This is a genomic window from Angustibacter aerolatus (assembly GCF_054776675.1).
The window spans coordinates 1-57671 of the sequence record NZ_BAAHBM010000013.1 but is presented as its reverse complement, the minus strand read 5'-3'; the positions used below and the strand labels follow the sequence as shown (position 1 = coordinate 57671).

At 74.8% G+C, this 57671-nt stretch carries 53 protein-coding genes and 1 pseudogene (1 of these 54 running past the window's edge); 23 read left to right on the top strand and 31 right to left on the bottom strand.

Annotation, left to right across the window (positions count from 1 at the left end; all coding sequences use genetic code 11):
• Window positions 1-1608, bottom strand: partial view of an alpha-amylase family protein gene (locus tag ACYVI6_RS05395; protein WP_460445383.1) — the 5' portion only. It extends 315 nt beyond the left edge of the window; 1608 of the gene's 1923 nt are visible here — the first part of the coding sequence; the start codon lies at window positions 1606-1608; its stop codon lies beyond the left edge, outside the window.
• Between the two features lie 79 nt (window positions 1609-1687).
• Between ACYVI6_RS05395 and radA the strand changes: the two genes are divergently transcribed.
• The 6 genes from radA to ACYVI6_RS05365 all read left to right on the top strand — a co-directional run bounded on the left by radA (window position 1688) and on the right by ACYVI6_RS05365 (window position 8413).
• Window positions 1688-3079, top strand: coding sequence for a DNA repair protein RadA (gene radA, locus ACYVI6_RS05390; protein WP_460445382.1), 1392 nt, complete (start codon window positions 1688-1690; stop codon window positions 3077-3079).
• A 150-nt stretch (window positions 3080-3229) separates the two neighbouring features.
• Window positions 3230-4312: a DNA integrity scanning diadenylate cyclase DisA gene (disA, locus tag ACYVI6_RS05385; protein ID WP_460445381.1), complete on the top strand. Its 1083-nt coding sequence runs from the start codon at window positions 3230-3232 to the stop codon at window positions 4310-4312.
• Between the two features lies 1 nt (window position 4313).
• A complete protein-coding gene (locus tag ACYVI6_RS05380; protein ID WP_460445394.1) occupies window positions 4314-5186 on the top strand; it encodes an HhH-GPD family protein in 873 nt (290 codons plus the stop codon).
• Window positions 5187-5803: 617 nt separating this feature from the next.
• Window positions 5804-6598 (top strand): ABC transporter permease, encoded by a 795-nt coding sequence (locus ACYVI6_RS05375; protein WP_460445380.1) that lies wholly within the window; start codon window positions 5804-5806, stop codon window positions 6596-6598.
• Complete coding sequence (locus ACYVI6_RS05370; protein WP_460445379.1) at window positions 6591-7412, top strand: ABC transporter permease; 822 nt, start codon at window positions 6591-6593, stop codon at window positions 7410-7412. The genes ACYVI6_RS05375 and ACYVI6_RS05370 overlap by 8 nt, the downstream gene beginning before the upstream one ends.
• A complete protein-coding gene (locus ACYVI6_RS05365) occupies window positions 7409-8413 on the top strand; it encodes an ABC transporter ATP-binding protein (RefSeq protein ID WP_460445378.1) in 1005 nt (334 codons plus the stop codon). Before ACYVI6_RS05370 ends, ACYVI6_RS05365 begins: the two co-directional genes overlap by 4 nt.
• On the opposite strand, the gene ACYVI6_RS05360 is transcribed toward ACYVI6_RS05365, so the two are convergent.
• The gene (locus ACYVI6_RS05360) at window positions 8383-9141 is read right to left on the bottom strand and encodes a polysaccharide deacetylase family protein (protein ID WP_460445377.1); all 759 of its coding nucleotides are present in this window, start codon (window positions 9139-9141) and stop codon (window positions 8383-8385) included. The genes ACYVI6_RS05365 and ACYVI6_RS05360 overlap by 31 nt on opposite strands.
• Window positions 9138-9656, bottom strand: coding sequence for an amino-acid N-acetyltransferase (locus ACYVI6_RS05355; protein WP_460445376.1), 519 nt, complete (start codon window positions 9654-9656; stop codon window positions 9138-9140). Before ACYVI6_RS05355 ends, ACYVI6_RS05360 begins: the two co-directional genes overlap by 4 nt.
• Window positions 9657-9823: 167 nt before the next feature.
• On the opposite strand from ACYVI6_RS05355, the gene ACYVI6_RS05350 reads away from it, so the two are divergent.
• The 6 genes from ACYVI6_RS05350 to ACYVI6_RS05325 all read left to right on the top strand — a co-directional run bounded on the left by ACYVI6_RS05350 (window position 9824) and on the right by ACYVI6_RS05325 (window position 16408).
• Window positions 9824-11332, top strand: a complete 1509-nt coding sequence (locus ACYVI6_RS05350; protein ID WP_460445375.1) for a DUF1800 domain-containing protein — start codon at window positions 9824-9826, stop codon at window positions 11330-11332.
• 8 nt (window positions 11333-11340) lie between these two features.
• A complete protein-coding gene (locus ACYVI6_RS05345; protein ID WP_460445374.1) occupies window positions 11341-12627 on the top strand; it encodes a DUF1501 domain-containing protein in 1287 nt (428 codons plus the stop codon).
• Between the two features lie 138 nt (window positions 12628-12765).
• Window positions 12766-13809 carry a LacI family DNA-binding transcriptional regulator gene (locus tag ACYVI6_RS05340; RefSeq protein WP_460445373.1) on the top strand — a complete coding sequence of 348 codons (1044 nt, stop codon included), beginning with the start codon at window positions 12766-12768 and terminating at the stop codon, window positions 13807-13809.
• 72 nt (window positions 13810-13881) lie between these two features.
• The gene (locus tag ACYVI6_RS05335; RefSeq protein ID WP_460445372.1) at window positions 13882-15318 is read left to right on the top strand and encodes a GH1 family beta-glucosidase; all 1437 of its coding nucleotides are present in this window, start codon (window positions 13882-13884) and stop codon (window positions 15316-15318) included.
• A gap of 40 nt (window positions 15319-15358) precedes the next feature.
• On the top strand, window positions 15359-15829 hold the full coding sequence (locus ACYVI6_RS05330) for a hypothetical protein (protein WP_460445371.1): 471 nt from the start codon (window positions 15359-15361) through the stop codon (window positions 15827-15829).
• 69 nt (window positions 15830-15898) lie between these two features.
• On the top strand, window positions 15899-16408 hold the full coding sequence (locus ACYVI6_RS05325; RefSeq protein WP_460445370.1) for a PH domain-containing protein: 510 nt from the start codon (window positions 15899-15901) through the stop codon (window positions 16406-16408).
• Window positions 16409-16468: 60 nt separating this feature from the next.
• On the opposite strand, the gene ACYVI6_RS05320 is transcribed toward ACYVI6_RS05325, so the two are convergent.
• Window positions 16469-17059 (bottom strand): hypothetical protein, encoded by a 591-nt coding sequence (locus tag ACYVI6_RS05320; RefSeq protein WP_460445369.1) that lies wholly within the window; start codon window positions 17057-17059, stop codon window positions 16469-16471.
• 217 nt (window positions 17060-17276) lie between these two features.
• Window positions 17277-19775 (bottom strand): ATP-dependent Clp protease ATP-binding subunit, encoded by a 2499-nt coding sequence (locus tag ACYVI6_RS05315; RefSeq protein ID WP_460445368.1) that lies wholly within the window; start codon window positions 19773-19775, stop codon window positions 17277-17279.
• Between the two features lie 337 nt (window positions 19776-20112).
• On the opposite strand from ACYVI6_RS05315, the gene ACYVI6_RS05310 reads away from it, so the two are divergent.
• The gene (locus tag ACYVI6_RS05310) at window positions 20113-22638 is read left to right on the top strand and encodes an Ig-like domain-containing protein (protein WP_460445367.1); all 2526 of its coding nucleotides are present in this window, start codon (window positions 20113-20115) and stop codon (window positions 22636-22638) included.
• Window positions 22639-22714: 76 nt separating this feature from the next.
• Here ACYVI6_RS05310 and ACYVI6_RS05305 read toward each other — a convergent pair whose 3' ends face one another.
• Window positions 22715-25690 (bottom strand): glycoside hydrolase family 2 TIM barrel-domain containing protein, encoded by a 2976-nt coding sequence (locus ACYVI6_RS05305; protein WP_460445366.1) that lies wholly within the window; start codon window positions 25688-25690, stop codon window positions 22715-22717.
• 34 nt (window positions 25691-25724) lie between these two features.
• Window positions 25725-26729 (bottom strand): non-homologous end joining protein Ku, encoded by a 1005-nt coding sequence (gene ku / locus ACYVI6_RS05300; protein WP_460445365.1) that lies wholly within the window; start codon window positions 26727-26729, stop codon window positions 25725-25727.
• A 204-nt stretch (window positions 26730-26933) separates the two neighbouring features.
• Between ku and ACYVI6_RS05295 the strand changes: the two genes are divergently transcribed.
• From ACYVI6_RS05295 to ACYVI6_RS05280, 4 genes are all read left to right on the top strand, one after another.
• Window positions 26934-28001: a diguanylate cyclase domain-containing protein gene (locus ACYVI6_RS05295; protein WP_460445364.1), complete on the top strand. Its 1068-nt coding sequence runs from the start codon at window positions 26934-26936 to the stop codon at window positions 27999-28001.
• A 63-nt stretch (window positions 28002-28064) separates the two neighbouring features.
• Entirely contained in the window at window positions 28065-28997 is a 933-nt protein-coding gene (ligD, locus tag ACYVI6_RS05290; protein WP_460445393.1) for a non-homologous end-joining DNA ligase, read from the top strand.
• Window positions 28987-29916, top strand: a complete 930-nt coding sequence (gene ligD, locus ACYVI6_RS05285; protein ID WP_460445363.1) for a non-homologous end-joining DNA ligase — start codon at window positions 28987-28989, stop codon at window positions 29914-29916. Before ligD (ACYVI6_RS05290) ends, ligD (ACYVI6_RS05285) begins: the two co-directional genes overlap by 11 nt.
• Before the next feature lie 196 nt (window positions 29917-30112).
• A complete protein-coding gene (locus ACYVI6_RS05280; RefSeq protein WP_460445362.1) occupies window positions 30113-32137 on the top strand; it encodes a S53 family peptidase in 2025 nt (674 codons plus the stop codon).
• 106 nt (window positions 32138-32243) lie between these two features.
• On the opposite strand, the gene ACYVI6_RS05275 is transcribed toward ACYVI6_RS05280, so the two are convergent.
• From ACYVI6_RS05275 to ACYVI6_RS05250, 6 genes are all read right to left on the bottom strand, one after another.
• The gene (locus ACYVI6_RS05275; protein ID WP_460445361.1) at window positions 32244-32609 is read right to left on the bottom strand and encodes a histone-like nucleoid-structuring protein Lsr2; all 366 of its coding nucleotides are present in this window, start codon (window positions 32607-32609) and stop codon (window positions 32244-32246) included.
• A 132-nt stretch (window positions 32610-32741) separates the two neighbouring features.
• Complete coding sequence (locus ACYVI6_RS05270; protein WP_284289505.1) at window positions 32742-32909, bottom strand: hypothetical protein; 168 nt, start codon at window positions 32907-32909, stop codon at window positions 32742-32744.
• 32 nt (window positions 32910-32941) lie between these two features.
• Window positions 32942-33820, bottom strand: a complete 879-nt coding sequence (gene nadC, locus ACYVI6_RS05265) for a carboxylating nicotinate-nucleotide diphosphorylase (RefSeq protein WP_460445392.1) — start codon at window positions 33818-33820, stop codon at window positions 32942-32944.
• A gap of 2 nt (window positions 33821-33822) precedes the next feature.
• Entirely contained in the window at window positions 33823-35559 is a 1737-nt protein-coding gene (locus tag ACYVI6_RS05260; protein WP_460445360.1) for an L-aspartate oxidase, read from the bottom strand.
• Entirely contained in the window at window positions 35556-36473 is a 918-nt protein-coding gene (gene panC / locus ACYVI6_RS05255) for a pantoate--beta-alanine ligase (RefSeq protein WP_460445359.1), read from the bottom strand. Before panC ends, ACYVI6_RS05260 begins: the two co-directional genes overlap by 4 nt.
• A complete protein-coding gene (locus ACYVI6_RS05250) occupies window positions 36474-37364 on the bottom strand; it encodes a Rossmann-like and DUF2520 domain-containing protein (protein WP_460445358.1) in 891 nt (296 codons plus the stop codon).
• 234 nt (window positions 37365-37598) lie between these two features.
• Between ACYVI6_RS05250 and ACYVI6_RS05245 the strand changes: the two genes are divergently transcribed.
• Genes ACYVI6_RS05245 through ACYVI6_RS05235 form a run of 3 tightly spaced genes read left to right on the top strand, consistent with a single transcriptional unit; the run spans window position 37599 to window position 39982 of the window.
• On the top strand, window positions 37599-38324 hold the full coding sequence (locus ACYVI6_RS05245) for a methyltransferase domain-containing protein (RefSeq protein WP_460445357.1): 726 nt from the start codon (window positions 37599-37601) through the stop codon (window positions 38322-38324).
• Window positions 38325-38327: 3 nt separating this feature from the next.
• On the top strand, window positions 38328-39323 hold the full coding sequence (locus tag ACYVI6_RS05240; RefSeq protein ID WP_460445356.1) for an SAM-dependent methyltransferase: 996 nt from the start codon (window positions 38328-38330) through the stop codon (window positions 39321-39323).
• Window positions 39320-39982 (top strand): hypothetical protein, encoded by a 663-nt coding sequence (locus ACYVI6_RS05235; RefSeq protein ID WP_460445355.1) that lies wholly within the window; start codon window positions 39320-39322, stop codon window positions 39980-39982. The genes ACYVI6_RS05240 and ACYVI6_RS05235 overlap by 4 nt, the downstream gene beginning before the upstream one ends.
• Here the strand turns inward: ACYVI6_RS05235 and ACYVI6_RS05230 are convergent.
• The 4 genes from ACYVI6_RS05230 to ACYVI6_RS05215 form a co-directional block, all read right to left on the bottom strand.
• The gene (locus tag ACYVI6_RS05230; RefSeq protein WP_460445354.1) at window positions 39979-40287 is read right to left on the bottom strand and encodes a hypothetical protein; all 309 of its coding nucleotides are present in this window, start codon (window positions 40285-40287) and stop codon (window positions 39979-39981) included. The genes ACYVI6_RS05235 and ACYVI6_RS05230 overlap by 4 nt on opposite strands.
• An 83-nt stretch (window positions 40288-40370) precedes the next feature.
• Window positions 40371-41594: a cytochrome P450 gene (locus ACYVI6_RS05225; protein ID WP_460445353.1), complete on the bottom strand. Its 1224-nt coding sequence runs from the start codon at window positions 41592-41594 to the stop codon at window positions 40371-40373.
• Window positions 41591-43063 carry a PH domain-containing protein gene (locus ACYVI6_RS05220; protein ID WP_460445352.1) on the bottom strand — a complete coding sequence of 491 codons (1473 nt, stop codon included), beginning with the start codon at window positions 43061-43063 and terminating at the stop codon, window positions 41591-41593. The genes ACYVI6_RS05225 and ACYVI6_RS05220 overlap by 4 nt, the downstream gene beginning before the upstream one ends.
• A complete protein-coding gene (locus tag ACYVI6_RS05215) occupies window positions 43060-43548 on the bottom strand; it encodes a PH domain-containing protein (RefSeq protein ID WP_460445351.1) in 489 nt (162 codons plus the stop codon). The genes ACYVI6_RS05220 and ACYVI6_RS05215 overlap by 4 nt, the downstream gene beginning before the upstream one ends.
• Window positions 43549-43583: 35 nt before the next feature.
• Here ACYVI6_RS05215 and ACYVI6_RS05210 point away from each other — a divergent pair, with 35 nt between their 5' ends.
• The gene (locus ACYVI6_RS05210; RefSeq protein ID WP_460445350.1) at window positions 43584-44777 is read left to right on the top strand and encodes an NADH-quinone oxidoreductase subunit D; all 1194 of its coding nucleotides are present in this window, start codon (window positions 43584-43586) and stop codon (window positions 44775-44777) included.
• A 78-nt stretch (window positions 44778-44855) separates the two neighbouring features.
• Here the strand turns inward: ACYVI6_RS05210 and ACYVI6_RS05205 are convergent, their stop codons facing one another.
• On the bottom strand, window positions 44856-45347 hold the full coding sequence (locus tag ACYVI6_RS05205) for a hypothetical protein (protein WP_460445349.1): 492 nt from the start codon (window positions 45345-45347) through the stop codon (window positions 44856-44858).
• 214 nt (window positions 45348-45561) lie between these two features.
• On the opposite strand from ACYVI6_RS05205, the gene ACYVI6_RS05200 reads away from it, so the two are divergent.
• Window positions 45562-46260, top strand: a complete 699-nt coding sequence (locus tag ACYVI6_RS05200) for a DUF1684 domain-containing protein (RefSeq protein WP_284289489.1) — start codon at window positions 45562-45564, stop codon at window positions 46258-46260.
• A 6-nt stretch (window positions 46261-46266) separates the two neighbouring features.
• Here ACYVI6_RS05200 and ACYVI6_RS05195 read toward each other — a convergent pair whose 3' ends face one another.
• The 5 genes from ACYVI6_RS05195 to ACYVI6_RS05175 all read right to left on the bottom strand — a co-directional run bounded on the left by ACYVI6_RS05195 (window position 46267) and on the right by ACYVI6_RS05175 (window position 50532).
• On the bottom strand, window positions 46267-47343 hold the full coding sequence (locus tag ACYVI6_RS05195) for a hypothetical protein (protein WP_460445348.1): 1077 nt from the start codon (window positions 47341-47343) through the stop codon (window positions 46267-46269).
• Window positions 47344-47441: 98 nt separating this feature from the next.
• Entirely contained in the window at window positions 47442-48086 is a 645-nt protein-coding gene (locus ACYVI6_RS05190; protein ID WP_460445347.1) for a hypothetical protein, read from the bottom strand.
• Window positions 48083-49042, bottom strand: a complete 960-nt coding sequence (locus tag ACYVI6_RS05185) for an ABC transporter substrate-binding protein (RefSeq protein WP_460445346.1) — start codon at window positions 49040-49042, stop codon at window positions 48083-48085. The genes ACYVI6_RS05190 and ACYVI6_RS05185 overlap by 4 nt, the downstream gene beginning before the upstream one ends.
• 90 nt (window positions 49043-49132) lie before the next feature.
• Window positions 49133-49864, bottom strand: a complete 732-nt coding sequence (locus ACYVI6_RS05180; protein ID WP_460445345.1) for an ABC transporter permease — start codon at window positions 49862-49864, stop codon at window positions 49133-49135.
• Window positions 49861-50532, bottom strand: a complete 672-nt coding sequence (locus tag ACYVI6_RS05175; protein WP_460445344.1) for an ABC transporter permease — start codon at window positions 50530-50532, stop codon at window positions 49861-49863. Before ACYVI6_RS05175 ends, ACYVI6_RS05180 begins: the two co-directional genes overlap by 4 nt.
• A 90-nt stretch (window positions 50533-50622) precedes the next feature.
• Between ACYVI6_RS05175 and ACYVI6_RS05170 the strand changes: the two genes are divergently transcribed.
• Window positions 50623-51747 carry an ABC transporter ATP-binding protein gene (locus ACYVI6_RS05170; protein WP_460445343.1) on the top strand — a complete coding sequence of 375 codons (1125 nt, stop codon included), beginning with the start codon at window positions 50623-50625 and terminating at the stop codon, window positions 51745-51747.
• Between the two features lie 7 nt (window positions 51748-51754).
• On the opposite strand, the gene ACYVI6_RS05165 is transcribed toward ACYVI6_RS05170, so the two are convergent.
• The 8 genes and pseudogenes from ACYVI6_RS05165 to ACYVI6_RS05130 all read right to left on the bottom strand — a co-directional run.
• Entirely contained in the window at window positions 51755-52240 is a 486-nt protein-coding gene (locus ACYVI6_RS05165; RefSeq protein ID WP_460445342.1) for a DUF3180 domain-containing protein, read from the bottom strand.
• Window positions 52237-52773: a 2-amino-4-hydroxy-6-hydroxymethyldihydropteridine diphosphokinase gene (gene folK, locus ACYVI6_RS05160; protein WP_460445341.1), complete on the bottom strand. Its 537-nt coding sequence runs from the start codon at window positions 52771-52773 to the stop codon at window positions 52237-52239. Before folK ends, ACYVI6_RS05165 begins: the two co-directional genes overlap by 4 nt.
• Window positions 52761-53165: a dihydroneopterin aldolase gene (gene folB, locus ACYVI6_RS05155; protein ID WP_460445340.1), complete on the bottom strand. Its 405-nt coding sequence runs from the start codon at window positions 53163-53165 to the stop codon at window positions 52761-52763. The genes folK and folB overlap by 13 nt, the downstream gene beginning before the upstream one ends.
• A complete protein-coding gene (gene folP, locus ACYVI6_RS05150; protein ID WP_460445391.1) occupies window positions 53162-54016 on the bottom strand; it encodes a dihydropteroate synthase in 855 nt (284 codons plus the stop codon). Before folP ends, folB begins: the two co-directional genes overlap by 4 nt.
• Window positions 54017-54096: 80 nt before the next feature.
• Entirely contained in the window at window positions 54097-54666 is a 570-nt protein-coding gene (folE, locus tag ACYVI6_RS05145; protein ID WP_460445339.1) for a GTP cyclohydrolase I FolE, read from the bottom strand.
• A gap of 42 nt (window positions 54667-54708) precedes the next feature.
• A complete protein-coding gene (gene ftsH / locus ACYVI6_RS05140; protein ID WP_460445338.1) occupies window positions 54709-56751 on the bottom strand; it encodes an ATP-dependent zinc metalloprotease FtsH in 2043 nt (680 codons plus the stop codon).
• A gap of 181 nt (window positions 56752-56932) precedes the next feature.
• Window positions 56933-57484 (bottom strand): hypoxanthine phosphoribosyltransferase, encoded by a 552-nt coding sequence (gene hpt / locus ACYVI6_RS05135; RefSeq protein WP_460445390.1) that lies wholly within the window; start codon window positions 57482-57484, stop codon window positions 56933-56935.
• Window positions 57485-57577: 93 nt separating this feature from the next.
• Window positions 57578-57646: pseudogene (locus ACYVI6_RS05130) on the bottom strand (hypothetical protein); the annotation flags it as partial.
• Between the last annotated feature and the right edge of the window lie 25 nt (window positions 57647-57671).

Genomic DNA, 57671 nt, shown 5'->3' with positions numbered 1-57671 from the left:
GCCGGGCACGGTCCCGGGGTCGTGCCGCCGGGCCACCGCACCGGGGTCGAGCCGCGGACGGTGCGCCCAGCGGTTGTCGTCGCCGTGCCCGGGCTCGTCGGCCCAGTGCGGGTCGTTCGGCTGCCCGAGCTCGTCACCCGACCAGAGCACCGGGACACCGCCCCAGCCGAGCACGATCGCGTGCGCCAGCAGCAGCCGGGCGAGCGCCGCGTCGACCTGCTGCGGGTCGACGGCGTCCGCCAGGCCGACCAGGCTCGCCGCGGTGCCGGAGATGCGCCGGTCACCCGTCGCGGGATCGTGCTGGAAGACGAGCCCGCGCGCCCACGAGCCCGGGAAGTCGCCGCCGTACCAGTCCGACAGGAACGCCCGGTGCGCGTGCCCGTCGAGCCCGACGGCCGCGGCGTCCGCGTCGTCGACCGCCCAGCCGATGTCGTCGTGGCAGCGCACGTACGCGACCCACGCCGTCGTCGACGGCACCGGCGGCAGCGCCGCGAGCGCCCGGGCGGCCAGCCGCACGTCACCGCTGGCGAGCATCGACCACACGTGCACCATGAGGCCGTTGTGGTACGCCAGGTCGCTCACCCGGCCGTGGTGGCGGCCCTGACCGAGGTAGTGCACGAGGTCGTGCGGCCCGACGATCGCCTCGGCCTTGAAGACCGTCGCCGGGCAGGCGATGCGGGCCACCGCGCGCAGCGCCTGGGTGATGGCGTGCACCTCGGGCTGGTTCTGGCAGCTGGTGCCCAGTCGCTTCCAGAGGAACGCGATCGCGTCGAGCCGCAGCACCTCGACGCCGAGCCCGGCGAGGAACAGCACGACGTCGACGAGCTCGGCGAGCACGTCGGGGTTCGACCAGTCGAGGTCCCACTGGAAGGTGTTGAACGTCGTCCAGACCCAGCCGTCGAGCTCGTCGTCCCAGGTGAAGCTGCCGGGCGCGGTGGCCGGGAACACCTCGGGCAGCGTGCGCTCGTAGGCGTCGGGCCCGGTGCGGTCGGGGAACACGTGGAAGTACCGCCGGTACCGCTCGTCGCCGGTCCGGGCCGCCACCGCCCACGGGTGCTCGCGGGCGACGTGGTTCAGCACCAGGTCGAGCACCAGGCTGATGCCCTCGCGCCGCAGCCTGGTCGCGAGGTCGCGCAGGTCGTCGAGCGTGCCGAGGTCGGGGCGGACGGCGCGGTAGTCGGCCACCGCGTACCCGCCGTCGCTGTCGCCCTCGCGCGGCAGCAGCAGCGGCATGAGGTGCAGGTAGCCGACGCCGAGCTCGCGCAGGTACCCCACCCGCTCGCCGACGCCGGCCAGGTCGCCGCCGAACCGCTCGGCGTACGCCGCGTACCCGACGAGCGTCTCGTCCTGGAACCAGTCGGGGCGCAGGGTGCGCTGCTCGTCGAGCCGGTGCAGCTCGGGGTCGCGCTCGGCGAACGCCCGCGCCGCCTGCGCCACCACCCGCAGCGCCAGCGCGTCGGCGTCCCGCGCGTAGACGGTGGCGAGCGCGTCGTGCAGGTCGTCCCACCAGCGGTCGAGGCGCAGCCCGAACGTCTGCCGTCGGTGCGGCTCGACGTCGCCGAGGTGCGCGGCGGCCGCCTCGTGGGCCGCCCGCGGAGCCGTCGTCATGCGCCAGACGCTAGCCGCTCGTCCACAGGCTGCGCGTGGCTGCGGCGGGCTGTCGGTGGGGCGACCTAGGGTCTGTCCCGTGCCCGCCTCCACCGCCCGCAAGCCCGCACCCCGCCCGGCGTACCGCTGCGCCGAGTGCGGCTGGGTGACGTCGAAGTGGGTCGGTCGCTGCGGCGAGTGCCAGGCCTGGGGGTCGGTCGAGGAGGCCGGTGGCGCGCCGGTCGGCCGGGCGACCACGGCCGGGCCGGTGAGCTCCGCGGCGCTGCCCATCGCGGACGTCGACGCGCAGGCCGCGCACGCCCGGCCGACGGGTGTCGCCGAGCTCGACCGCGTGCTCGGCGGCGGCCTCGTGCCGGTCGCCGTCGTGCTGGTCGCGGGCGAGCCGGGCATCGGCAAGTCCACGCTGCTGCTCGACGTGTGCGGCCGGGCCGCCCGCGAGGGCCGCCGCGTGCTCTACCTGACCGGCGAGGAGTCCGCCGCGCAGGTGCGGCTGCGCGCCGACCGCATCGGCGCGCTCGCGGCCGACCTGTGGCTGGCCGCCGAGACCGACCTCGGCGCCGTGCTCGGGCACGTCGACCAGGTGCGGCCCGACCTCGTCGTCGTCGACTCCGTGCAGACCGTCGGGTCGGCGCAGGTCGACGGCGCGCCCGGCGGCGTCTCGCAGGTGCGCGAGGTGGCCGCGGCCCTCATCGGCGTGGCCAAGGCCCGCGGCATCGCGACGCTGCTCGTCGGCCACGTCACCAAGGACGGCTCGATCGCCGGGCCCCGCGTGCTCGAGCACCTGGTCGACGTCGTCGTGCAGTTCGAGGGCGACCGGCACTCGCGGCTGCGGCTCGTGCGCGCCTCCAAGAACCGCTACGGCCCCACCGACGAGGTCGGCTGCTTCGACCTCTCCGACGCCGGCATCGTGGGGCTCGCCGACCCCTCTGGCCTGTTCCTCAGCACCGGCCGCGGCGAGCCGGTGCCCGGCACCTGCGTCACCGTGACGCTCGAGGGCCGGCGGCCGCTCGTCACCGAGGTGCAGTCGCTGGTGGCGCCGAGCGCGCTGCCCACGCCGCGCCGCGCGACGTCCGGCCTCGACAGCAGCCGGGTGGCGATGGTCACCGCCGTCATGGACCGCCGCGCCGGCATCAAGGTCGGGCAGGCCGACGTCTACGTCTCCACCGTCGGCGGGGTCAAGGTCGCCGAGCCGGCCGCCGACCTCGCCGTCGCGCTCGCCATCGCCGGCGCGACCACCGACCGCCCGCTCGTGCCGCGCACCGTCGCGTTCGGCGAGGTCGGGCTGGCCGGCGAGATCCGCCCCGTCGGCGGCGTGCCGCGGCGGCTGTCCGAGGCCGCGCGACTCGGCTTCACCACCGCGATCGTCCCCGTCGGCGCGCTCGAGTCGGGCCGGGCGCCGTCCGGTCTGCGGGTGCTCGAGGTCGCCGACCTGGCCGCCGCCGCGCGGGTCGCCACCCTCCGCGCGGTCTGACGACGGGCTGGTGGTGGCCGAGTCGTGACCCGCCGTGCCGACGCAGGCCCCTGACCTGCCGGGGCCCGCCGGGTACGATCCGTCACGCGCGGTGTCACCGCGTCGACCGATGTCGACCAGATGCAGCACGACGGGCCCGGGGGGTGAGCGGTGGCGGCGACGACGAGCGACGACGACCTGGTGCTGGCCACCCTCGCGGCCGTCGCCCCCGGCACCGAGCTGCGCGACGGCCTCGAGCGCATCCTGCGCGGCCGCACCGGCGCCCTGATCGTGCTCGGCTTCGACCGCACCGTCGACTCCATCGCCACCGGCGGCTTCCCGCTCGACGTCGAGTTCTCGGCCACCCGGCTGCGCGAGCTGGCCAAGATGGACGGCGCGATCGTCTGCGACCGCGAGGCCAGCCGCATCCTGCGCGCCGCCACCCAGCTGCTGCCCGACCCGAGCATCGAGACGGCGGAGTCCGGTACCCGGCACCGCACCGCCGAGCGCGTCGCCAAGCAGACCGGCTACCCGGTCATCTCGGTGAGCCAGTCGATGCGCATCGTCGCGCTCTACGTGGGCAACCGGCGGCACGTGCTCGAGGACTCCAGCGCGATCCTGTCGCGGGCCAACCAGGCCCTCGCCACCCTCGAGCGCTACAAGCTGCGCCTCGACGAGGTGACCGGCACGCTCTCGGCGCTCGAGATCGAGGACCTCGTCACCGTGCGCGACGTCGCCGCCGTCGTCCAGCGCCTCGAGATGGTCGGCCGGATCAGCGACGAGATCGCCGGGTACGTCGTCGAGCTCGGCACCGACGGCCGGCTGCTCACCCTGCAGCTCGAGGAGCTCACCGGCGGCCTCGGCGGCGACCGCGAGCTCGTCGTGCGCGACTACCTCGCGCCGGACGCCGACGCCGACGACGTCGCCGAGATGCTCGCCCGGCTCGCTCAGCTCACCTCGACCGACCTGCTCGACCTCGCCTCCGTCGCCCGCATCATGGGCTACAGCACCGTCGGCGACGCCCTCGACGCCGCCGTCAGCCCGCACGGCTACCGGCTGCTCAGCAAGGTGCCGCGGCTGCCCGGCGCGATCGTCGACCGGCTCGTCGAGCACTTCGGCAGCCTGCAGAAGCTGCTCGCCGCCGGCCTCGAGGACCTCATGGCCGTCGACGGCGTCGGCGAGGGCCGGGCCCGCGCCGTCCGCGAGGGGCTGTCGCGGCTCGCCGAGTCGAGCATCCTGGAGCGCTACGTCTGACCTGCTGGTCCCGCTGCTGCGCTGGTACGACGAGCACGCACGAGACCTGCCCTGGCGCGCCCCCGACCGGACGCCGTGGGGCGTGCTGGTCAGCGAGGTGATGCTGCAGCAGACCCAGGTCGGCCGGGTGCTGCCGCGCTGGCTCGAGTGGATGGACCGCTGGCCGACCCCCGCCGACCTCGCCGCCGCCTCCCCCGGCGACGTGCTGCGCGCCTGGGACCGCCTCGGCTACCCCCGCCGCGCCCTGCGCCTGCACCGCGCCGCCGCCCAGCTCGTCGAGCGCCACGGCGGCCAGGTGCCAGCCGACCTCGACGCGCTGCTCGCCCTCGACGGCATCGGCTCCTACACCGCGGCCGCCGTCGCGACCTTCGCCCACGGCCGCCGGCACGCCGTCGTCGACACGAACGTGCGCCGGGTGCTGGTGCGCGCCGTCTCCGGCCGCGCGCTCCCGGCGCCGTCGCTCACCGCCGCCGAGCTGCGCCTCGCCGAGTCGCTGGTGCCCGACGACCCCGACCGGGCGCCGCGCTGGGCGATCGCCGTCATGGAGCTCGGCGCCCTCGTCTGCACCGCCCGCGCCCCCGCCTGCCCCGCCTGCCCGGTGCACGACCGCTGCGCCTGGGTGCGCGCGGGCAGCCCCCCGCACGACGGCCCCGCCCGCCGCACCCAGGGCTTCGACGGCACGGACCGCCAGGTGCGCGGCCGCCTCCTCGCCGTCCTGCGCGCCGCGCCCGGCCCGGTCACCGACGCCGACCTCGCCGCCGCCGTCCCCGACGCCGACCTGCGCGACCCCGCCCAGCGCACCAGGTGCCTCGCCTCCCTCGTCGAGGACGGGCTCGTGGACGCTGTTGCTCTCGGGTGGGCGCTTCCCGCGTGACCCTCTCGGTCCTCGCCCCCTCGTCCGGGCCGGCCGCGGCACCCTCCGGGCGACTGGCTCGCGAGCGCTCGCCTCGACGTCGCCACTCCGGGTACCCCGGCCGGCCCTTCAGCGTGATCTCTCCCCGCGGGCCGTCGCTCCCGCCCTGCCGCTCGCACCGCGACTTCTCGCTGGGTCTCCTGCTGTGGCCGGTTCTCCCTCCGCCTGACCTCTCCCCGTCCCGCGTCTCCCCGCCGTCGACCTCTCCCCGTGCGGCGACCTCTCCCTGTGGTGGCGCGCCACGTGAAGTCGGTTCGCGCACCGTTCCCTTGGTGTGCACGCCCCTCGAACGGTGCCCCCGCCACGTGAGGCTCTCGTCGTCCGCCGTCCGCCGTCCGCCGTCCGCGTGCGCTGCGCGCCACGTGAAGTCGGCTCGGGCACCGTTCCTGTGGCGTGCACCCCCCTCGAACGGTGCCCTCGCCACCCGAAGCCCCCCCCGCGCGAGGGACCCGTCGATCACCTGAAGCAGGTGGAGGGTCGCTTCACGGGGGTTCTGCGCCTCGTGAAGCGACCGCGGGCCTGCTTCACGTGATCGACGTCGCCGCGGGGGCCGCGGGCGGGGCTAGGCTCCCGTGCTCGTGCGCCCCTATCCGACCCTCGCCGTCGCGGGGTTCCGGCGGTTCGCGGCGTACCGGGCGGCGACGGCCGCGGGGGCTGTGACGAACACGGTGTTCGGGTTCGTCAAGGGAGCGATCGCGGGGGCTGCGGTGGCGGGGGCGGGCGGCGCGATCGCGGGGTACACGCGGGAGGGGGCGCAGACGAACGCGTGGCTCGTGCAGGGGCTGCTCGCGGCGATGGCGCTGTTCGGGTGGTCGGAGCTGGCCGACCGGATCCGCACCGGGGACGTCGCGATCGACCTCGCGCGGCCGGTCGACCTGCAGCTGGCGTGGCTGGCGCAGGACCTGGGGCGGGCGGCGTTCGTGCTGCTGCCGCGCGGGCTGCCGCCGGTGCTGGTGGGGGCGCTGACGACGGGCCTCGAGCTGCGGGCGCCGGGCTGGCAGCTGGCCGTGGCGGTGCCGAGCATCGTGCTGGGGGTGGCGATCAGCTTCGCGGGACGGTTCCTGATGAACCTGGCGGCGTTCTGGCTGCTCGACGTGCGCGGCGTCGTCACGCTGTACGTCGTGGTGTCGACGGTGTTCAGCGGGCTGATCATCCCGGTGCACTGGTTCCCGGGCTGGCTGGGCACGGTGGCCGACTGCACGCCGTTCCCGTCGATCCTGCAGGCGCCGGTCGACGTGATCCAGGGCCGGGTGCAGGGTGCGCAGGTGGCGCAGACCCTGCTGCTGCAGGTCGGGTGGCTGCTCGTCACGATGCTGGCCGGGCGCGTGGTGCTGGCCCGGGCGACGGCGAAGCTGGTGGTGCAGGGTGGGTGACGTCGGCGGGGTCGCCGAGCGGCTGCGGCCGTACCGCGTGCTGGTGCGCTCGCGGGTGCGCGCGCAGACCAGCTACCGCGCGAGCTTCGCCCTCGACGTGCTGGGCAACGTGGGCATCGGGGCGATCGAGTTCGTCGAGATCTACACCATCCTGACGCGGGTCGACGGCCTCGGCGGGCTCGACGCGAGCGGTGCCCTGCTGGTGTTCGCGCTGGCCAACGTGGCGTTCTCGCTGGCCGATCTCGCGGTCGGGCACGTCGACGAGCGGCCGAGGTACCTGCGGGCCGGCACCCTCGACGCGTTCCTGCTGCGGCCGCTGCCGGTGCTCGCACAGCTCATGACCGCGGACGTGTCGCTGAAGCGGCTCGGACGCACCGCCCTGGCCCTCGTGGTGCTCGCCGTCGCCGCGCCCACCGCCGTCTCCGACTGGACGCCGGGACGCGTGGCCCTGCTCGTGCTGACCCCGCTGGTGGGTGCGGTGCTCTTCGCGGCGCTGTTCGTCGTGGCGAGCGCCTGCCAGTTCTGGCTGGTCGACGGCAGCGAGCTGACGAACTCGTTCACCTACGGCGGGTCGTACGCGGCGTCGTACCCGGCGAGCGTCTACGGGGTGGTGCTGCGCACGGTGTTCGCGTTCGTGGTGCCGGCGGCGTTCGTGGCGTACCTGCCGGCGCTGCTGCTGACCGGCTCACCCGGCCCGGCGGGGCTGCCGTCGTGGCTCGGCTGGTGCACGCCGGTCGTGGCGCTGCTCGCCTGGGCCGTGGCCGGGCTGACCTGGCGGGCGGGTCTGCGGCACCACACGGGGGCGGGCGGATGAGCGACCTGGTGGTCGAGACCCACGACCTGCGCCGCGAGTTCGTGGTGCGGACGGCGCGCGGTCGGCTGCGGCGCACCACGACGACGGTGGTCGCGGTCGACGGGCTGAGCGTCGCGATCGAGGCCGGCGCTGCGGTCGGGTCGATCGGGGCGAACGGCGCGGGCAAGTCGACGACGATCAAGATGCTCACCGGCATCCTGGTGCCGACGTCGGGCAGCGTGCGCACCTGCGGCCTCGAGCCGGTGGCGCACCGCCGGGAGGTCGCCCGGCAGGTCGGGGTGGTGTTCGGCCAGCGCAGCCAGCTGTGGTGGGACCTGCCGCTCGACGAGTCGTTCACGATCCTCGGCGCCCTGCACCGGCTCGGCCCGCGGGCGCTGCGCGCGCGGCACGACGAGCTGGTCGACCGGCTCGAGCTGGCGGAGTTCCTCGGCACCCCGGTGCGGCAGCTGTCGCTCGGGCAGCGGATGCGCGGCGAGGTGGCGGCCGCGCTGCTGCACTCGCCGCGCCTGGTGGTGCTCGACGAGCCGACGATCGGCCTCGACGTGCTGAGCAAGGAGCGGCTGCGCCGGTTCCTGCGCGAGGAGCGCGCCGAGCACGGCACCACGCTGCTGCTCACGACCCACGACATGGGCGACGTCGAGCGGCTGTGCGACCGCGTGCTCGTGGTCGACCGCGGCCGGCTGGTGTACGACGGCACCCTGCCGGGGCTGGTCGAGCGGGTCGGGGCCGACCGGGTGCTGACCGTCGACCTCGCCGAGCCCGCACCGCCGCTCGACGCGGTGCCGGGCACCCGGCTGGTGGGGGTCGAGGCCGACGGCTTGCGGCAGCGGCTGGCGTTCGCACCCGGCGACACCACGGCGGCGGCGGTGCTGGCCGCGGTGAGCGCGGTGGCCGAGGTGCGCGACCTCGGGGTCGAGGAGCCGGACGTCGAGGACGTCGTCCGCCGGCTGTACCTGAGCCGGCGCGAGGATCAGCAGCCGGGCAGCGCCTCGAACCGGTAGCCGCGCCGGGCCAGCACGGGCAGCGCCTGCCGCAGCGCCGCGACGGTCTCGTGCCGGTCGCCGCCGCCGTCGTGCAGCAGCACCACGCGGCCGGGGCGCGCCTCGTGCTCGAGCTCGTGCACGACGTGCTTCGTGCCGGGCTCCTCCCAGTCCTCGGTGTCGACGTCCCACAGCACGGTCTGCAGGTGCCGGGCCGCGAGCGCCGCACGCACGTGCGCGTCGACGGCGCCGAAGGGCGGCCGCACGCAGCGGGCCGCGGGGCCGCCGGCCAGCTCGCTCGACAGCCGCTTCGCGGTGACCTTCGTGAGGTTCGCGTGGTGCGAGGTGTGGTTGCCGATCGCGTGCCCGGCCGCGCGCACCGTGGCGGCGGTCTGCGGGAAGCGCCGCACCTCCATGCCGATCTCGAAGAACGTCGCCCGCGCGTGGTGCTGCCGCAGCACGGCCAGCACCTTCGGCGTCCAGGTGGGGCTCGGCCCGTCGTCGAAGGTCAGGTACAGCACCTTGCCCGGCCGGCTGGGCGCCTGCGCGTCGGCACCGGTGCGGGTGGCGGCCGGCGTGGGCGGGTGTCCCGTCGCGCGGGCCGAAGCGGTCGGCAGGGGGCCGCGGACCGCCTGGACCCGGGGTTCGGCCCCCGCGTCGGGACGCCACCAAAGGGCCGGGGACGCCGCGGCGCAGAGCAGCGCGACGACCGCCGCGACCAGCACCAGCACGTGCGGCCGGCGCGTCACCCCTGCTCCAGCGAGAGCAGCATGCGGGAGTTGCCCAGGGTGTTGGGCTTCACGCGGTCGAGGTCGAGGAACTCGGCCACGCCCTCGTCGTACGAGCGCAGCAGCTCGTTGTAGACGGCCGGGTCGACGGGTGCGCCCTCGATCTCGACGAAGCCGTGCCGAGCGAAGAAGGCGGTCTCGAAGGTCAGGCAGAACACCCGCGAGACGCCGAGGTCGCGGGCGCGGGCGACGAGCGCCTCGAGCAGCGCCCCGCCGACGCCGAGCCCGTGCCGGTCGGGTGCGACGGCGAGCGTGCGCACCTCGGCAAGGTCGTCCCACAGCACGTGCAGGGCGCCGCAGCCGACGACCTCGCCGTCGAGCTCGGCGACCACGAACTGCTGCAGGCCCTCGTAGTAGGCGACGGCGTCCTTGCTCACCAGGACGCGAGCGCGGGCGAGCGGCTCGACCAGGTCGCGGATGCTGCGGACGTCGTGGGTGCGGGCCGCCCGCACGATCAGGGGCGGGACGTCGGGCACCGGGACATCCTGCCGCAGCGACACCCCTCGGTGAGCACCGACCCGCCAGCACCTCGCGACCGAGGGCCGAACGGGTGACGCGCGACACGTGTCACGCGGAACGTGACGCTCTGCTGTCACCCGCTTGCCGGATCGAGCGCCCGGGCAGCGGCGACGAAGCCCCTTGCATGAGCGGGACGGGGACGGCCGGGCGACGCCAGGTGCTGCGCGGCGCGGTGAGCACCGCCGCGGCGGGCACCGCGACGTCGGCCGCCGTGTACCTGCCGACGGACAGCCGGCTGCACCTGCTGCGCCGGGCGACGTTCGGGCCGACGCAGGCCTCGCTCGACGAGCTGGCCACCCTCGGCCGCGCGGCCTGGCTCGACCGCCAGCTGAAGCCCTCGACGATCGACGACGCCGCGTGCGACGGGTACGTCGGGCGGCTGCCCAGCCTGACCCGCCCGATCTGGAAGGTCCGCGACGACTACAGCGGCCAGAACGGCACCTGGGCGCTGATGAACGCGCTGGTGCAGGCGACCGTCACGCGAGCGATCTGGAGCAAGCGGCAGCTGCTCGAGGTGATGGTCGACCTGTGGTCGAACCACTTCAACGTGACCTGCCCCTCGGCCGACGTCTGGGACAGCCGCGCGTCGTACGACCAGCTGCTGCGCAAGCACGCCCTCGGCTCGTTCAGCGACATGCTCGTCGGCGTCTCGACGCACCCCTCGATGCTGCGCTACCTCGACAACGCCTCCTCCACCGACACCGCGCCCAACGAGAACCACGGTCGCGAGCTGCTCGAGCTGCACACCGTCGGCGTCGGCAGCTACCCCGAGTCCGCGGTGAAGCAGAGCGCGCGCATCCTCACCGGCCTGTCGGTGAGCAGCGACAGCGGCGACTTCCTCTACAAGCCCTGGTACCACTGGGTCGGCCCGGTGTCGGTGCTCGGCTTCAGCCACGTCAACGACACCGAGACCGGTGGCTACGACGTCGCGGTGAAGTACCTGCGCTACCTGGCGACGCACCCGTCGACGGCGAAGAACGTCGCCACCAAGCTGGCCCGCCGGTTCGTCTCCGACACGCCGTCCGACGCGCTCGTGAGCGAGCTGGCCAGCGTCTACCTGAAGAACGCGACGCAGATCGCCCCGGTGCTGCGGGCGCTGTTCGCCAGCGCGGAGTTCGCCGCGAGCACCGGCGCCAAGGTGAAGCGGCCCTACGAGGACCTCGTCTCGACCGTTCGCACCCTCGGCATCACGCCGGCGGCCACCGGCACCGCCGGCATCCAGGCGCTGTCGTGGCTGGCGAGCGAGGCCGGCCAGCCGGCGCTCGGCTGGGGTCCGCCGAACGGCTACCCGGACGTCGCGGCCGCCTGGCAGTCCCCCGACCAGACGCTGCGCCGCTGGAACCAGCACGTGGGCCTGGCCGCGAAGTGGTGGCCTTCGACGACCGACCTGACCTACCCCGGCGTCGAGCGGCTGCTGCCGTCGCCGCTGCCCGCCACGCACGGGGCGCTGCTCGACGTGCTCTCGACGAAGCTGGTGTTCCGCGCCCTGCGCCCGGCCCACCGCACCGCGATCCTCGGCTTCCTGAACGTCACCGCGTCGACGCCCCTGCGGTCGACCAGCGAGATGGCCACCTGGCGGCTGCCGTACGTCGTCGCGCTGATCCTCGACACCCCCTCCTTCCAGCTGCGTTAGGGACCTCCATGTCGACCGACCTGCACGACTGCACCTGCGCCGAGGGGTCGCAGCTCAGCCGGCGCTCGCTGCTCAAGCGCGCGGCGGCCGGCACCGCCCTCGCGGCCGCGGCGACCGCCACCGACGAGCTGGTGTCGTCGCGGTACGCGTACGCGACCGGCGGCTACACCGGCGACGTGCTGATCGTGCTGTCGCTGCGCGGCGGGTTCGACGGGCTGTCGGCGGTGGCGCCGGTGAACGACCCCGACTACCAGAAGCTGCGCCCGACCATCCGCATCCCGGTCTCGCAGGCCATCCAGCTCGACGACACCTTCGGCATGCACCCGGCCCTCGCCCCCCTCAAGCCCTACTGGGACGCCGGCAGCTTCGGCGTCGTGCACGCGGTGGGCCAGGAGTCGCCGACCCGCTCGCACTTCCAGGCGATGGACGAGCTCGAGCGCGCGGCGCCGGGCACCGGCCTGCGCACCGGCTGGCTCGACCGCACCCTCGGCCTGCGCCCCGCCACCTCGGCGTTCCAGGCCGCGCAGGTCGGTGGCAGCGGCGTCAGCCCCGCGTTCGCCGGCCCGAGCCCCGAGCTGGCCCTGGGCAGCGTCGACGCCTTCCAGCTGTCGGGCGCCGGCAACACCACCGACCTGGCCCGCTGGCGCACCGCGCTGAGCGGCATCCACGACGACGCGCCCTCGCAGCTGGCGGCCCCCGCACGCTCCACGCTCGCCGCGGTCGGCAAGACGTTCGAGCTGAAGAGCGCGGGCTACACCCCGGAGAACGGCGCGTCGTACTCGACGTCCAGCACGCTGGCCAAGGCGCTGCGCGACGTCGCCCGGCTCATCAAGGCCGGCGTCGGCCTGCAGGTCGCCGCGATCGACATCGGCGACTGGGACATGCACGCCGGCCTCGGGTCGCCGGGCAGCGGCTGGATGCGCGACAAGCTGTCCGACCTCGCGACCTCGCTCGCGTCGTTCGCCCGCGACATGGGCCCGACCGGCCTGACGAAGGTCACCGTGGTCACGCTCTCGGAGTTCGGCCGCCGCGCCGGCGAGAACGGCTCGGGGGGCCTCGACCACGGGCACGGCAACGCGGTGCTGATGCTCGGCGGCGGCGTCGCCGGCGGCCAGGTGCACGGCCGCTGGCCCGGGCTCGGCAAGGACCAGCTCGTCGACGGCGACCTCGCCGGCACCACCAGCTACCGCACGGTGCTCGGCGAGATCCTGCAGAAGCGCTGCGGCGCGGGCTCGCTCAGCGCGGTCTTCCCCGGGCTCAGCGAACCCGCCCTCGGCGTCGCCAGCAGCGCCTGACCCCCGCACCCCCCTTTCCGCCCCTCGTGCCGCTCTGCGCGCCTCAGCCCGCTTTCCGGCCACGAAGAGCGGGTCGAGCGGCGGAAAGCGGGTTGGGGCGCGGAAGGGTCCCGGGGTGCGGCCCTAGACTCCGCGCCCATGGTCACCAAGCAGGTGCGTGACGCCCCCGCCACCCTCGAGTCGGTGGCGGCGCTGGCCGGCGTCTCGCGCGCCACGGCGGGCCGGGTGCTGTCGGGCGCGACCAACGTCAGCGAGGGCGCCCGGACGTCGGTGCTGGACGCCGCGCGTCAGTTGTCGTACGTCACCAACCAGGCGGCGCGCTCGCTGGTCACCCGGCGCAGCGGCTCGGTGGCGTTCGTGGTCGCCGAGGCCGAGGACCGCGCGTTCGGCGACCCGTTCTTCCCGGGCCTGCTGCGCGGCGCGCACGCCGAGGTCTCCGCCGCCGGCAAGCAGCTGGTGTTCGTGATGGTGACCGACGAGCAGGACCGCCGGCAGCTCGAGCGCTTCGCCGCCGGCGGGCACGTCGACGCCGCGGTGTTCGTCTCGCTGCACGGCGACGACCCGCTGCCGCGCACGCTGCGCGACGCCGGGGTGCCGGTGGTGCTGAGCGGCCGCCCCTACCGCGCGGGCACGCGGTTCCCGTTCGTCGACGCCGACAACGAGGGCGGCGCGGCGCTGGCGGCGCACGAGCTCGTCGACCGCGGCAGCCGGCGTCCGGCGACGGTCACCGGCCCGGCCGACATGATCGCGGGCGAGGACCGGCTGGCCGGGTTCCGCCGCGGCCTGCAGGAGCGGGGCGTGGCGCTGCCGCCGTCGCGCGTGGTGGCCGGCGACTTCACCATCCAGAGCGGGTACGCGGCGACGGAGCGGTTGCTGCGCCAGCGCTACCGGCCGGACGGCGTGTTCGCCGCCAACGACCAGATGGCCGTCGGCGCCATGCAGGCGCTGCGCGAGCACGGGGTGTCGGTGCCCGGCGAGGTGCGTGTCGTGGGGTTCGACGACGCGCCGCTGGCCGCCGCCACGCACCCGGGGCTCACGACGGTGCGGCAGCCCGTCGAGCAGCTCGGCCGCGAGATGGCGCAGCTGGTGCTCGAGCTGGCCGCCGACCCCGCCGCCGCGCGCGGACGCCGGGTGCCGTCGCGGGTGCTGCCGACCGAGCTCGTGCGCCGCGGCACCACCTGAGCGTGAGAGCGCTCTCACCACGGGGTGGACTGCCGTAGCCTGGGCGCCTCACCCGTCACCTGGAGGTAGTCCGTGGCCGACCACGCAGCCGGCACCAGCACCGTCCGCTCCTTCCCCGCGGACTTCGCCTGGGGCACCGCGACCGCGAGCTACCAGATCGAGGGAGCGGCGGCCGAGGGCGGCCGCACGCCGTCGATCTGGGACACCTTCAGCCACACGCCCGGCAAGGTGCACGACGGCGACACCGGTGACGTGGCCGACGACCACTACCACCTGTTCCGCGACGACGTCGCGATCATGCGCGACCTGGGCCTCACGACGTACCGCTTCTCGATCGCCTGGCCGCGCATCACCCCGCAGGTCACGCCGGACGAGCTCGGCCCGGTCAACCCCGAGGGCCTCGCCTTCTACCGGGCGCTCGTCGACGAGCTGGTCGGCGCCGGCATCACCCCGGCCATCACGCTCTACCACTGGGACCTGCCGCAGGCGCTCGAGGACGCCGGGGGCTGGGCCGACCGCCGCACCGCCGAGCGCTTCGGCGAGTACGCCGACGTCGTGGCCCGCGAGTTCGGCGAGCACGTCGGCACGTTCATCACGCTCAACGAGCCCTGGTGCACCGCGTACCTGGGCTACGCCGCGGGCGTGCACGCACCCGGCCGCACCGAGCCGCTCGCCGCCCTGCGCGCCGTGCACCACCTGAACCTCGCGCACGGCCTGGCCGCGCAGGCGATCCGCGCCGCGGCGCCGAGCGCGCAGGTCGGCCTCACGCTGAACCTGGCCTGGGTGCGCCCGGCGACCGACGGCGAGGCGGACGTCGACGCCGCGCGCCGCATCGACGGCCTGCAGAACCGGGTGTTCCTCGACCCGGTGCTGCGCGGCGCCTACCCCGCCGACGTGCAGGCCGACACCGCGAGCGTCACCGACTGGTCGTTCGTGCTCGACGGCGACCTCGCCGTCACCCACCAGGTGCCCGACGTCCTCGGCCTGAACTACTACTCCCCCACCGTCGTCCGGCGCTGGGACGGCGTCTCGCCCCGCGAGTCGGCCGACGGTCACGGCGACGGCGCGGCCAGCCCCTGGGTCGCGGCCGACGACGTGGAGTTCCCGCTGCAGCCGGGCCCGAAGACCGCGATGGGCTGGCCGATCGACGCCACCGGCATGCGCGAGCTGCTGCTGCGCCTGCACCGCGAGTTCCCCGGCCTCGAGCTGATGGTCACCGAGAACGGCGCGGCGTACGACGACGTCCTCGACGCGGACGGCGGGGTGCACGACGTCGAGCGCGTCGACTACCTGCGCGACCACCTCGGTGCGGTGCTCGACGCCGTCGAGGCCGGGGCGCCGGTGCGCGGCTACTACCTGTGGTCGCTGCTCGACAACTTCGAGTGGTCGTACGGGTACTCGAAGCGCTTCGGCATCGTGCACGTCGACTACGACACCCAGGTGCGCACCCCGAAGGACAGCGCCACCTGGTACGCCGACGTCGTCCGCACCGGCCAGCTGCCCGCCTGATCGCCTGCGCCCCCGGCCTCCCGCACCGCACACTGTGAGCATGGAGGCCGGGGGACGCACCGCGCTGCGCGGCGCCTCGCGGCGGGCGCTCGCCGTGCCGGCGGTGCTGCTGGTGTGGGTGGCGCTCGGCCTGCGCGGTGACCGCTCCGTGCTGGGCCTCGGCCTGCTCGCACTGGTGTTCGTCGCCGCGCTCGTGCTCGCCGCCCGCGTGGTCTGGGCAGCGAGCCTCGCCACCGTCGAGCTGACGCCGCACGCCGTGCGCTGGCGCAGCCGGTTGCCCTGGCGCGACACCTGGCACGAGCTGCCGTGGCACGAGGTGGTCGCCGTGCAGGCCACCGGCCGCGCCCTGCCCCGCGAGCGCCGCACCCTGCGCGTCGAGACCGCCACCGGCTGGCAGACCCTGCCCGTCGTCTACTGGGGCGACCCGCACCGCCTCGTCCGCGACCGCGAGGCCCTCGGCGCCGCCTGGCTCGCCCACCGCGGCCCTGCCTGGCGCCCACGCACCCGCTGAGCCGCTGACGCGGGTGAACGCTCGGCGAAGTACCTGCGCCACGAGCACGGCAGCGTCGATGCTGCACTGGTGACGGACGCTGACCGCATCGAGCTGTCCGGTACCTCGTGGCGCACGCTGGCCTCGCCGCACACCCTGAGCGCGGTCCTCTTCGTCATCGCGTCGATGGTGCTCGTTCCCGACGCAGGACGGACCTTCTGGGTGCTGTGGATCGCGTTCGTCGCGCTCATCCTGGCCATGACTCTCCTGCAGATGCGCGTCGCCGTCGTGCTCGACGCCGACGGCCTGCGCTGGCGCCGCTGGGTGCGCTGGCGGCACCTGCCATGGCCCGAGGTGCAGGCGGTGTGGACCACCGGGTCGCGCAACCCGTTCAGCGTGCGGTCGCTGCTGGTGTCGGACGAGCGCCGAAAGGCACGGACTCTGCCCCTCGCCTACGACTGGTGGGGCGGGCACCGGTTGCAGGCAGAGCACCTCGCGCTGGTCGGCGACGCCTGGCTCGCGCACCGCGGCTCCGACTGGCGCCCGGTCAGCCCGCCCTGGGACCACTCGCCGTTCGCCGTCCCACCCGAGTTCCACTGAGGCCGAGCCGGGGGCCCCGTCACCTGACGCCGCAGGTGCGGTCCGGCGTGGGGCACGGCGTCAGGGCGCGTCGACCTGGGCCAGCACGCGGCGGGCGCCGCGCAGCAGCCGCCACCAGATGACGGCGCAGGCGCCGAAGGCCAGCGCGGTGAGCACCGCCAGGCCACGGTCGAACCAGCCGTGGCTCAGCGGGATGCGGACGGCCTGCAGCAGCGTGACCCCCGCATACAGCCAGACCAGCCAGCGCAGCCGGACCTGGCTGCGCGCGGCGTCGACGGCCAGGGCGCGGGCCGGCTCGTGCTCGGGCAGCACCCCGCGCCGCACGGCGCGCAGCACCTCGCGACGGGTCGGACGGTCGGACCCGAGCACCGCCGCAGGACGACCCCAGGGCGAACCGGTGCGACGGCGCCGCACCAGCAGGATCACCGACAGCTCGACGAGCACCAGGACGGCGGTGGCCGCGGCGACCACGGCGAGCGTCCAGGTGGCTCGCACCGCACCCGCCAGCCAGAGCACCGCGTAGACCGCCAGCGCGCCGAGCGGCAGGCCGACAGCGAGCCCGAGCGTCCGACGCCGCACCCGCCGGGTGGCCGTCGTCCGCAGCGCCGAGAGGCCGTCGTCGGCATCGGGGCGGCTCACCGTGTCGGGCACGCGCGCAGCATGCCGCACCCGCGCCGTCCACGCCCGCGAGACGTCGGCGCGGCCCGACGTCCGAGATGCTGCGGCACCGTCCGAGGGGCGTGCACGCCCCGGGAACGGTGCCGCAGCCCACTTCACGTGGCGTGCGACGCGGGGCGGGCGGGCGGGGACGACGAAGCGGCCCGCACCCTGTGGGGGTGCGGGCCGCTCGTGATGGTGCGGTGGGGCCTTACTCGCCCGTCTTCTCCAGCTGCACCGGCGGCGCGTCGGGGAGGGCGGACTTGGAGGTGCCCTTGAAGGTGAAGGCGCGGTTCTTGCCCTCGCCCTCGACGTCGACCAGGACGATCGAGCCGGCCTTCAGCTCGCCGTACAGGATCTTCTCCGACAGCACGTCCTCGATGTCGCGCTGGATCGTGCGACGCAGCGGGCGGGCGCCGAGGACCGGGTCGTAGCCCTTGTCGGCGAGCAGCAGCTTCGCCGGCTGGGTGAGCTCGAGGCCCATGTCCTTGTCCTTGAGGCGCTCGTCGAGCCGGGCCAGCAGCAGGTCGACGATCTGCACGATCTCGTCCTGCGTCAGCTGCGGGAAGACGATGGTGTCGTCGACGCGGTTCAGGAACTCGGGGCGGAAGTGCGACTTCAGCTCCTCGCTGACCTTCGCCTTCATCCGCTCGTAGTTCGTCGCCGTGTCGTTGCCCGATGCGAAGCCGACGCCCTGGCCCTTGCTGATGTCCCGGGTGCCGAGGTTCGTCGTCATGATGATGACGGTGTTCTTGAAATCGACCATCCGGCCCTGGCTGTCGGTCAGGCGACCGTCCTCCAGGATCTGCAGCAGCGAGTTGAAGATGTCGGGGTGGGCCTTCTCGACCTCGTCGAAGAGCACCACGGAGAACGGCTTGCGGCGCACCTTCTCGGTGAGCTGGCCGCCCTCCTCGTACCCCACGTAGCCGGGAGGCGAGCCGAACAGCCGCGAGACGGTGTGCTTCTCGCTGAACTCGCTCATGTCGAGCTGGATCAGCGAGTCCTCGTCGCCGAACAGGAACTCCGCCAGCGTCTTGGCGAGCTCGGTCTTCCCGACGCCCGTGGGGCCGGCGAAGATGAACGAGCCGCCCGGACGGCGCGGGTCCTTGAGGCCGGCGCGGGTGCGGCGGATGGCCTGCGAGAGCGCGTGGATCGCGTCGTCCATGCCGACGATCCGCTTGTGCAGCTCGTCCTCCATGCGCAGCAGCCGCGAGGACTCCTCCTCGGTCAGCTTGAAGACGGGGATGCCGGTCGCCGTGGCGAGCACCTCGGCGATGAGCTCCTCGTCGACCTCGGCGACGACGTCCATGTCGCCGGCCTTCCACTGCTTCTCGCGCTCGCCCTTCTCGCCGAGCAGCCGCTTCTCGGTGTCGCGGAGCGCGGCCGCCTTCTCGAAGTCCTGCGCGTCGATCGCGCTCTCCTTCTCGCGGCGGGTGGCGGCGATGCGCTCGTCGAACTCGCGCAGGTCCGGCGGCGCGGTCATCCGGCGGATGCGCAGTCGCGCGCCCGCCTCGTCGATGAGGTCGATCGCCTTGTCCGGCAGGAACCGGTCGTTGATGTACCGGTCGGCCATCGTGGCGGCACCCACCAGCGCGGCGTCGGTGATCGACACCCGGTGGTGCGCCTCGTAGCGGTCGCGCAGGCCCTTGAGGATCTCGATGGTGTGCGCCAGCGACGGCTCGGCCACCTGGATCGGCTGGAAGCGACGCTCGAGCGCCGGGTCCTTCTCGATGTGCTTGCGGTACTCGTCGAGCGTGGTCGCGCCGATGGTCTGCAGCTCGCCGCGGGCCAGCATCGGCTTCAGGATCGAGGCCGCGTCGATGGCGCCCTCGGCGGCACCCGCACCGACGAGGGTGTGGATCTCGTCGATGAACAGGATGATGTCGCCGCGGGTGCGGATCTCCTTCAGCACCTTCTTCAGGCGCTCCTCGAAGTCACCGCGGTAGCGGCTGCCGGCCACCAGCGCGCCGAGGTCGAGGGTGTAGATCTGCTTGTCCTTGAGGGTCTCGGGCACCTCGCCGCGCACGATCCCCTGGGCCAGGCCCTCGACGACGGCGGTCTTGCCGACGCCGGGCTCGCCGATGAGGATCGGGTTGTTCTTGGTGCGGCGGGACAGCACCTGCATGACCCGCTCGATCTCCTTCTCGCGACCGATGACCGGGTCGAGCTTGCCCTCGCGGGCGGCCTGGGTCAGGTTGCGACCGAACTGGTCGAGCACGAGCGAGCCGGACGGCGTGCCCTCGGCGGGGCCGGTCGCGGCGGGCTCCTTGCCCTGGTAGCCGCTCAGCAGCTGGATGACCTGCTGCCGGACGCGGTTGAGGTCGGCGCCCAGCTTCACGAGCACCTGGGCGGCGACGCCCTCGCCCTCGCGGATGAGCCCGAGCAGGATGTGCTCGGTGCCGATGTAGTTGTGGCCGAGCTGCAGCGCCTCGCGGAGGCTGAGCTCGAGGACCTTCTTGGCGCGCGGCGTGAACGGGATGTGCCCGGACGGCGCCTGCTGGCCCTGGCCGATGATCTCCTGCACCTGCTCGCGGACGGCGTCCAGCGAGATGCCGAGGCTCTCGAGGGCCTTCGCGGCCACGCCCTCGCCCTCGTGGATCAGTCCGAGCAGGATGTGCTCGGTGCCGATGTAGTTGTGGTTGAGCATGCGGGCTTCTTCCTGCGCCAGCACCACAACCCGACGGGCCCGGTCGGTGAACCTCTCGAACATGACTGTCTCCTCGCGAGCGGTCGGTCTGGGGGAGGTTCCCCTCCCCGACCACATCGATGGTAGTCCGTGATCGGACGCTCACCCGTACGGCTGAACCTTCCGTTGCAAGGTTCTGCCCGACCGACGGCCGCGGGATTGCGTCTGAGGGGCTCAACTCACCGCCGGGCGGGCGTGTTCCGGCTGGACCTGCGCGTTCGCCGACCGCGAACCCCAGCGCGTCGCAGCCGTTCTCGCCGCGTCACCCGACCCGTGCGTCGAACGGGTGACGCGGTGACCATCCGTTGCAGGTTCAAGGACAGGAGGTCGAGGAACCACCATCGCCTTCGAAAGGGTCCTCGTGTCCTCGTTCTCAGCCCGCCGGGTGCTCCCGGCGTCCCTCGCCGGCATGACGCTCGCGGGGGCCCTGCTCGTCGCGGCGCCCGTCGCTGCCTCCGCCGCCGCGCCGTGCCTGCACGACATGACGAACCACCAGTGGGGCGGGGTGAACGACGGTGTCTGCGACGACGCCTTCACCGTCGTCAGCGGGTCGTCCACGCTGCTCGACGTGGCGGCCAACGACTCCTTGACCGGCCTCTGGTTCGGCACCGGCCAGCACATCCACCTGTCCCCGCAGCACGGGTCCGTCGGCTACGCGCCGAGTGGCTTCGTCTACACGCCGAACCCCGGGTTCGTCGGCACCGACACCTTCCGTTACGCGGACGACGACCTCGACTATGAGGCGCTGGTCACGGTGACCGTCGTGTCCCCCGGCCCGTCAGCGACGGCGGTCGGCGCGAGCGAGACGGGCACGGAGTCGGGCGTGAACCCCTCGCTCGACGTCACGCCGCCCGGCTGGGTCAGCGGCGTCACCGCCGAGCTGCAGGACGGTGCGAGCTGGACCGCGGGCTCGGTGACCACGAGTGCCGGCACCTACGCGCTCGACGCGACCGCCCGCACCCTCACCTTCACCCCGGCCGCCGGCTGGTCGGGCACCAGCACGCTGACCTACCGCCTCACCGACGCGGACGGCACCGCCACCTCCACGGTGTCGGCCACCGTCACCGCGCCCGCGCTGTTGGCGGCGCAGCCGGTCACCAGCCAGGCGCGCGGCACCCGCACGCAGACCGTGCCCGTGACCCTCCCCGCCGGCGGCTCCCTGAAGCTCCTCGACGGCAGCGGCGACCCCGTCCCGACGCTCGCCGTGCCGGCCGTCGGCACGTTCGGCGTCGCCGGCGGCGACCTCACGCTCGCGCCGGTCAGCGGGTACACCGGCGACGCCGCGGTCGGCTACCGGGTGACCGACGCCTACGGGCAGACCTCGGACTCGACCTGGACCGCCACCGTCGGCGGGCCGCAGACCTCGCAGGGCCCCACCCTGACGGACTCCGGCGTCGGCACCGCGCCGCAGCACTTCACGCTGCCGGTGCCCGCCGGCTCCACCGCCACCCTGATGGACGGCCAGACCGGCCTGCCCACCAGCACGTGGGACAACGGGGTGCACGGCGTCTGGCGCCAGGTCGGCAGCCAGGTCACCTACACCCCCGCCCTCGGCCTCACCGGCACGCGGACCGCCTCCGTGCACGTCACGAACGAGTACGGCGACGTCGTGGAGGTGCAGCTGTCGGCCGACGTCGCAGCGCCCGCCGCGCCGGTCGCGGCCCCCGCCACCAGCCACGGCACGGGTGAGGCGCCGCAGCAGGTCACCCTCTCGGTGCCGGCGGGCGGCGCCGTCGACCTGCTCGACGCGCACGGCGCGTCGACCGCGCAGGTCGTCCGGCCCGGCGTCGGCACGTTCCTGCTGTCGGGCAACCGGGTCGTCTTCGTGCCCGTCGCCGGCTACCACGGCACCGCGGTGCAGCGGTACCGCGTGACCGACGCCTACGAGCAGACCGGCACGGGCACCTACACCGCCACCGTCACCGCACCGGCCGCCCCCACGGCGTCCGACGTGAAGACCACCGGCCCGGCCGGCGCCCTGCAGGTGCAGGCCGTGCGGGTGCCGATCGGCGGCCGCCTCGAGCTGCTCGACGCCGCCGGCCGCCCCGTCCAGGTGCTGCGCGTCCCGGGTCAGGGCGTCTACTCGATCCTGGCCACGGACGGCAGCGTCCGGTTCGCCCCCGCGAAGGGCTTCTCCGGCACGGCGACCACGGTGCGCTACCGGGTCACCGACGCCTACGGCCAGTCGGACGTCGCGACCTTCACCCCCTCGGTGCGGGCCGGTGCGGTCGCCGCCCCGACGGCGAGCGTCGCCCAGCACGGCCTCACCGTGCGCGGCGCGAACGGCACGCTGCCCGTGACCGTGCGGGTCGACCACGGCCGCATCGCGACGGTGCGCGTCGAGGCCACCGCCACGGTCGACGGTCGCCGTCAGGTGATCGGCAGCGGCACCCGCTCGGGCGTCGGTGCCCGCACCACGGTCCGGGTGCGGTTCAACGCGCTCGGCAAGGCGCTCTCGAACCGGCCCGGCGGCGTCTGGGTGACCACCCGCGCCACCGTCCGCGGACAGGGCGTGCACTCGACGAGCGCCGCGCACGACGCCGGCCGCGTCGTCGACCGCACCGTGGAGCTGCGCACCCTGCACTTCGCCGGCGGCTCGACGAAGCTGACCGCTGCCGACGCCCGCTACCTGCGCTCCGTGCGCACGGCGATGGCCAAGACGACCCGCTCGGTCGACGTCGTGGGCTACGCCGACAGCCAGTCGACGAAGGCCTACAACCAGCGGCTCGGCCTGCAGCGCGCCCGCGCCGCGGCGAAGGCCCTGCTCGCCGGCCGGCACGTCATTGCGCACGTGGTCAGCAGGGGCGAGTCGAAGGCGGTCGCCAGCAACGCGACGTCCGCCGGGCGCGCCCTGAACCGCCGGGTGGAGATCACCCTGCACAGCTGATCGACTGCCGAGATGCGGGCAGTGGTTGCCCCTGGGTCCTCCAGGGCAACCACTGCCCGCATCTCGGCGTCCGGGGTCAGCCGGCGGTGAAGCGGAACCCGAAGGTCGCCGCGCGCGGGCGCAGCACGTACGGCTCGAACACGTCGGGGCCGCAGGCGTGGGTGCCGAGGCCGTGGTGCGCGTGGTCGAGGTGCAGCCAGGTGCGGCCGTCGGGCACCAGGTCGCCGACGTGGTCGGCCGCCGTCAGGGCCGCCACCGACCACGGGCGCACGGTCAGCCCGAACGACCCGCCGCCGGTGGCCTCGACGACGAGCGCGCCCGCCTCGCCGGCCAACCGGGCCCAGCGGGTGCCGGGCCGGTGGCCGTTCTCCTGCGGGCGCACGTACCGGGTCTGCATGCCGAACACCCCGCGCGACCAGAGGCCGTAGCGCGCGCCCTCGTCGGAGTCGGGGTACGCCTCGTCGGGGCCGAGCCCGAGCCACTCCACCTGCTCGAGCCCGCTCGACCCGCCCGGCAGCGCCATCGCGACGCCGAGCCGCGGCCACGTGTCGGGCCACTCGCCGGTCGGCGTCACCGTCAGCTCGACCTCCGCCCGCCCGGCGTCCGCCGTCCAGACCGCCGTGACGTCGAGCGCGCAGCGCAGCGCCGGTGGCGCCAGCCGCGTGCGGACGACGACCCGCGCACCCTCGACGTCGACGCCGACCGTGCGCTGCTGCAGGCGGTGCAGCCCGCCCGCGCGCCAGGTCGCGGCCGCGGGGGTGTGCCGCGACCCGATCTCGTCGTTGTCGGTCGGCGCCCGCCACAGGTCGACGCCGAACGAGCCGACCGGCAGCTCGCCGACGGCCACCAGCGCGCCGGTGTCGGCGTCGAGCGTCACCGGCCCGAGCCGCACGACCCCGCGCCCGCCGCCGCCGGACGACGCCACCGGGGCGACCGGCTCGCCGAGCGGCGCGAGCTGCGGCGACCGCACCTCGCGCTGGGCGAACGCCACCTGGTGCCCGGCGTCGGCCCACCGGGTGGTGCGGCGCTGGTGCGCGCTCACCAGGACCTGCACGTCGTCGTCGTCGGGCAGCGCGGGCAGCGCCACCTCGGCCTGCTCGCCGGCGGCCAGCACCGGCACGTCGAGCACGCCGAGCGGCCGCAGCTCGCCGCCGACGACCGCCGCGACGCGCACCTCGAGGTCGGCGGTGTCGGCGACGTCGCGCAGGTTGCGCACTGTCACCGACGTCTCGCCGATCTCGAACCGGATCGGCGCGTAGACCGCTGCCAGCTGCGCCATCGCAGGGCTCGGCAGCAGGTCGGGCATGACCAGGCCGTCCACGCAGAACACGCCGTCGTGGATCGGCTCGTCGAAGTCGCCGCCGTAGGCGAACTCGCGCTGCCCGCCGGCCGCCGTCCGGCCGATGCCGTGGTCCTTCCACTCCCAGACGAACCCGCCCTGGAAGCGCTCGTACCGCTCGAAGAGGTCCTGGTACTCGCGCAGCCCGCCCGGTCCGTTGCCCATCGCGTGGGCGTACTCGCACAGCACGAACGGCTGGTGCGGCGGCAGGTCGCCGAACGGGCTGCGGTTGCTGCCGTGCCGCTCGGCCAGGGCGTGGTGGTCGCCGCCGGTGAGCAGCGCCTCGCACTCCTCCGGCGAGGGGTACATGCGGGAGTAGACGTCGGAGTAGGTTCCGCGCAGGTCCTGCTCGTAGTGCAGCGGCCGGGACGGGTCGCGCTGCTTGGTCCAGGCGGCCATCGCCTCGAGGTTCGGCCCGTCGCCCGACTCGTTGCCGAGCGACCACATGAGCACGCTCGGGTGGTTCTTGTCCCGCTCGACGGTGCGCTGCATCCGCTCCAGCAGCGCGGGGCGCCAGCGCTCGTCGACCGTCGGGTTGTCGGGTGCCGCCGTGCCGTCGGCGGTCAGCCCCCACTGCCCGAACCCGTGCGTCTCGAGGTCGTTCTCCAGGATCACCCAGAAGCCGAGCTCGTCGGCGAGGTCGAGCAGGTCGGCGCGCGGCGGGGCGTGGCTGGTGCGGATGGCGTTCACGTTGTGCCGCTTCATGAGCAGCAGCTCGTCGCGCACCAGGCCGTCGGGCAGGGCGCGGCCGTGGTCGGGGTCGAAGTCGTGCCGGTTCACCCCGCGGAACTGGATGCGCCGCCCGTTGACCCGCAGCACGCCGTCCTCGATCGCGATGGTGCGGAAGCCGAGCCGCAGCCGCACCCGCTCGGACGGCGTGCTCACCGTCGCGTCGTACAGCCGCGGCACCTCGGCCGACCAGGGCTCGACCGCCCCGACGTCGCTCGGCCCGACGTGCCCGCCGCCCGGCGGCAGCTCGACGTCCAGGCCCAGCTCGGGCACCTGCAGGCGCACGCCCATGACGCACTCGACGTCGAGCGAGCCGGTGCCGGCCTCGTGGTCGTACCCGGCGCGCACGAAGACGTCGTCGACGCCGGCGTCCGGCAGGTGCCGCAGCGTGACCGGCCGGAAGACGCCGGGCAGCCACCACTGGTCCTGGTCCTCGGCGTAGGTCGCGCCCGACCACTGGTGCACGCGCACGGCGAGCACGTTGCGCCCCGGCTGCAGCACCTCGGTGACGTCGTACTCGCTGGTCAGCCGGCTGCCGGTGTGGAACCCGAGCTCGACGCCGTTCAGCCACACCCGGGCGCACGACTCCACGCCCTCGAACCGGACGACGGTGCGCCCGCGGGCCGGCCAGTCGGCGGGCAGCTCGAAGGTGCGGCGGTGGTCGGCCGTCGGGTTGGCGTCCGGCACGTGCGGCGGGTCGACCGGGAACGGGTAGACGACGTTCGTGTACCAGGGGGTGCCGAACCCGTGCATCGGCAGCGACGACGGGATGGCGACCTCGTCCCAGGCCAGGTCGTCGAGGTCGGGGTCGGCGAGCGAGGCGATCTCGTCAGCGTCCTCGGCCGCGGCGACGGTCGGGCTCCAGCGCAGCCGCCACGTGCCGTCGAGCGACAGCACGGGCGCGTCGGAGTGCAGCGCGGCGCGGGGCGGCAGGGTGCCGCTGCTGGGCACGACGTCCTCGAAGTACTCCGGTGCTGGCGACATGTCTCACATCGAACCAGTTGACCGGCAGGGCTGCTCAGGCGGACTTCTTCGCCGCCGCCTTCTTCGTGGTGGTGCGGCTGGTCGACTTCGCCGTCGTCTTCGTCGCCGTGGTCTTCTTGGCCGCCGTCTTGGCCGTCGTGGTCTTCGCCGTCGACTTGGCGGTCGTCTTCGCCGCGGCCTTCTTCGCGGTGCTCTTCGTGGTGCTCTTCGTGGTGCTCTTCGCTGCCGCGGGCTCGGCGCTGCTCGCCGTCTTCGCGCCGCCGCCCTTCGCCGCCTCGACCGAGCGCTGCAGCGCCGCCATCAGGTCGACGACCTCGCCGCCGCCCTCGGGCTTGCGCTCGCCCGGCACGTCGGTGACGTCGCCGCCGGAGAGCTTGGCCTCCAGCAGCGCCTCGACCGCGTCGCGGTAGTCGTCGCCGAACTCCCCGGGGTCGTAGTCGCCGGTCATCGACTCGACGAGTGACGCCGCCATCTGCAGCTCCTGCGGGCGCAGGTCGTCGGTGTCGCCCAGGTCGTCGAACTCGGCGGCGCGGATCTCGTCCGGCCACAGCATCGTCTGCAGCACGATCACGTCGTCGCGCACGCGCAGCACCGCGAGCGTCGAGCGGCTGCGGATCGCGATGTGCACCAGCGCCATCCGGTCGGCCTCGCGCAGCGCCTCGCGCAGCAGCGCGTACGGCTTCACGCCGGTCTTGTCCGGCTCGAGGTAGTAGCTCTTCTCGAACAGCATCGGGTCGACCTGCTCGGCCGGCACGAAGCGCTCGACCTCGATCTCGCGGCTGCCGCTGACCGGCAGCTCGGCGAGGTCCTCGTCGGTGAGGATGACGAGCTGGCCGTCCATCGACTCGTAGCCCTTGCCGATGTCGGCGAAGTCGACCTCCTCGCCGCACACCGAGCAGACCCGCTTGTAGCGGATGCGCCCGCCGTCGGACTTGTGCACCTGGTGGAACGCGACGTCGTGGCTCGTCGTGGCCGTGTACATCTTCACCGGCACGTTCACGAGGCCGAACGACACCGCGCCCTTCCACATCGCGCGCATGCAGCCCTCCAGGTCCGACGGACGAGTCGGGGCGTCCCCCGCTCGGCCCCCAGGATGCCGCCTCCCCGCGCGAGAGCGCCAGACGTGGGGCACCCGGGCGTCGCGGGTCCGGCGTCCGGGTGACGAACGGTTCAGGCCCGAACCACGCGAGCCGATGGTCCCGTGATCGGCCGAGCGGCGGCCGAGGCGAGACGAGGTGGGCCGGTGCAGGTCGTCGACGACGTCCGCGTGACCCCGCCCAGCCGGCACGAGCTCACGCTGCGCGCCATGCACGCGGTGGCGACGCGCGTGCACCACAGCCTCGACCTGGCGACGACGCTGCAGGCGGTGGCGCAGGGCGTGGTGGAGGCGAGCGGCTTCTCGGTGGCCGCGCTGAACGTGGTCGACGACGCCGGCGACTTCGAGGTCGTCTGCGTGGTCGGTGACGACGACGCGTCGGCGATGCTGCTCGGGCACCACGAGCCCGCCGCGGCCATCGACGCGATGCTGGCGCTCGCCGAGCCGTGGGGGCAGCTGCACTTCCTGCACCACTCGGTGAACAACGGGGTGCAGCTGCTGGAGTGGGTGCCCGACCTGCCGGTGGTCGACGACCCGCAGGCGTGGCACCCGGACGACTCGCTGTTCGCCGTGCTGACGACGCCCGCCGGCGAGCGGGTCGGCATGCTCAGCGTCGACGTGCCGGAGGACGGCCGGCTGCCGGACGCCGAGCAGCTCGAGGTGCTCGAGCTGTTCGCCCAGCACGCCGCCGTCGCCATCGCGCACGCGCGGGTGTTCGCCCAGCTGGAGGCCGCCCGCCGCGAGCTGGAGCACCGCTCGAACCACGACGAGCTGACCGGGCTGGGCAACCGCCGGGCTCTGCGGGACGGCGCGCGCCGGCTGACCGAGGCCGGTGACACCGTCGTGGGCGTCGTGGTGCTCGACCTCGACCGCTTCAAGTGCGTGAACGACACCGCGGGGCACCTCGCCGGCGACCAGGTGCTGCAGGCGGTCGCGGCCCGCATGGCGGCCTGCGTGCGCGACGGCGACGTGCTGGCCCGCACCGGCGGCGACGAGTTCGTCGTGGCGGTGGCCGGCGACGACGTGCCCGACCTGCTGCCGCGGCTGGCCGAGCGGCTGGCCGCCGCGATCGGGCAGCCGATCGACACCGCGAACGGGCGCCACCAGGTGGGCGCCAGCATCGGCCTCGCCCTGGCCCGCACCCCCGTCGACCTCGACGCGCTGGTGCGGCTGGCCGACGACGACATGTACCGCCGCAAGCGCGCCGAGGCCTGAGCGCCCCGCGCCGCGAACGGGTGCGCCGCGGGCCGGGTCCGGCAGGATGGCGGGGTGCGCCCCATGCTCGCGACCGCGGCGCCGCCCGGTGCGCCGCCGCCCGGCGGTGACGACTGGCTGCACGAGGTCAAGTGGGACGGCATGCGCCTGCTGGTCGAGGTGCGCGACGGTCGGCTGCGGGCGTTCTCGCGCACCGAGGCCGACGTCACCGTCTCGTTCCCCGAGCTCGCCGGCCTCACCGCCGCCGGCGCCGACCTGCTGCTCGACGGCGAGGTGGTGGCCTTCGACGAGGGGCGCCCGAGCTTCGCGGCGCTCGCCGAGCGGATGCACGTGCAGGACCCGCGCCGGGCGCGCGCGCTCGCCGAGGTGCGGCCGGTGCAGCTGGTGGTGTTCGACGTGCTGCGGCTGTACGGCGTCGAGCTGCTGGGCCGCACGTTCGACGACCGGCGCGCCACGCTCGAGCGCCTCGAGCTGCCCGAGGGCCCGTGGCAGGTGCCCGGCGTGTTCGCCGACGGCCCCGGACTGCTGGAGGCGACCCGCGCGCAGGGCCTCGAGGGCATCGTCAGCAAGCGCCGCGGTTCGCTCTACCACCCCGGACGCCGCAGCCGCGACTGGGTGAAGAAGCCGCACCGCAGCACGCAGAGCTGCCTGGTCGGCGGCTGGCGCCCGCAGACCGGCACCCGCTCGCGGCTCGGCGCCCTGCTGCTCGGCGTGCCGGACGACGAGGGGCTGCGGTTCGTCGGCCGGGCCGGCAGCGGCATCGGCGGCAGGCTCGCCGCGGTGCTCGGCGAGGCGCTCGGACCGTTGCAGCGCAGCGACTCCCCGTTCGTCGACGCCGTCCCGCGCGCCGACGCCGTCGGCAGCGTCTGGGTCGAGCCGCGCGTCGTGGTCGAGATCAGCCACCTCGGGCACGGCGGCCAGGGACGGCTGCGCCAGCCCGTCGTGCTCGGGCTGCGGCCCGACGTCCCCACGGAGGAGGTGCGCGATGAGCCCTAGCGCGGCACACACCGCGACCGTCGAGATCGACGGCCGACGGTTGAAGATCAGCAACCTCGACAAGCCGTTGTACCCGGCGGTCGGCGGGCACGGGCCGACCACGAAGGCCGCGGTGATCGACTACTACGCGCGGGTGTCGGCTGTGCTGCTGCCGCACCTGGCCGACCGACCGGTCAGCCGGTTCCGCTGGCCGGACGGCGTGACGAAGGACCCGTTCGTCGAGAAGGCGGTGCCGCGCGGCACGCCCGAGTGGGTGCGCACGGTCGTGGTCGAGTCACCCGGTTCGCAGCGCGGGCACGAGCTCGTCGAGTACCCGCTGTGCGACGACCTGGCGACCCTCACCTGGCTGGCCAACCTCGCGGCGCTCGAGCTGCACGTGCCGCAGTGGGTGGTCGGCCCGCGCGGCGGCGTGCACAAGCCCGACCGGCTGGTGATCGACCTCGACCCGGGCGCACCGGCCGGCCTGCCCGAGTGCGCCGAGGTCGCGCTGCTGGTGCGGGAGCGGCTGGTCGCCGACGGCCTCGACCCGCTGCCGGTCACCAGCGGCAGCAAGGGCCTGCAGCTGTACGCGCCCGTCTCGGCGCAGCAGGACAGCGACCACCTGCGGTCGTACGCGAAGGCGCTCGCCGAGTCGCTCGAGCGCGACCACCGCGACCTCGTGGTGTCGTCGATGCGCAAGGCGCTGCGGCCGGGCAAGGTGCTGCTCGACTGGAGCCAGAACCACCACGCGAAGACGACGATCAGCCCGTACTCGCTGCGCGGGCGCGAGCAGCCGAACGCGGCGTGCCCCCGCACCTGGGCCGAGATCGAGGACGCCGGGTCGCTGACCCAGGTGCGGTACGACGAGGTGCTGGCGCGGCTGGAGCAGCACGGCGACCTCGCGGCGCCGCTGCTCGAGCACGGGCCGCGCGTGCCCTGACCTGCCCGCACCCGCCGCCCAGCTGTCGACGACTCGGACCACACGGTGACCGCCCGGTGACGGGCGGTGCCGGCGGGCCACCCGACGGGACGATCCGGGCACGTCGGGCACGGGTTCCATGACATCCGTCATGGGTGCCGGGGTCCGGGCCGGGAGACGGTGCACCCGACCCACTCACCCATCGGGAAGGACGCCCATGCACCGGCGCTCCACCATCGCCGTCGCGGTCGCCGCGGCGGCCATCGCCGTCCCCGGCGCGCTCTCGGCCACCGCGGCCCAGGCCGCCACCGGCGGCGCCCGCGTCGCGGTCGCGAACGCGCAGCCTCAGCAGGTCCGCGGCGCCCGGGCGACCGGCACGCCCCGCGCCACCCAGCGCGTCGCCGTCCGGCTCTACCTGGCCGGCCAGTCGCAGGCCGCCCTGGCTGCCCGCGCCGCCCGCGTCAGCAACCCCTCCGACGCGCTGTACCACCACTACCTCACGCCGGCGCAGGTGCGCGCCGCGTACGCGCCCTCGACCGCCGCCGTCCAGCGGGCCGAGTCGTTCCTGAAGGGGGCCGGGCTCAGCATCGGCGAGGTGCCGTCGAACCGCGCCTTCGTCACCGCCAGCGGCACCGTCGCGGCGGTGCAGAAGGCGTTCGGCACGACGCTGCGCACCTACACCGTCGGCGGCCACGCCGTGCGCGCCGCCGCCACCGCCCCGACCGTGCCGGCCGCGCTGCAGCACGACGTGCTCGCCGTGTCGGGCCTGGCGTCGGTCAGCTCGCTGATGACCACCCAGCAGGCCGGCAAGGAGCGGGCGAAGGCGGCGCCGTCGTCCGCGCGCCGGCTCGCGAAGGGCACCCAGGCCCCGCCGCCCGAGGCGTTCGTGAACGCCGGGCCGTGCTCGACCTACGCGTCCGAGAAGATCGCCAAGAACCTGCCCTCCGCCTACAGCGAGAAGCAGCCCTACGCCCAGTGCGGTCAGGTGCCCGCGCAGCTGCAGGGCGCCTACGGTCTGACCCGCTCGATCGGCAAGGGCTTCGACGGCCGTGGCGTCACCGTCGCGATCACCGACGCCTACGCCGCGCCGACCATCGCGGTCGACGCGAACACCTACGCCACCCGGCACGGCCAGAAGGCCTTCGCCGCCGGGCAGCTGACCCAGTCGCTGCCGGTGGGCGGGTTCCGCTACGGCTACGACGACGCCGTGAACGGCGACCAGTGCGGCGAGCAGGGCTGGTACGGCGAGGAGACGCTCGACGTCGAGGCAGTGCACGCCGTGGCCCCGGGCGCCACGGTGCAGTACGTCGCGGCCGCCAGCTGCGACAACGCCGACTTCGCCGAGGCCATCAACCGCGTCGTGGCCGGCCACCTGGCCGACGTCGTCACGAACTCGTGGGGCGGCACCGACGAGAGCAACGGCTCGCCCGAGCTCGACAAGGTGTACGCGCAGATCTTCTACCAGGCCGCGCTCGAGGGCATCGGCTACTACTTCTCGTCCGGCGACTCGGGCGACGGGTCGTCCGACAACGACGGCACGCCCACCGTGCAGTCGCCGGCGAACAGCCCGCTCGTCACCGCCGTCGGGGGCACCGCGCTCGCCGTGAGCAAGACGAACGGTCGCGTCTTCGAGACCGGCTGGAGCACCGGCAAGGCCCTGCTCACCAGCGAGGGCTGGACCCCGCACGCCCCCGGCGCCTACCAGTACGGCGGCGGTGGCGGCACCAGCCGGGTGTTCAAGCAGCCCGGCTACCAGCAGGGCGTCGTGCCCGCCGCCATCGCGCAGCGGTACGCCAAGGCCGGCGGCCGGGCGCTCCCCGACGTCGCGGCCCTCGGCGACCCGAACACCGGCATGCTCGTCGGCGAGACCCAGACGTTCCCGGACGGTACGGCGAAGTACTCCGAGTACCGCATCGGCGGCACCTCGCTGGCCAGCCCGCTGTTCGCCGGCGTCATGGCGATCGCCGACCAGGTCGCCGGCTTCTCGCACGGCTTCGCCAACCCGGCGCTCTACCAGCTCGCCGGCACCTCGGCCGTGCACGACATCACGCACGTCGCCCACAAGGCGGTCGTGCGGGTCGACTACGCCAACGGCGTCGACGCGACCGACGGCACGATCACCTCGCTGCGCTCGCTCGACGACCAGCTCGGCACGACGATCCGCACCCGCACGGGCTACGACGACGTGACCGGCATCGGCTCGCCCAACGGCGAGGCGTTCATCTCGGCGCTGCTCGGCTAGCTCCAGGCGCCCCCCAGGACGGCAGGACGCCCCCGCGATGTTCGTGGCTTCGCGGGGGCGTCCTGTCTCACGTCCGGGGTCGTGCGGTCGTGCGGTGGTGAGGGCCTCAGTGCGCGGCGGCGTACGCGTCCATCACGGTCGCCGAGATGCGGCCGCGCTCGCTGACCTCGTGGCCGTTCTCCTTGGCCCACTGACGGATCGCCGCCGTGTCGGTGCCCGCGGCCGCGCTGGCCGAGCTGTTCGAGCCCGTCGAGCCGGACGACGCGCGCCGCGCCCGCTGGCCGCTGCCGCCGCGCGAGCTCACCCGGCGGGCGTGCCCGACCCACTCGGCGAACGCGTCGCGCAGCCGCTTGGCGTTCGCCTCCGACAGGTCGATCTCGTAGCTCACCCCGTCGAGCGCGAACTGCACGGTCTCCGCGCCCTCGCTGCCGTCGACGTCGTCCTCGAGGATGACCTGCACCTTCTGCGCCATGACAAACTCTTTCTCGAATTCGTGACTGAAAAGCTCGTGTTCACGAATTGTGGCGCATTCTGAATGCGCGCGGCAAATCCGCCGCACCCTTTCAGCCGGCAATTCACCGAGAACTCCCGGCGAATTGCCGATTCAGGACGTCGGCGGGGTGTCGCGGCGCGCGGTCGCGGCGTCCTGCTCGCGCTCGTAGCGGGCCATGGCCGCCCGCTCGCGGCGGTCGCCGAGCAGCATCGCGCGCACGGCGATCACGAAGAGGAACAGCACCCCGATCGAGGGGATCAGCGCAGCAGCGACCTTCACCCGACGAGCGTACGCCGCACCGCGCAGGCCCCCTACGGCACCAGGTCGAGCGCGATGTCGAGGATCGGGCTGGAGTGGGTCAGGCCGCCCACCGACAGGTAGTCGACCCCCGTCTCGGCGTACGCGCGCACCCGCTCGAGCGTCAGGTTGCCGGTGCCCTCGATCTCGACCCGCTCGGGCACGGCGGCGCGCACCGCCTCGACGGTCGCCCGCAGCAGCTCGGGCGTCATGTTGTCGCACAGCAGGAACCGCGCGCCGGCCGCCACCGCCTCCAGCGCCTCGTCGACCGTCGTCACCTCGACCTGCACGTCGACGTCGGGGTACCGCGCGCGGACGGCGTCGTAGGCCGCGGTGACCGAGCCGGCAGCCAGCTTGTGGTTGTCCTTGATCATCGCCACGTCGTGCAGGCCCATGCGCTTGTTCGTGCCGCCGCCCGCCCGCACCGCGTACTTCTCCAGCGCGCGCAGCCCCGGCGTCGTCTTGCGGGTGTCGAGCACGGTGGTGCCGGTGCCCTGCAGCGCGTCGGCCCAGCGCCGGGTGTGGGTGGCCACGCCCGACAGCCGGCACACCAGGTTCAGCGCGGTGCGCTCGCCCACGAGCAGCGCCTGGGTGGCGCCGCGGGCCTCGACCAGCACGTCGTCGCGGCGCACGCGGTCGCCGTCCGACACCCGGTCGCGCACCTGCACCGGCGGGCAGCCGAGGCGGTGCGCGACGTCCGCCCAGACCGCGCCGAACAGCGGCAGGCCGGCCACCACGCCGTCGGCCCGGGCCACCACCTGCACCCGGCTGCTCTGCTCGAGCGGGATCGTGGCCGAGGAGGTGACGTCGACGCCGTCGGGACCACCCAGGTCCTCGTCGAGCGCCCGCCGCACGACGTCGCGCACCACCTCGTCGGGGACGCCGGGCAGCAGGCTCACGCGGGCACCTCCGTGCCATGGGGGTCGGTGGTGCCCGACGAGTCGGTCGGGTCGATCGGGTCGGGCGGGTCGATCGGGTCGGGTGGCACCGGGGCGTACGTCAGCCCGAGCACGCCGTCGGCGTCGAGCTGCGCGGTGAGGTGCCCGCGCCAGGCCTCGCGCGCGTCCGGGAAGTCGGAGCGCAGGTGGCCCCCGCGGGTCTCCTCGCGCAGCGTCGCCGCCGCCGTGAGCACCGTGGCGACGGCGTGCAGGTTGGTCGTCTCCCACGCGGCCGGCCCGGCCACGGCGTCGTCGGACGGCGCGAGGGCGGCCAGGCTCGCCGCGGTGGCGGTCAGCGAGGCCCCGCGGCGAAGCGCACCCGCGCCCGCCGGGATGGCGGCCTGCAGCTCCCCGCGGCGCGCGCCGTCGAGCAGCAGCACCGGTCCGTCGCGCTCGACCGGCTCCGCCTGCGGCAGCTCACCCGCCGCCAACCGGGCCGCCAGGTCGTCGGCGATGCGGTGGGCGAACACCAGGCCCTCGAGCAGGCTGTTCGAGGCCAGTCGGTTCGCGCCGTGCACGCCGGTGTTCGAGACCTCGCCGCACGCCGAGAGGCCCTCGACCGTGGTGCGGCCGCGCAGGTCGGTGACCACGCCGCCACTCGCGTAGTGCTGGGCCGGCGCCACCGGCAGCGGCTCGGTCACCGGGTCGAGGCCGAGCTCGCGGCAGCGCTCGACGATCGACGGGAAGCGCCGCTCGAGGAACTCGCGACCCAGGTGCCGCGCGTCGAGCAGCACGTGGTCGGAGCCGGTCGCCTGCATGCGCTGCACGATCGCCTTGGCGACGACGTCGCGCGGGGCGAGGTCGGCGAGCTCGTGCACGCCGGCCATGAACCGCTCGCCCGTGGTGTCGACGAGGAACGCACCCTCGCCGCGCACGGCCTCGCTGATCAGCGGCTGCTGCCCGCTCGACCCGGCACCCAGCCACAGCACCGTCGGGTGGAACTGCACGAACTCGAGGTCGCGCACCGCGGCACCGGCCCGCAGCGCCGCCGCGACGCCGTCGCCCGTGGCCACGGACGGGTTGGTGGTGGACGACCACACCTGCCCGATGCCGCCGGTGGCCAGCACCACGGCCCGGGCCAGCGCGGCGCCGACGCCGTCGCGGCTGCCCTCGCCGAGCACGTGCAGGGTGACGCCGCAGACCCGCCCGTCGGCCGCCTGCAGCAGGTCGACGACGAGCGCGTGCTCGATCACCTCGATGCCCGGGTCGTCGCGCACCGCCTCGAGCGCCGCGATGAGCGCTCGGCTGATCTCGCGCCCGGTCGCGTCGCCGCCCGCGTGCGCGATGCGGTCGCGGTGGTGGCCGCCCTCGCGGGTCAGCGCGATCTCGCCCTCGGGCGTCAGGTCGAACACCGTGCCGAGCGCCACCAGCTCGCGCACCCGCGCCGGCCCCTCGGTGACCAGCGCGCGCACGGCCTCGACGTCGCACACCCCGGCCCCGGCGACGAGCGTGTCGTGCAGGTGCTCGGCCGGGCTGTCGGCCGGGTCGAGCGCCGCGGCGATGCCGCCCTGCGCCCACCGCGTCGAGCCCTCGTCGAGCACCGTCTTCGTCACCAGCAGCACGCGGTCGACCTGCTGGCGCAGCCGCAGCGCCGCCGTCAGCCCGGCGATGCCCGAGCCGACGACCACGACGTCGGCGGTCGTCGTCCAGCCCGGCGGCGGCGCGGGCAGCCGCCGCGGCAGCCGCGGGTTCACCGCTGCCCCCCGGACGCCGCGAGCGGGCCGCCGCCGGGACCGACGAGCAGCGGCTGGTTGTCGATCAGCCGGGTGGTGCCGACGCGCGCCGCGACCGCCAGCAGCGCCTCGCCGCGGTACCACTCGGGCACGTCCTCGAGCGTCGTCGGGTGCACCAGCACGAGGTAGTCGACCATCGCCAGCGGCTCCTCGACCAGCACCTGACGCGCTGCCCGGCGCACCGCGCTCGGCCCCTCGGAGGCGGCGTCCGCCCCGGCCCGCAGCGCCCGCGACAGCGCCAGCGCCGACTCGCGGTCGCTCGCCGTCAGGTAGACGTTGCGACTGCTCAGCGCCAGCCCGTCGTCCTCGCGCACCGTGGGCACCGCGACGACCTCGACGCCGAAGTCGAGGTCCCGCACCATGCGCCGGATGAGCAGCAGCTGCTGCGCGTCCTTCTGCCCGTAGTAGACGGCGTGCGGCCGCGTCAGGTGGATGAGCTTGCCGACGACGGTGAGCACGCCGTCGAAGTGGCCCGGCCGCGAGCGCCCCTCGAGCACGTCGCCGAGCGGCCCGGCGCTGACCCGCACGCCCGGGTCGCCGTCGGGGTAGACGACGTCGGGGGTCGGGGTGAACACGACGTCGACGCCCTCGCGCGCGCACAGCTCGACGTCGTCGTCGACGGTGCGCGGGTAGCGCGACAGGTCCTCGCCGGGCCCGAACTGCAGCGGGTTCAGGAAGATCGTGACCACGACGTGCCGGGCGCGCTGCGCCGCCTGCCGGATCAGCTCGCGGTGCCCCTCGTGCAGGGCGCCCATCGTCATGACCACCGCGACGTCGCCGTCGTCGAGGGTGGCGCGGGCCTCGGCCAGCTCGGCCCGGGTGCGGACGACGAGCGGCCGGGTGGCGGCCGGCGGCCGGTGCGTGAACAGCGTCAACTACAGCTCCCTCGAGAGGACGTCGAGCAGCCGCTCGGCCGACTGCGGCGCGAGCCGGCCGTCGGCCAGGGCGCGCAGCGCGGTCGCGCGGGCCAGCGCGACGTACGTGGGCAGCACGTCGGGGCTGGTCGTGGCCAGCTCCTGCACGTGCGCGGCCACGGTACCCGCGTCGCCGCGCGACACCGGACCGGTCAGCGCCGCGTCGCCCGCGCGCAGCGCACCGTCGAGCGCCGCGGACAGCAGCGGCGCGAGCACCCGCTCAGCCGGCTCGACCCCCGCCTCGCGCAGCACCTGGGTGGCCTGCGCCACCAGCGTGACCAGGTGGTTCGACCCGTGGCTGAGCGCCGCGTGGTACCCGGCGCGCGCCGACTCGGCCACCCACACCGGCTCGGCGCCCATCTCGACGACCAGCGCCTCGGCCACCGGGCGCACCGCCTCGGCCGCGGTGACCCCGAAGCACGCACCGGCCAGCCGCTCGAGGTCGAGGTGCGTGCCGGTGAAGGTCATGGCCGGGTGCAGCGCGAGCCCGATCGCGTGCTGCTCGCGCACCGGGTCGAGCACCCCCACGCCGTGCCGCCCGCTGGTGTGCACCACGAGCTGCCCGGCCGGCCAGGCGCCGACGGCGGTCAGCCCGGTGACCAGCTGCGGCAGCTCGTCGTCCGGCACGGTCAGCAGCACCAGGTCGCACGCCGCCACGACGTCGGGCACCTCGCGCAGCGGGACACCGGGCAGCAGCGCCTCGGCCCGCCGCCGCGACGCCTCGCTCACCCCGCTCGCCGCCACCACCCGGTGCCCGGCCCGCGCCAGGGCAGCACCCAGCACCGCCCCCACCCGCCCGGCGCCCACGACCCCGACGCTCAGCCGGGCCGGCCGCGCCGCTGCCTCGTCCATGCCCCGCACGCTAGCCCCGCCCACCGACGTCCGACCCCCGCCCCCTGCGCCGCCGGCCCCTGGTGCGCGCCACGTGAAGTGGGCTGCGGCACCGTTCCAGCGGCGTGCACGCCCAGGGAACGGTGCCGACGCCTCACGGACCTCCGCGCCGTCGCCGGGCAGGACACCCGGCCGTCCGGGTCGGACGGCGCGATCCGGTGCGGCCGCGGACGTCGGGTCGCCTAGGCTCGGCGCATGGGACGGCACGAGCGGCTGGCCGAGCTGGCGGCCGTCGACCGCGACGAGCTCGTGGTCGCCGATCTGGGCTGCGGGAGCGGGCGCACGGTGCGGGCGCTGCTCGAGCGGCCGCTCACGCCGGTGACGGTGCACGCCGTCGACCACGTGAGCGACCTCGACGACGACCTGCTGGGTGACCCGCGGGTGGTGTCGCGGGTGGCCGACCTCGACGCGCGGCTGCCGTTCGACGACGGCGCGCTGCACCGCGTGGTCTCGATGAACGTGGCCGAGAACCTGCGCGACCCGGCGGCGTTCCTGGTCGAGTGCCACCGGGTGCTGGCGCCGGGCGGGCTCGCCGTGGTGGGGCACACCGACTTCGACACCGCCCTGTTCACCAGCGCCGACGACGCGCTGACCCGCACGCTGGTCGACCGCTTCGTGGCCGACAGCCCCGCCTCGCAGGAGCGCGCCGACGGCTTCATGGGGCGCAAGTTGCTCGGCCTCGCGCTCGACTCGCCGTTCGGGCCGGGCGAGGTGCACTCGTGGGCCGACCCGCACCGCCGGTTCGACGAGGGCTCGCTGGCCTGGAAGATCGCGATGGGCATGGTGGCGTCGGCGCGGGACGACGCGTCGCTGGCCGCCCGCGCCGCCTCGTGGGTGCACTCGGTGCGCGAGCTGGCCGACGAGGGCCGGTTCCTGTTCACGGTCACCGACGTCGTGCTGGTGCTGCGCAAGGCGCTCTAGCCGGTGCCCCCCACCTGGCGGCGCGCCTGGCACGACGCGCTGTACGGGTCGCGCGGGTTCTACCGGCAGGACGCCGGACCGGCCGCCCACTTCCGCACCAGCGCCACCGCGTCGCCGCTGCTGGGCGCCGCGCTGGCCAGGCTGTGCCGCGAGCTCGGCCTCGGCGCGCTGGTCGACGTCGGGGCCGGGCGCGGCGAGCTGCTGCCCGCCGTGCGCGCGGCCGACCCGGAGCTGCGGCTCACCGGCCTCGACGCCGTCGAGCGGCTCGCGGCGCTGTCGGAGGCCGCCGGCTGGGTGCGCTCCCCCGGCGGCGAGGCGCTGCCCGACCTGCGGCCGGTCACCGCGGCGGGCGCGCTGGTCGTCGCGCACGAGTGGCTGGACGTCGTGCCGTGCTCGGTGCTCGAGCGCGAGGCGGCCGGCACCCTGCGCGAGATCGAGGTCGACCGCGACGGCACCGAGCACCTCGGCCGCCCCGCCGACGCCGAGGACGTCGCGTGGTGCGACCGCTGGTGGCCCGGTGCGCGGGTCGAGGTGGGCCGCTCGCGCGACGCCGCCTGGGCCGCGCTCGTCGACGCCTCGCCGGGCTGCGTGCTGCTCGCCGTCGACTACGCGCACGACGCGGCCGACCGCCCGCCGCACGGCACGCTCGCCGCCTACCGCGACGGCCGGCTCACCGACCCGGTGCCGGACGGCGGCTGCGACCTCACCGCGCACGTGGCGCTCGACGCGGTTGCCGCGGCGGGCGAGGCGGCCGGCGCGACCACGACGGTGCGCACCACCCAGCGCTCCGCCCTGCGCACGCTCGGCGTCGACGTCCGGCTGCCCGACCCGGCGTCCGCCTCGCGCGACCCGTCCGGGTACCTCGCCGCGCTGCAGGCGGCGTCGCTGGCCGGCGAGCTGCTGCACCCGGCGGGGCTCGGCGGGTTCGGGTGGCTGCTGCAGTCGACCAGACCGGCTGGACAGGACGGCCCGGCACTGGAGAGGCTGGCCACGTCGTGACCAGCCCCCGCCGAGCCCGCCGCGCCCGCCGCGCGGCCGTGCCGTGCCTGCTCGCCGCGCTGACCGCCGTCGCGGTGGCTGCCTGCACGTCGAGCGGCGACGGGTCCCGCGCTTCCGGCACCAGCACGGTCACCGTCACGGCCCCGACGTCCGCGACCACCGGGCCGACACCGACCCCGACGCCCACCGCGACGTCCGACGTCAAGGGGCGCGCGCACGACCTCGGGTCGGTCGCGAAGGTGTCGCAGGTCGGCGACGTCGTCGTGGTCGAGCTCGACCGGTGGAGCCGGGACGGCGTGCGCGACAGCACGCTGGCCGAGCAGGGGGTGCCCGTGCAGCCGCACCGCGGCAACCCGTTCGACAACCAGAACAGCTCGAAGACCTACAGCGCGCCGCTCGCCGACGACGCCACGGCGTTCACGAACACCTGCGTGGTGTCGGGTGACGACCTGGGCCTGCGGGTCACCCCGAGCCCGGCCGCGACGTTCGTGCGGGACGTCGACCCCGACCGCGTGCTGATCGTCACCTACGACGCGCAGGGTCGGATCACCCGGCTCGACACCGACCCCCGGTGCCCCGCGGCGAAGCCGACGCCGAGCCCGCCGACCGCGACGCCCACGGCACCGGCGGTCACCACCACCGCGCCGGCGACGCCCTAGGGCCGGGCCGCCGCCTCGTCGGCCCACTCGAGCTCGACGTCGCGCCGGGCCTTCCGCTCGGCGTGCAGCACGGCCTCGACCAGCTCGGCCGGGCTGAACGGGAACTCGAGCACCACGTGCCGGCGGCGCACCATCACCCGCAGCGCGTGCGGCAGCAGGCCCTGCTCGTCGGCGTCAGGCACCCAGGCGTCGACCTCGAGGTAGTCGCCGACCCGGTCGGACAGCGCGTCGAGCGACGCGGCGCCGAGCAGGTCGAGCAGCTCGTCGACGTCGCGCGCCGGGACGAGGGTCCGGGGTGGGTGCACCTGCAGTGGATCGGCAGCGCAGCCCCCCGTCCCCAGCGACGACACCCGGACGGCGCCACCCTTGCGTGCACAGGTACCCCGCCTCACCCGGCCACCACCACCCGCTCGTACCCGCGCAGCACGAACGTCGGGCGGCGCACCGGCTCCGCCTCCAGGTGCAGGCCGGGGTGACGGCGCAGCAGGGCCGGCAGCGACACCTGCAGCTCGAGCCGGGCCAGCGGCGCGCCGAGGCAGAAGTGGATGCCGGCCCCGAAGGCCAGGTGCGGGTTCGGGTCGCGGTCGGCCACGAAGCGGTCGGGTTCGGCGAAGACGGCCGGGTCGCGGTCGGCGGCCCCGAGCAGCGCCGACACCCGGTCGCCGGCGCGCAGCCGCAGCGGCGCCTCGAGGCCGGGCACCTCCAGCTCGACGTCCTGCGTGGCGGTGCGGTCGAACAGGTGCAGCGGGCTGTCGTGACGCAGCATCTCCTCGACGGCGAGCGCCACCGCGGCGGGGTCGTCGAGGCGCTCGCGCAGCCGGTGGAGCTGGTCGGGTGCCTGCAGCAGCGACACCAGGCCGTTGCCGAAGCCGTTGACGCTCGCCTCGTGCCCGGCGTTCAGCAGCAGCACCGCCGTGGCGACCAGCTCGCGGTCGTCCAGGCGGTCGCTGCCGTCGCGCACCTGCACGAGGTGCGTCACCAGGTCGTCGCGCGGCTCGGCCCGGCGCGCCGCGGCCAGCTCGGCGACGTAGTCGGCGAACTCGCCGCAGGCCTGCTGCGCCTCGGCGTCCTGCTGCGAGGTGCGACCGGGCTCGTACATCTTCACGATGGCCTGCGACCAGGGCCGCAGCAGGTGCCGGTCGGCCTCGGGCCACCCGAGCAGCTCGGCGACCACCAGCACCGGCAGCGGCTCGGCGTACGCCTCGATCACGTCGAAGCCGGGCCCGCCGGCGGACTCGACGTCGTCGAGCAGCTGCTCGGCCAGCTCGGCGACCCGCGGGCGCAGCCGCTCGACGTGCCCGCGGCCGAACGCGGCGGCGACCAGGCGACGCAACCGGGTGTGCTTGGGCGGCTCGCTGTCGAGGATCGAGTCGGCGTGCAGCCAGTTGAAGGTGCCCCATGCGGCCTCGGGCTCGCGCGGCTGGAACACCCGGCCGAGGCGGCGGTCGCGCAGCACGACGTCGCAGGCCGCGTGCGACAGCGCGACGTACGACCCGAGCCCCGCGTGCCACTGCACCGGCGCCGCGGCGCGGGCGGCGGCGAAGGCCGGGTACGGGTCGGCGACGAAGGCGGGGTCGTCGAGCGAGAACGGCTCGGTGGTCGTGGTGGTCACGAGGTCAGCATCCACCGGCCGTGGTCGGCGTCGCTGCCGCGGGTGCGCGCGGCGTGCGCCCTGGCCGACTGCTCGTCGAGCAGCCGGGCGGCGACGTCGGGTGCGAGGTGGCGCACGGTCGGCGTGACCGGCCCGCGGGTCGAGTGCACGACGAAGCTGGCCAGGCCGAGCCGGCGCTGCAGCGGCCCCTGCTGCACGCCGAGGCTCTGGGTGCGGGCGTGCGGCACCACGTCGAGCTGGCGGGTGAGCACGCCGCGGCGCAGCAGCAGCACGTCGTCGGTCACCCGCACGCCGTGCCGGCGCCAGGTGACCGGGTCGAGCCAGCGGGCCGAGCGCGGCGAGCCGACGAAGCCGCCGTCGGCGCCGCGACCGGCCCGGCCGGTGAGGCCGGCGGCCAGCACGTCCGCGTCGGGTGCGGCGAGCGACGCGAAGGCGAGCCCGAGCACCTCGAGCGCCTCCTCGCGGCTGCCCACGGTCAGCAGCACGTTCTCGGCGGCCGCGCCGTCCTCCTTGTCGCTGCCCCCGCCGTACCCCGCGACGTTGACCTGCAGCCGCCACCAGTCGCGGCCGCGCCACAGCAGCGGCTGGCTCACCCGCACCGCCTGCACCCGGCCGGGCGGCACGGTCTGCGAGCGCGCGGTGAGCAGGCCGTGGTGCAGGCGCAGGCCGTCGGGCGAGGTGGCGACGCGGAAGCCGAAGGCCGAGCTGAAGCGGGCCCACGTGGCGCTGACCAGGCCGATGACCATGGGCACCAGCGCGCCCAGCACGGCCGGCTGCCGGGTGACCACCGTGACCACGACGACGCCGAGCAGCAGCACCAGCGTCACCAGGGTGGCGCCGCTGCGCACCAGCGACTCGAGGGTGCGGGCGACCGGCACCGAGAGCAGCTCGCGCTCGGGCGCCTCGGGGGCGACGCCGCCCTCGTAGGTGACGCCGGCCGCGCGGGCCAGCAGCGTGTTGCGCAGGGCCTGCGCGTCGTCCTCGCGCAGCAGCGAGAGCCGCACGGCGGAGTCCTTGCCGCCGGCCACCTCGAGCTTCAGCTCGGCCAGGCCGAAGATGCGCGCGAGCAGCGGCCGGACGACGTCCACGGCCTGCAGGCGGTCGAGGCGGGCGCGGCGCTGCTGCCGGAACAGCACGCCCGTCTCGAGCTGCAGCGCCTCGGCGTCGACCCGGTACCGGGCCCGGCGGAAGGCGAGCAGCGCGTACACGCCGGCGACGAGCACGAAGGCGACGAGGATGCCGGCGTAGACCAGCGCCTCGACCCGGCTCGGCGCGCCCTGGCGCACCAGCTCGGGGCCGCGCTGCTGCCCGAAGACGACGAGCGCCGCGGCGATCACCTTCCACCCGCGGACGACCGGGGTGAGCGGGTGCAGCCGCTGCCAGTCGCCGTCGGCCAGCTCGGCGCCGAGCGCCGCCTGCTCCGACCGCTCGACCGGGTCTGCCGGCGCCTCGCCCGCGGGGTGGGTCACAGGCCGGCCAGCCGGGCCTCGCCGCGCTGCGCGAGCCGGTCGCGCAGCCGCGCGGCCTCGTCGGGCGACAGGCCCGGGATGCTGGCGTCGGTGCCCGGCGAGGCGGTGTGCAGCTGCACGGTGGCGTAGCCCAGGCGACGGGCGAGCGGCCCGGCCTCGACGTCGACGAACTGCATGCGGCCGTAAGGCACCACGACGATCGAGCGGAACAGGATGCCCTTGCGCACCAGCAGGTCGTCGTCGCGCTCGGCGTAGCCGGTGGCACCGACCTGCCGCCCGATCACCCACCACGCCCAGCCGAGCACGAGCAGCGGCAGCAGGGCGAGCAGCGCCAGCCAGCCCGGGCCCACCAGCACCCCCACGACGACCAGCGCGAGCGCGACCGGCACCAGCGTCAGGGCGGTCAGCAGCCGGCGCGCGACGGCGAGGCGGCGCGAGACCGCGTGCCAGTGCACGTCGTCCGGTGCGAAGGGGTCTGCGCTCACGGCGTCACTCTGGCACGGGTGCGAGGATGTCGGCCATGGCGACCGGCGCACCTGTGGACGACGCCACCGCCGCACGGCGCGAGCTGACCGTCGGCGTCGGCGCGGGCGGTCTCGCCACGGCCGACATGGTGCTCAACATCGGGCCCCAGCACCCCGCGACGCACGGCGTCCTGCGCCTGCGCGTGGTGCTCGACGGCGAGCGCATCGTGCGCGCCGACCCGGTGATCGGCTACATGCACCGCGGCGCCGAGAAGCTGTTCGAGGTGCGCGACTACCGGCAGATCCTCGTGCTGGCCAACCGCCACGACTGGCTGTCGGCGTTCTCGAACGAGCTCGGCGTGGTGCTCGGCGTCGAGCACGAGCTCGGCATGGAGGTGCCCGAGCGCGCGGTGTGGGGCCGCACGCTGCTCGCCGAGCTGAACCGCGTGCTGAACCACCTGATGTTCGCCGGGTCCTACCCGCTCGAGCTCGGCGCGATCACCCCCGTCTTCTACGCGTTCCGCGAGCGCGAGGAGCTGCAGACCGTCATGGAGGAGATCTCCGGCGGGCGCGTGCACTACATGTTCAACCGCGTCGGCGGGCTGAAGGAGGACCTGCCGGCCGGGTGGCTGGGCCGGGTCACCGAGGCCGTCGCCGGCGTCCGACGTCGACTGCCCGACCTCGAGGGCATGCTGATCGGCAACGAGATCCTCACCGCCCGCACCCGCGGCGTCGGCGTGCTGACCCGCGACGTCGCCGCGGCGTACGGCGTGAGCGGCCCGATCGCGCGCGCCAGCGGCATCGACCTCGACCTGCGCCGCGACGAGCCGTACCTCGCGTACGGCGAGCTGTTCGCGCCCGGGGGTCCCGGCCGCGTCGTGACCCGCACCGCGGGCGACTGCCTGGCGCGGCTGGAGGTGCTGCTCGAGCAGGTGCACGTGTCGCTCGACCTCGCCGAGGCCTGCGTCGACCGGCTCCGCTCGCTGCCCCAGGGGCCGGTGAACGTGCGGCTGCCGAAGGTGCTGCGGGTGCCCGAGGGCCACCGCTACACCTGGACCGAGAATCCGCTCGGCGTCAACGGCTACTACCTGGTCTCGCGCGGCGACAAGGTGCCGCACCGCATGAAGCTGCGCACGGCGTCCTTCGCGAACGTGCAGGTGCTGTCGCGGCTGCTGCCCGGCTGCCTGCTCGGCGACATGGTGGCCGTGCTCGGCTCGATGTTCTTCGTCGTCGGCGACGTCGACAAGTAGCCCGCACCGCACCCGGCCCACCTGCCACGTCCCGGGGTCGACGACGCTCCCCGTGCCACGGACGTGGCAGCTCGGCGGTCAGGCGGTGTGGCGGCCGGAGTACTCGGCGGGCTCGCCCTCGGCGGCGGCCAGGTCGATGGTGACGGCGTGCTCGCGCTCGGCGTCCACGTCGGCGAACACCGCGTCGACGTCGGCGACCCGCTCGGCCGGCGTCAGCGGGAACAGCGTGACGACGGGGTGCGGCAGGGTGTCGGCCAGCGGGTCGGGCGCGGCGGCGAGCGGCACGACGCTCAGCCGGGCCGGCTCGGGCGCGGACGAGGCGATGACCACGCCGTCGACGGGACGCCGCAGCACGAGGCCGGGGACGCGGCCAGGGGCCTGCGGCAGCACGGGCGCGGCCGAGACGTCGTCCACCGGCTGCACGTGCGCGGTGACCGTGTCGACCCGCCGTCCGAGCGCGGCCTCGGCCAGCCGGTGCCGACCCGTGTAGCCACGCCCTGCGCCCGCCGCCAGCACGGCGACGATCAGCCGCAGGCGCAGCGAGCGCCCCCCACGATGCCGTCCGGTCACGAGAGCGGAGCCTAGGGCCGTCACACCCGTCACACGCGTCACTCCTGCGGCGTGTCGCCCGCGGGTCCGTCCGGCGTCCGAGAGGCTGCGGCACCGTTCCCGAGGCGCGCACACCCCTCGGACGGTGCGCGAGCCCCGTTCACGTGGCGCGCGCGCGACGAGTGCACGAGGGCGGACGACGGGCTCGACGCCGTGGGCCGTGTCACCCTGTGCCGTGCCCCACGACGACCCGACCACGGCGGCCGACCCCGCCTCGTACCCGCAGGCGTCCACGGTGCTGGCGGTCGTCGACTGGCGGCGCCGCGTGCACGCCCTCTACCGGGCGGTGCGCGAGCGGAGCCCGCTCGAGGGCCACGCGCTGTGGGTGACCGAGCGCGACGACCTGTTCGCCCACCACCCGGCCAGCCCGCTGCTGCCGGAGCACCGCGCGGGCTTCACCGGGCTCGACGTCGCGCCCTACGACGAGCGGTACCGGTTCGAGGTGCCGATCGAGCCGGTCGTCGGCCGGGAGGAGGTGGAGGGCGCCGACGTGTTCGACGCCGCGACCGCGACCGACGGCACGGTGCCGTTCCGCCGGCTCGGGGAGGTGCGGCTCGACACCGTCGGTGGCGAGGTGGTGCTCGACGTGTGGCGGCTCGGCTCGTACGGCGGCGGCCTGTTCCTGCCGATGCGCGACGGCACCAGCGGCAGCACGTCGTACGGCGCCGGGCGCTACCTGCTCGACACCGTGAAGGGCAGCGACCTCGGCCCCGGTGCCTCCCCCGACACCGTGGTCGTCGACCTCAACTTCGCCTACAACCCCTCGTGCGCCTACGACCCCGCGTGGTCGTGCCCGCTGGCCCCCGCCGGCAACCGGACGCCGGTCGACGTGCCGGTGGGCGAGCAGAACACCGGCCCCTGGGCCGAGGACTGACCGACGTCAGCTGCCGCTGGTGACGATCGACTGCACCTCGGCGACCGGGATCTGCGTGACGCCGTCGCGCACCTGCGGGTCGGCCAGCGGCCCACCAGGGCCGGCAGCCCCTGCGATCGTGCTGGTCCAGGCCGCGCCGTAGCTGGTGGTGCCGGTGACCCGATAGGGACCCTCGATCGAGGCGCGCTCGAACTCCAGGGTGCAGCCGCTGGTGTTTGCCGCGCCCTGGTGCCACGCCGTCGTGCCTGCCGGCACCGAGCACTCACGCCGCTGTCCACCGCCGGCCACGAAGAACTCCGCCGGCGTGGCCGTGACGGTGGCGCTGTTCGCCGGTTCGCCGGCGGTCGCGGTGATCGACCACTCGCGGAAGTCGCCGCCGTCCGTCCAGAACCAGGTGGGCAGCCGCACGAGGGTGCGGGTGGTGGGGTTCTGCCCGATCTGCGGCACCGGGAGGGTCAGCGCCCTGAGGGCGAGGTCGCGCAGCACCTCGACGCTCGGCGGCTGCGGCAGCGGCTGCGGTGGGTTGGTCCCCGCCGGTACGAAGATGTACCCCGCGTTCCCCCCGTTGATGCCGGGAGGCGCCGCCTGGCGCAGCTTGCCGATGCAGGTGGACGTCACGTCGTCCCACCAGTGGTCGTCACCGATCGTGGAGCGGGGGCCGGGCGCCACGGTGTACCAGACGCCCTGGTCGTCCTTGTGTGCCTCGACGGCCTTCTTGACGGGGAGGTACATCGCCTCCTCGCCGCCGACGGCCGCCTGGTGGTTGAGCGTCTCCTCGTCCTGGTACCGCTCCCACATGGTCTTGCCGGTGTAGGCGCCGCCGAGGGAGTCCCACATGCACGCGGGCGGGGTGTACGTCGTCGCCGTGGTGCCGGCCGTCGTGTGCCCGCCGCTGCTGGTGACCCCGCCGTTGGTGACCGCCGTGCCGGAGAAGTGCACCTCGACCGCGATCCCGCCCGCGCCGCTGCTGCCGCTGACCTGGTCGTCCACGCCGCCGCCGGCTGCTGCAGCCGAGGGGGCGGTCACCGCCAGCGCTCCCGCTGCCAGCGCCGAGGCCATCACGACCGCTCGCACCGTCTTCACGTCAGTCCCCTCCTCGTGCGGCCGTCCGAGGCCGCTCCCCCTGCGTCGTCCTGTCGAGGATGTACCCAGCCGGCGCGAACCCCAAACCCGCTGCCGACTCAGGCGCACGCCGCGGTGTTGCGTCCGATGTCGCTGACGAGCCAGCGCCCGGACACCAGCTGGAGCGTCGTGACGTACCCGACGCCCCCCCGCCCGCGGCTGCCCGGCACCGCCTCGCCGTCGTGCGTCGCGACCGTCTTGGACAGGTCCAGGCAGTCGGAGACCCGAGCGACCGAACCGCGCGCCAGCAGCACGGTCGGCTGGATGGTGATGCGGCCGGTGACCACCTGCCCGGCCCGTCGGTTCTTCGTCAGCAGCGCCACGGTGTCGCGCCGCTGGGAGCCGGTCACCCGCTGGAGCAGCGGTCGCCAGCCCGGGTCGGAGCGGGCGAGCGCCGCCACGTCGGCCTGCCAGAACTCCACGTAGGCGCGGTGCACCGCCGCGCCGACGGCGTCGGTCGGCGGGGTGCCGCGCACCGCGACGTCCTGCGCCCCCTCCAGCGGAGCAGAAGTCGCACCGGCTGTGGCGGTCGCCGTCGCGGACGTCGCAGCCGACGGCGACGACGAGGGGCTGGCTGCCGTCGTCGTGCTGGCGCCGAGCGTCGGCAGGCCGGACGCGTCGTCGCCTCCCCCGGAGCAGCCCGTCAGCGCGGCCAGCCCGGTGACGAGCACCAGGCCGACCGCACCGACGTGCCGGCGGGTCACTTCAGGAGGCCCTTGGAGGTCAGGTACTCCTTGGCGACGTCGGGGGCCTGCTGGCGCTCGGCGTCGATCTTCAGGTTGAGGGCGGTGAGGTCCTCGGTGGTGAGCACGGGGGCGAGGGCGTTCAGCGCGGTGGCGATCTTGGGGTCGCTGGCGTCCTTGAGGCTGATGGTCGGCACGAGGTTCTCGGCCTTCTGCAGCTTCTTGTCGTCCTCGAGGATGACCAGGCCCTTGGCGTCGAGCGTGCCGTCGGTGGTGCCGGTCTCGCCGATGTCGATGGTGCCCTTGAGCACGGCGTCGGCCATGGCGACGGAGCCGAAGTCGTACTTCTCCGGCTGCAGCTTCAGGCCGTAGGTGCCGTCGAGGCCCGGGTCGCCCAGGCAGACCGGGTTCTTCGCGCAGTCGCCGGGGGCGCCGAGCTTGAACGTCTTGTTCAGCGCCGCGAGCGCCGACAGCGTGGTGATGTTGCCGTTGTCGGCGGCGAACTTCTTGGTCACGTAGAACGCGTTGGCGTCGACGGCGGCGGCCGGGGTGAGGGCGCCGATGCCGAGCGGCTTGCCGACCTCGTTCAGCTTGGCCAGCGTCTCCTCGGTGCTCGCGCTGGGCACGGCCGAGCCGTTCAGCTGGTCGAGGGTGCTCGCGAGGTAGTCGGGCACGATGTCGATCTCGCCCGACTCGAGGGCCTTGGTGTAGATCGGGCGCTCGCCGACGGCCTTGATGGAGGTCTGGTAGCCGGCCTGGTCGAGCAGCAGCTTGTACATGTTCTGCAGGATCGAGGCCTCGGTGAACGTCGGGCCGCCGACGACGAGCGTCTTGGTGGCGCCGCCGGAGGCCGAGCCGCTCGAGCCGGAGCCCGAGCTGAACGCGTCGTCGCCGCCGCAGGCGGTGAGGCTCAGCAGCAGCGCGCCGGCGCCGACGACGGCGGTGCGGCGCAGGGTGCGCGCGATGGGTGTACGCATGGGGGGTGTCACCTTCTGTGTCCCGCGCGACGGTCGGCCGCGCGCGTGTCCGGAGTGGCGCCCGAGCTCAGGCGCCGCAGACCGCTGACACTAATCCGCGGCACCGACAAGCGCTGCGTCCGCCCCGCTCTGCCCACCTGTCGGACGGCGCGTCGTGCGTGCCGCCGGGGGCCGGACGGCGCGCTGCACCACCTCGAAGACGCCCTCCGTGAGCAGCGCGAGCACCGCGACGAGCAGCGCCCCGCTGAGCAGCATCGGCTGGTCCTGCAGCGAGAAGCCCGAGGTGATGAGCTCGCCGAGCGCGCCGCCGCCGGCGATCCCGGCGATGGTCGCGGTGGCGACGACCTGCACCGCAGCGAGCCGCAGGCCCTGCACGAGCAGCGGCGCGGCGAGCGGCAGCTCGACCCGGCGCAGCACCTGGAACCCGCTCATGCCCATGCCGCGCGCGGCGTCGACGGCCGCCCGGTCGACCTCGCGCACGCCGACGTAGGCGTTCGTGAGGATCGGCGGGATGGCGAACAGGAACAGCGCGGTCACCACCGAGAAGGCGTTCTTGCCGAACGGCGCCGGCGCGATGATCAGCAGCACGAGCAGCGCGAACGTCGGGACGGCGCGGCCGATGTTGCCGACGTTCAGCGCGAGCGCCCCGCCGCGGCCGACGTGCCCGAGCCACAGGCCCAGCGGCGCGATCAGCACGAACGCGAGCAGCAGCGCGAGCACCGAGTACCAGACGTGCTCCCACAGCAGCACGCCCGCACCCGAGGGACCGCGCCAGTTCTCGCCGTCCGACAGCCACCCGATCACGTCGCCCAACCAGCTCATGCCGACCTCCCCCGCCGCCACGGTGTCGCCAGCCGCTGCACGCCGAGCAGCAGGACGTCGAGCGCCAGCGCGAGCAGCACGCACAGCACCGACGCCGTCAGCACCTGCGCCTTGAACACCGTGCGCAGGCCGTTGTAGATCAGGTCTCCGAGCCCGCCGTACCCGACGACGGCGCCGACCGTGGTGAGGGCGACGGTCGAGACGGCGGCGACCCGCAGGCCGGCCATGATGCTCGGCAGCGCGAGCGGGAACCGCACCCGCCACAGCAGCCGCCAGCTGCCGAAGCCCATGCCTCGCGCGGCGTCGACCACCTGCTCGGGCACGGCGTTCAGCCCCGCCACGACGGCCCGCACGAGGATGGTCAGCGAGTAGAGCACCAGGCCGACGACGACCGTGCGCGCCGACAGGCCGGTGAACGGCAGCAGCAGCGAGAACAGCGCCAGCGACGGCACGGTGTAGATGATCGTGGAGGCGCCGAGCACGAACTGCTCCAGCGGCTTCCAGGTGCGGCAGAGCACCGCGAGCGGCACCGACACCAGGATCGCCAGCACCACGCTGACCAGCGTGATGAGCGCGTGCTGGCCGAGCGAGTCGAGGATCTCCGTCTTGCGCGTGCGCAGGTACTCGCCGCAGATCCAGTCGTTGCGGATGAGGCAGCCCTGCGTCACTGTTTGGGCATGACCCAGTCCGGACACGAGGCTGTCGGCTCCCGCGAGGGCTCCACGGAACGGCACGGCGCAGACGCTACCTCCGATGCGATGATCCGTCTGCACGGTGTGGAGAAGACGTACGGCGACGGGACCACCGCCGTGCGGTCGCTGACCCTCGACGTCCGCCGCGGCGAGCTGCTCGCGCTGGTCGGCCCCTCGGGCTGCGGCAAGTCCACGATCTTGCGCATGGTCAACCGTCTGATCGAGCCCACCCACGGCAGCATCGAGCTGGACGGCGAGGACGTGACGCACGTCGACCCGGTGCAGCTGCGCCGGCGGATCGGGTACGTCATCCAGGCCAGCGGCCTGTTCCCCCACGAGCGGGTGCGGCAGAACGTCATGACGGTGCCGAGCCTGCTGGGCTGGGACAAGCAGCGCGCACGCGCCCGGGCCGACGAGCTGCTCGAGCTGGTCGGCCTCGATCCCTCGCAGTACGGCAACCGTTACCCGCACGAGCTGTCCGGGGGCCAGCAGCAGCGCGTCGGCGTGGCGCGTGCGCTCGCCGCCGACCCGCCGGTGCTGCTGATGGACGAGCCGTTCGGCGCGGTCGACCCGATCCAGCGCGACCGGCTGCAGGCGCAGTTCCGCCACATCCAGGCCGAGCTCGGCAAGACCGTGCTGCTGGTCACCCACGACATCGACGAGGCGGTGCGGCTGGCCGACCGCATCGCCGTGCTCAGCGTCGGGGGCGTGCTCGAGCAGGTCGCCGACCCGACCACCGTGCTGGGCGCGCCGGCCAACGACTTCGTGGCGGACTTCGTCGGCTCCGACCGCGGGCTGCGCCGGCTCGCCGTCACGCCGATCGACCCGCAGGACCTCGAGCACCCGCCGACGGTGCGGCAGTCCGAGGACCTCGCCACCGCCCGCGCCGTCATCGACGCCGCGGCGCAGCCGTTCGCCGTCGTGCTGGACGACGCCGGCAACCTGCGCGGCTGGGTCGGACGGCGCGAGACGGAGGGCACGGGCACCGTCGCCGACCGCCAGCGCCGCTTCGAGGAGACCGCCGACGTCGGCGACACCCTGCGCCGGGCGCTCGCCGAGATCGTGCAGCACGACGCCGGCTGGCTGCCCGTGGTGGACGGCGACCGCTACCTCGGCGTGCTGACCCCGACGTCGGTCTACACGGCGCTGCGACGCACCGCCCCGCAGCGCGAGGGCACCCCGGTCGCCTGAGCCGGCGTCAGGTCGCGGCGGTGCCGCGCGGCGGCACGCGACCCTGGCGGTCGTCCTCGGGCGGCACCCGGCACCAGCGCTCGACGAGCCACCCGACCCCCCACAGCAGGGCGGACGCCGCGAGCGTGACCAGCGCACGCACCAGGGCGTCGCGGCGGGCGCTGACGTCGGCGTCCGGCGCGAGCACCAGCGCCTGCGCGGCGTACCAGCCGGTCAGCAGCGAGCCGGCCACCTGCGCGGCCTTGGCCAGCACCGCGGTGCGGGCGGCGCGGATCGGGTCGAGCGGTCGATCGCGGCCGCCGCGCGTCCACTGCCGCACCGGCCACCCTGCAGCCAGCACGGCGCCGCTCACCACGAGCAGCAGCAGCGGGGCGCTCCACGGCAGCATCGGCAGCTCGTGGCCCGACCCCGCCCAGGCCTGCAAGGCCGCCCACCCGCCGGCGGCGACGACCACCGCCGCGAGCAGCAGCGTGCGGGTGCGGGTCGGCGTCATCGCAGCGGCTCGATGTCAGCCGGCCGCACGCCGTCGCGGTCGGGGGCGGACGCCGCGAGCCCGGCGACGTCGGCCACCGAGCCGTCGGCCAGCCGCAGCCGCGCCGCGGGATCGACCTGCGCCCAGGGCAGCAGCACGAAGCCGCGCTCGTGGGCCCGCGGGTGCGGCAGCGTGAGCCGCTCGTCCGAGCGCACCACCTCGTCGTCGGCGCCCGGCTCGCCGTACGCCACCACGTCGACGTCGAGGGTGCGGGCCCCCCAGCGCACCAGCCGCTCGCGCCCGTGCCGCTGCTCGACCGCGTGGCAGGCGTCGAGCAGCGCGTCGGCGTCGAGGTCGGTGTCGGCCAGCACCACGGCGTTCAGGTAGTCGGGCTGGTCGGGGCCGCCCACCGGGTCGGTCTCGACCGGCGCCGACACCGAGCGCACGCGCACGCCGTCGGTCGCGTCGAGCTCGGCCACCGCGTCGCGCAGGGTCGCGGCCCGGTCGCCGAGGTTCGCCCCGAGCGCCAGCACCACGGCCGTCACCCGCGCCACCGGCGGACGCGCACGACGACGTCGGTGAACGGCGTCGGCACCGGCGCGGCCGGCTTGTGCACGGCGACGTCGACGGCGACGACGGGCGCGGCGTCCGGTCGCTGCAGCACGACGTCGGCGACACGCTGGGCGACCGTCTCGACGAGGTCGACCGGCTCGCCCTCGATCACCGCGACGACCTGCTCGGCCAGCTCGCCGTAGTGCACGGTGCGGGTCAGGTCGTCGCCGGCGGCCGCGGGTCGCGTGTCGAGGTGCAGCACGACGTCGACGACGAACACCTGACCCAGCTCGCGCTCGGCGCTCAGCACGCCGTGCCGCCCGCGGGCCCGCACCCCGAGCAGCTCGACGGTGTCGAGCGGCCGGCCGTCGGGGCCGGCGACCGGGCCGCTCACCGGGTCACCCCGTGGTGGGCCGCCAGCGCGTCGAGGTCGGTCACGGGGTGGCGCTCCCCCGCGGCCAGGGCGGCGGCCACCACGCGCACCGCGTCGGCGGTGGCGGGCACGTCGTGCACGCGCACGCACCAGGCGCCGGCGAGGGCGACCAGCACGGACGTCGCCGCGGTGGCGTCGTCGCGCTCCTGCGGTGGGCGCGGGGCGCCGTCCGGGCCGGCGAGCAGCGAGCCGAGGAAGCGCTTGCGGGACGGCCCGACGAGCAGCGGCCGGTGCAGCACGGCGAGCTCGTCGAGCCGGGCCAGCAGCGCCCAGTTGTGCTCGGCGCGCTTGGCGAAGCCCAGCCCCGGGTCGAGGACCACGCGGGACAGGTCGACCCCGGCGTCCGCGAGCGCCCGCAGCCGGGCGCCCAGCTCGACGCGGACGTCGGTGACCACGTCGTCGTAGGTGGCGAGGTCGTCCATGTGGTCGGACTGCCCGCGCCAGTGCATCGCCACGAACGGCGCGCCGGTGCGGGCCACGAGCGGCACCATCGCCGGGTCGGCGAGCCCGCCGCTCACGTCGTTGACCAGCACCGCCCCGGCGTGGAGGGCCTGCTCGGCGACCTCGGCGCGCATGGTGTCGATGCTGACCAGGGCGCCCTCGGCCACCAGGTCGCGCACGACCGGCAGCACCCGGCGCAGCTCCTCCTCGAGCGGGGGGCGGACGGCACCGGGCCGCGTCGACTCGCCGCCGACGTCGAGCAGGTCGGCGCCCTGGGCCAGCAGCTCGCGGCCGTGCGCCGTGCCGGCGGCCGGCTCGAACCAGCGCCCGCCGTCGCTGAAGGAGTCGGGCGTCACGTTGACCACGCCCATCACCAGGGTGCGGCCCGGGTGGGTCAGGTGGGGCGGCAGGCCGTCGGGCCCGGCCGGGCCGGCGGCGACCTGCGAGCCGGTCACTTCGCCGCGCCGCCCAGCAGCGCCATCGCCTCGGCGCGCGTCGCGGGGTCGCGCAGCTGCCCGCGGACGGCGGAGGTGATGGTGCGCGACCCGGGACGCCGCACGCCGCGCATCGACATGCACAGGTGCTCGCACTCGACGACGACGAGCGCGCCCTTGGGGTGCAGGTGCTCGACCATCGCGTCGGCGATCTGCGTGGTCATCCGCTCCTGCACCTGCGGCCGGCGGGCGTACACGTCGACCAGCCGGGCCAGCTTCGACAGGCCGGTGACCCGACCGTCGGCCCCCGGGATGTACCCGACGTGCGCGACGCCGTGGAACGGCACCAGGTGGTGCTCGCAGGTCGAGTACACGGCGATGTCGCGCACGATCACGAGCTCCTCGTGCCCGATCTCGAACGTCGTCTTGAGCACGTCGCCGGGCTCCTGGTCGAGCCCGGCGAAGATCTCGCCGTAGGCGCGCGCGACCCGCGCGGGCGTGTCGCGCAGGCCGTCGCGGTCGGGGTCCTCGCCGATCGCGAGCAGCAGCTCGCGCACGGCGGCCTCGGCACGGGGCTGGTCGATCATCTGCGGCGTCCTCGTGGGCTCGGGGGCGACAGGGTCGGTCCGTCAGACGCCGGGCTCGACCGGACCGCCGTCCGGCACCTCGACGACGGCGGACGGCGGGTGCTCGCGACCGTCGTCCTTCGACAGGTCGGGGGCGTGACCGTTGCGCCGCTCCCCCGGACCCGTCACCGGGGGCAGCTCGCTGATCGGACGGCGCTCGCTGGAGAGCCACACCGGCCGCTCGGGCTGCTTGCGCAGGTCGGCGAAGATCGTCTGCAGCTCCTTGCCGCCCAGCGTCTCGTGCTCGAGCAGCGCCAGCACGAGGTTGTCGAGCACGTCGCGGTTCTCGACCAGCACCTCCCAGGCCTCGTCGTGGGCCGCCTCGATGAGCCGACGGACCTCCTCGTCGACGATGCCCGCGACGCCCTCGGAGTAGTCGCGCTCGTGACCCATGTCGCGGCCGAGGAACACCTCGCCGCCGGCGGAGCCGAGCTTGATGGCCCCGACCCGCTCGCTCATGCCGAACTGGGTGACCATGCGCCGGGCCAGGCCGGTGGCCTTCTCGATGTCGTTCGAGGCACCGGTGGTCGGGTCGTGGAAGACGAGCTCCTCCGCGACGCGGCCGCCGAGGGCGTAGGCGAGCTGGTCGAGCAGCTCGTTGCGGGTCGTGGAGTACTTGTCGTCGACCGGCAGCACCATCGTGTAGCCGAGGGCCCGGCCGCGCGGCAGGATCGTGATCTTGGCGACCGGGTCGGTGTGCCGCAGCGCCGCCGCCACCAGGGCGTGACCGCCCTCGTGGTAGGCGGTGATCTTCTTCTCCTTCTCGTTCATCATCCGCGTGCGCTTCTGCGGACCGGCGACCACGCGGTCGATGGCCTCGTCGAGCGCGGCGTCGTCGATGAACTTCGCGCTGGTGCGCGCGGTGAGCAGGGCGGCCTCGTTGAGCACGTTGGCCAGGTCGGCGCCGGTGAAGCCGGGCGTGCGTCGGGCGACGGCCTCGAGGTCGACGGCCGGGGCCATCGGCTTGCCCTTGCTGTGCACCGTGAGGATGTGGTGGCGCCCCTTCATGTCGGGGGCGTCGACCGCGATCTGCCGGTCGAAGCGGCCCGGGCGCAGCAGCGCCGGGTCGAGGATGTCGGGGCGGTTGGTCGCCGCGATGAGGATGACGTTCGTCTTGACGTCGAAGCCGTCCATCTCGACGAGCAGCTGGTTCAGCGTCTGCTCGCGCTCGTCGTGCCCGCCGCCCAGGCCGGCGCCGCGGTGGCGACCGACGGCGTCGATCTCGTCGACGAAGATGATGGCCGGCGCGTTGGCCTTGGCCTGCTCGAACAGGTCGCGCACGCGGCTGGCGCCGACGCCGACGAACATCTCGACGAAGTCCGAGCCGGAGATCGTGAAGAACGGGACGCCGGCCTCACCCGCGACCGCACGGGCCAGCAGGGTCTTGCCGGTGCCGGGCTGGCCGTAGAGCAGCACGCCCTTGGGGATCTTCGCGCCGACCGCCTGGAACTTGGCCGGCTCGGCGAGGAACTCCTTGATCTCCTGCAGCTCCTCGACGGCCTCGTCGGCGCCCGCGACGTCGGCGAACGTCGTCTTCGGGGCCTCCTTCGAGACCATCTTGGCGCGCGACTTGCCGAAGCTCATGACCCGGCTGCCGCCACCCTGGGCCTGGCTCATGAGGAACCAGAAGACGCCGAGCAGCAGCAGGATCGGCAGGAAGCTGCCGAGCAGGGTGAGCAGCACGCTCTGCTGCGGCACCTGGTCGGTGAAGCCGCCCGGGAGGTTGTTCGTCCGAGCCTCCTCATTGACGGCGTCGACGACCTCGGGGCCGCGCGGCGTCACGTAGAAGGCGCGCAGGCGGGTCGCGTCGCGCACGCCGTCGCCGCTGAAGGTCTCACCCTTCTTCAGCACGACGTCGATGCGCTGGTCGCCCTCGACGAGGGTCGCGCTCTGCACCTTGTGCTGCTGCAGCAGCGTCAGCACGTGCGAGGTGCCGACGCGCTGGTAGCTGTCGCCGAGGTTGCCCAGCCGCAGCGCGGTGAAGACGATGACGAGGATCAGCGCGACCCAGATGACCGGGCCTCGCAGGATGCGCCTGAAGTCCATGGTGTGAGGGCCGGGTGGCCCCGTCCTCCTCGCTCGACGGTGCGGCGGTCACCGCGGTCCTCTGCGGCGGCGCCGCTCGTGAGGATACCGCCACGACCTCGGCGGACAGCACGCCCACCGAAGGGGAGAACGGGCGGCTCGTGCCGGGTGTTCCGGCCGCGGCCCGGCTCTCAGGAGGTTCTCAGGAGTAGACGTGCGGCGCGAGCGTGCCCACGAAGGGCAGGTTGCGGTACTTCTCGGCGTAGTCGAGCCCGTAGCCGATGACGAACTCGTTCTCGATCTCGAAGCCCACGTAGCGGACGTCGACCTCGACCTTGGCGGCCGCCGGCTTGCGCAGCAGCGTGCAGACCTCGACGGACGCCGGGCCGCGCGACCCGAGGTTCGCGACCAGCCACGACAGGGTCAGGCCCGAGTCGACGATGTCCTCGACGATGAGCACGTCGCGCCCGGTGATGTCCTTGTCGAGGTCCTTCATGATACGGACGACGCCGCTGGACTTGGTGCCCGAGCCGTACGACGAGACGGCCATCCAGTCCATCTCGGCGGGGGCGTGCAGCGCGCGGGCGAGGTCGGCCATCACCATGACGGCGCCCTTCAGCACCCCCACGAGGAGCAGGTCGCGGCCGGCGTAGTCGGCGTCGATGCGCGCCGCCAGCTCGCGGAGCCTGGCCTGGATCTCGTCCTCGGTGATGAGCACCTTCTGCAGGTCGGCACCCAGGTCCTTGTCGTCCACGAGCGTCAGCGTGCCACAGCCGCGTCGACCCCCGACACCCGACGGCAGCCTGATCGGCCCCTGCCCGTGCCAGTCGGTGACCAGGGCGTCGAGCGCCCGCAGGTGGACGTCGGCGAGCGACCCGGCGGCGCACCCGGCGGCCCGGGCGGCGCGGCCCAGCACCCGCCGGCGCAGCGCGAGCGACAGA

Coding starts and splice junctions, on each gene's coding strand:
- ACYVI6_RS05365 (WP_460445378.1), top strand. CDS start 7,409: ATGAGCGACCTGGTGGTCGAGACCCACGACCTGCGCCGCGAGTTCGTG.
- ACYVI6_RS05350 (WP_460445375.1), top strand. CDS start 9,824: ATGAGCGGGACGGGGACGGCCGGGCGACGCCAGGTGCTGCGCGGCGCG.
- ACYVI6_RS05345 (WP_460445374.1), top strand. CDS start 11,341: ATGTCGACCGACCTGCACGACTGCACCTGCGCCGAGGGGTCGCAGCTC.
- ACYVI6_RS05340 (WP_460445373.1), top strand. CDS start 12,766: ATGGTCACCAAGCAGGTGCGTGACGCCCCCGCCACCCTCGAGTCGGTG.
- ACYVI6_RS05330 (WP_460445371.1), top strand. CDS start 15,359: ATGGAGGCCGGGGGACGCACCGCGCTGCGCGGCGCCTCGCGGCGGGCG.
- ACYVI6_RS05315 (WP_460445368.1), bottom strand. CDS start 19,775: ATGTTCGAGAGGTTCACCGACCGGGCCCGTCGGGTTGTGGTGCTGGCG.
- ACYVI6_RS05305 (WP_460445366.1), bottom strand. CDS start 25,690: ATGTCGCCAGCACCGGAGTACTTCGAGGACGTCGTGCCCAGCAGCGGC.
- ku (WP_460445365.1), bottom strand. CDS start 26,729: ATGCGCGCGATGTGGAAGGGCGCGGTGTCGTTCGGCCTCGTGAACGTG.
- ligD (WP_460445393.1), top strand. CDS start 28,065: ATGCTCGCGACCGCGGCGCCGCCCGGTGCGCCGCCGCCCGGCGGTGAC.
- ligD (WP_460445363.1), top strand. CDS start 28,987: ATGAGCCCTAGCGCGGCACACACCGCGACCGTCGAGATCGACGGCCGA.
- ACYVI6_RS05280 (WP_460445362.1), top strand. CDS start 30,113: ATGCACCGGCGCTCCACCATCGCCGTCGCGGTCGCCGCGGCGGCCATC.
- ACYVI6_RS05275 (WP_460445361.1), bottom strand. CDS start 32,609: ATGGCGCAGAAGGTGCAGGTCATCCTCGAGGACGACGTCGACGGCAGC.
- ACYVI6_RS05250 (WP_460445358.1), bottom strand. CDS start 37,364: ATGGACGAGGCAGCGGCGCGGCCGGCCCGGCTGAGCGTCGGGGTCGTG.
- ACYVI6_RS05245 (WP_460445357.1), top strand. CDS start 37,599: ATGGGACGGCACGAGCGGCTGGCCGAGCTGGCGGCCGTCGACCGCGAC.
- ACYVI6_RS05210 (WP_460445350.1), top strand. CDS start 43,584: ATGGCGACCGGCGCACCTGTGGACGACGCCACCGCCGCACGGCGCGAG.
- ACYVI6_RS05185 (WP_460445346.1), bottom strand. CDS start 49,042: ATGCGTACACCCATCGCGCGCACCCTGCGCCGCACCGCCGTCGTCGGC.
- ACYVI6_RS05180 (WP_460445345.1), bottom strand. CDS start 49,864: ATGAGCTGGTTGGGCGACGTGATCGGGTGGCTGTCGGACGGCGAGAAC.
- ACYVI6_RS05170 (WP_460445343.1), top strand. CDS start 50,623: ATGATCCGTCTGCACGGTGTGGAGAAGACGTACGGCGACGGGACCACC.
- ACYVI6_RS05165 (WP_460445342.1), bottom strand. CDS start 52,240: ATGACGCCGACCCGCACCCGCACGCTGCTGCTCGCGGCGGTGGTCGTC.
- folP (WP_460445391.1), bottom strand. CDS start 54,016: ATGGGCGTGGTCAACGTGACGCCCGACTCCTTCAGCGACGGCGGGCGC.
- folE (WP_460445339.1), bottom strand. CDS start 54,666: ATGATCGACCAGCCCCGTGCCGAGGCCGCCGTGCGCGAGCTGCTGCTC.
- ftsH (WP_460445338.1), bottom strand. CDS start 56,751: ATGGACTTCAGGCGCATCCTGCGAGGCCCGGTCATCTGGGTCGCGCTG.